The sequence below is a fragment of the Winogradskya humida genome (assembly GCF_016862215.1).
Lineage (GTDB): Bacteria > Actinomycetota > Actinomycetes > Mycobacteriales > Micromonosporaceae > Actinoplanes > Actinoplanes humidus.
Genome location: NZ_BOMN01000057.1, coordinates 165,783 through 221,619 on the forward strand (window position 1 = coordinate 165,783; position 55,837 = coordinate 221,619).

Sequence of the window (55,837 nt, forward strand, 5' to 3'; positions counted from 1 at the left end):
CTGGAAGGGCGACCGGGTCGCGGCCTGCGTGGCGGCGGCCAGCGTGCTCGCCAAGGTCACCCGGGACCGGCTGATGGTCGAGCTGGACGACAAGTTCCCCGGCTACGGCTTCGCGGTGCACAAGGGCTACATCACCGAGGAGCACAGCGCGGCGCTGACCTCGCGGGGGCCGTGCGCGGAGCACCGGTTCTCATACGTGAACGTTGCTGCGGCTTCTGGGCGGGGTAACAGGCCTCCCCGGGCGCGGCGTCCCGTTCCTGTTTCGGCGTCTTCGGCCTCCCCGGAGGCCGTGCCGCTGATGCTGTGGGCGGACAGTGAGGGTACCGTCGGCGTGGCGTCGGGCGAGCAGCCTCGGCCGCCGGTGCCGGTGGGGGAAGATGAGGCCATGGAGGGCGAGAAGCGATGAGCGCAGAGGATCTCGAGAAGTACGAGACCGAGATGGAGCTGCAGCTCTACCGGGAGTACCGCGACATCGTCCGCCAGTTCTCGTACGTGGTGGAGACGGAGCGCCGCTTCTACCTGGCCAACCAGGTGGACCTGCACGTGCGCAACTCCGACGGCGAGGTGTACTTCGAGGTCGAGATGCATGACGCGTGGGTCTGGGACATGTATCGGCCCGCTCGTTTCGTGAAAAATGTTCGCGTTATGACGTTCAAGGATGTGAACGTCGAAGAGCTCGAGAAGCCGGACATCTCGTTGCCGGACGAGCCCGGTTTCGGCGGCTGACCCGCTTTTTCCACAGGGCGGCCGGTTATCCACAGGGGTTTCCGCAGCCGGCGGGCATTCTCGGCACGATTGCCGGCATGACATTGCTGTGGTCGCTCCTACTGGTTTTCGCCTGGCCGATCGCCCCGCCCTCGGTCACCCGCCCCTTCGCGCCGCCCGCCCAGCCCTGGCTGGCCGGGCACCGCGGAGTCGACCTCGCGGCAGTGCCCGCCACGCCGGTGCACTCCGCCGGGGCCGGCACCGTCGTCTTCGCCGGGGTGATCGCGGGGCGGGGCGTCGTCAGCATCACGCACGCCGACGGGCTGCGCACCACCTATGAGCCGTTGACGCTCGGGTCCGTGCACGTCGGTGACCAGGTCGTGGCGGGGCAGGAGATCGGCACCCTGTCGTCCGGGCACCCCGGGTGTCCCGCGGCGGCCTGTCTGCACTGGGGGCTGCGGCGTGGTGCCGTCTACCTGAACCCGCTGTCGCTCTTCGGCGTCCGGCTCCTGTATTGACCCGTCGGCCGTTGCCCGTCGGCCGTTGCCCGTCGGCCGTTGCCCGTTGCCCGTTGCCCTTAGGCCTGGCGGCGCTGCGGCGACGGCGTCGACGCCGGTGAGCTGTGCGGAGAGCGACCACAGCCGCGCGGCCTCATCGCGGTCGACAGCGTGGGGCATGACGCCGCCCGCCGTGAGGTCGAACGTCGTGGTGATCTCGGAGACGTCGCAGTCCTCGAGACAGGTCCCGCCGGGCTCGGCCAGCCCCTGCGAGATGGTTGCCCAGATCGCGGTCGCGGCACCCTGCTCCGATGTATTGTCGCTGTCCGGGTTCGCAGGAGTGCCGTCCTCGTCAACCGGTGACCACCCGAGCCTGCCTGCGGCCTCCGGTCCAGCGCATCCTCGACTCGATGACCACCACGCCCGCGGGCGTTTTCAGCGCTCGCCTCGACGCGCTCGGCACCAACACGCCGGGCCCGCGCGCTGTGCGAGTGGTCAACCTCGCGCGCTTCACTTTCACGGATCCCGCCGCCCGTACGGCACGGTGGGGCTGGACGGCTGCTCGTATCTGTTCTGGTGGGACCGGGACAGGATGGGCGACGTCCGTGTTCCCGCCGCCGGCATGCGCTGCGTCCGCCATCCGATCGTCGGCGACATCGAGCTGCCCTCGAAAGCACCCCGCTGATCGCCCGACCCCGGGCAGAGGCTGCCCATGTACCCGGCCGAGCGCGGCACCCGGTCCGCCGGCGCCCTCACCATACCGGCCAGCCGGACGGCGCCCGCCTACTGACGGTGGCTGGTCAGGAGCCCGGGGAGGCGTTCGGCGAGGCGGTCGTACTCCTCGGCCCGGTTGTAGACCTGGGCGCTGAGGCGCAGCCAGCAGCGGCCGCCCCAGGCGTTCATGCCCACCTCGATGGCCAGCTTGTCGGCGATGTGCTGGCGCAGGGCGGTGGCCTCCGGCTTGGTGGTGGCCACCCCGGCGGGCAGCGGCAGGATCCGCATGGCGGCCTCCGGCGCTCCGGGGTCGGGCAGGTCGGTCGGCGCGAGGCCGAGGGCGGCACCGACAACCCGCTGACCGTACGCTGCCAGCTCGGCGTTGTGCCGGCGGACCGTGTCGACGCCGAGGGTGCGCATCGTGAACAGGCCTGTGGGTGCGGCGAGCCACGCGGTGTAATCGAGGGTGCCCTGGAACTCGACGTTGGCGGGAAATCCCTCGTCCTGCTCCCACGAGACGACCAGCGGCTCGATCCGGCGCCGCCAGTGCGGGGCGACGCTCAACAGGGCGGTGCCCCGGGGGGCGAACGCCCACTTGTGCAGGTTGCCGACCCAGAAGTCGGCGCCGATGCTGTCCACCTCGAGCGAGGACGTGCCGGGGGCGTGCGCGGCGTCGACCAGAACGGGGATGTCGTGCTCCCGGGCGGCGGCGACGATCTCCCGCACCGGCAGGACCTTGGCGGTCGGCGAGGTGATCTGGTCGACGATGAGCAGCTTGGTCCTGCCCGGTCGCAGCGCCTCCTTGATCCGCGACACGACCTCGGCATCCGACGCCGCGAGCGGCAACGGGACCGTGCGCGCGGTCGCCCCGTCCCGGCGGCACTGACGCTTCACGGCCATCTCGTTCGAGCCGTAGCCGTGATCGGTGAGCAGCACCTCGTCGGCGGGCTGCAACCGGACGGTCTGCAGAGCCATCGAGACCCCGGCTGTGGCGTTCGCCACGAGTGCGCTGCCATCCGGATCGGCACCGAGGAACTGCGCGATGTGCCGTCGCGTGTGGACGATCCGGTCCATCAGCCCGGTCGACCCGAAGAACGTCATCGGATTGCGCTCGATCTCGTCCCGCAACCGCTGCTGAGCGCGCTGCACCCCGATCGGCACGGCACCGAAGGAACCATGGTTGAGGTAGGCGATGCCGGGGTCGAGCGAGAAGAGGAGACGGGCTCCGGGGATGGGCGGGGGCGGATCTCCGGCGCTCACGCTGCGATCGTACGCGACGCGGGGTGGCGGATTGAACGATTCGTCAAGCTCTCGGGTGAGCCTGTTCGAACGCCGCTCGCAGCCGTTCGGTCGACACATGGGTATAGATCTGCGTGCTCGACAACGACGAATGCCCCAGCAGATCCTGCACGGCCCGCAGATCGGCACCCCCGTCGAGCAGATGCGTCGCCGCCGAGTGCCGCAGATCGTGCGGGCTGGTGTGCGGAAGACCGGCGAGCTGGGCCGCCGTCCGCACGATCCTGCGCACGACCGTCTGCTGCAGCCGGCCCCCGCGAGCCCCGAGGAAGAGGGCGCTGTCCGTGCCCGGGTGCGCGAGCTTCGGGCGGCCGTCACGCAGCCATTCGTCGAGCGCCCGCTGAGCCGGCAGGCCGTAGGGGACAGCACGCTCTTTCGCACCCTTGCCGAAGACACGGACCACCCGGCGGTTCTCGTCCACGTCGGTCAGGTCCAGGCCGCACAATTCGCTTACGCGTACGCCCGTCGCGTAGAGGAGCTCGAGGACTGCTTTGTCGCGTACGCCATGGGGGTCGGTCGTCGTCTCGACAAGCTCAGCGGCCTGATCGGCGCGCAACACCGTCGGAAGATCGCGATGCGCCTTGGGGCTGGCCAGCTGTGCCCCCATATCGGAGGAGCACAACCCGTTCCGATGGGCCCACGCGGTGAACGTGCGAGCTGCCGCGGCCCGGCGAGCCTGCGACGTCCGCGCGGCGCCGCCGGCCATCATCCGCGCGAGCCAGCCACGCAATACGGTGATATCGAGATCGGCGGGCGCGGCACAACCGGCCGCGGCGGCGTAGTCGAGCATCGAGACGGCGTCACCGACATAAGCGCGTACGGTGTGGGCCGATCTGTTGTCGACCCGCGACAGATGCAACCCGAAGTCGTCCACGGCCTGCCGCATCGCGGGCGGAAGCGCCTGATGGGTTTCGCGCGTACTCATCGCTCTTGCTCCACCTGCCTATCATTGCCGGTTGTGAGGCGCTTGCGTACGGCCGGTGCGGCGATCTTCCTGGCTGCCCTCTCCACGGCTTGCGCCTCTCCCGCGTCGGAGGCACCGCAGGCCAACGCGGCCATGGGGGATGCACCGGCGGGCGGCTTCCTGATGCCGTCGGGCAACATCGGCTGCTACCTCACCGCCACGCAGGCCCGCTGCGACATCAATCGAAAATCCTGGCTCCCACCCTCGAAGCCGGCGGACTGCGGCCTCGCGTACGGGTTCGCCCTGGCTGTCGCCGACTCCGCTGCCTCGTTCCTGTGCGCCGGCGACTCGGTCCTGCAATCCGCCGGGCCGATCCTCGGGTACGGGCAGTCCCGGCAAGCCGGCAACCTGCGGTGCACCAGCGAGCCGAACGCCGTGAAGTGCGAGAACGTGGTTTCGGGGCACGGGTTCACGCTCGCCCGCGAGCAGTACGACCTCTGGTGACCCGACTTTTTTGTCGGACCCCAGCTCTATGGTCGGGGACATGGCGAACTGGCATGAGATCGAGAAGGAACACCCGGATTTCGCCGCCAAGGTGAGAGCCCGCTTCGACGCCGGAACCAACAAAACCATGGCCACCCTCCGCCGCGACGGCGCACCCCGGATCAGCGCCACGGAACTGAAGTTCGAGCAGCTCCCCGACGCCGGGACCGCGGCAACGTTCGGCTCGATGGGGGGATCGCTCAAACTCCTCGACATCCGCCGGGACCCGAGAATTGCCATCCACAGCCCCACCCTGGAACCCCCTGCCGACCACCCCGAGCAGTGGCCGGGCGACGCCAAACTCGCGGGAGTCGCGGTGGAGATCCCCGCCCCGGCCGACAACCCGTTCCCCGGCGCGGGCTACTTCCGCGTGGACGTCACCGAGCTGTCACTGACCTACGTGGGCACCCCGGCCGACCACCTGGTCATCGAGTCCTGGAACCCCGCCGACGGCTACCGCCGCCGCACCCGAGCCTGACCATGTCCGGCAGGCTCTGGCTGCGGGGTTCGGTTTCGTCAGGGGCGGGTGACTTGAACGCGATCAGCGGGGTGGACGGCAGTCGAGCCGTCAGCAGCCGTGATCACGATGACCGGCACGCCCTCACCGAGGCGGTAGGTCCTACGCTCGGCATCCGTCGGCATACGAGCACTCGCGAGCTCACCCCGCCCGAGCGTGATGACCTCCACCGGCTCCGGCACCCGCACAAACGTCCCCCGAGGCCGGTCAACGGTAACGAGCCCCTCGGTGCGCAACTGCCCAATGGCCTGCCGCACCGTCGTCCGGCTGATCCCGTGCTCCTGAGCCAGCCGCAATTCACTGGGCAAAGGCTCGCCCGGCGCCAGCTCCCCACCCTCGATCTGACTCCGCAACAGATCGGCAAGCTGCCGGAAGACGGCACGGTCAGCCGAGGGATCGATCATGCCTAACACGGTACGTGGTCACGATGCTCCATAGCATTGTACGTACCGCAGTATGTCGCTACAATAAACCAGCCACGCTGAGAAGGCCGAGCTTGATCGGGTGGCAGGCGACGGCGGTCGAGCCCCCAACCCGACCGCCGTCGGCCCAGCACTCTCCCCCCACTTAACCCCGGCGATCCGCCCAGCGCAGCAGCATTTCCTGGCGCGCGGGGGGCGGGGTTCCGCCTGCGACTCGCGAAGCATGCCGTCCTGGCGCGGCCGTCCTGGCTATGTGCCCGCTTCACGCGGAACGACGAGGGTCTGGTCGTCAGGTGCGTCGGCGGCGTGGTCCTGGCACGTAGGCCGAGCCGGCCCCGGATTGATCCAGCCAAGAAACCGATCCCAAAGATCTGGTGGAGGCAGCGTGCTCTCCGTCCCAGCAAGATCTTCAAGCGCCTCCGTCATGTACGCCGACATGTAAACCAGCAAACTCGACGGAAAGCGCCTGAACTCGACCAGCAGCTCACCCTTCGCATGCGCACACGGCCACGGCTGCATACACGCCACACAGCCCCATGACGGTCGACGGCCGAGGTGTTCGGTCCGGCGCTGCGGTCGATCGGAAAGAATTCTCACCATGGGCGGCCCCGCCTTCCTTCCGCCAGTTATGGGCAAAGCCCCGCCAGCACCAGCGACGACTACGCGCGCAAATGCACCGACCGCCGACGGCCTCTCTTCAACGCTAACGTCCCGGCCGGCAGGAGAGTTGCTGTCGCCACTGAGGCCATCCGCGCCAACAACGCCGACTTTCTCGAGCCGCCACGCCTGTCGCCACGCCTGTCGCCACGCCTGTCGCCACGTCTGTCACCTCGTGTGGTGCCACGCCCGTCACCTCGTGTGGTGCCACGCCCGTCACCTCGTGTGGTGCCACGCCCGTCACCTCGGGTGGTGCCACGCCCGTCACCTCGTGTGGTGCCGAGGTCGTTGCATTGCGCGGTGCCGAGGTGGGCGCATCGCGTGGCGCCGGGGTGGTCGCTGAGGGCAGCGTTGGGCGGCTGGCTCGAGTGGCGCCGGGGTGGTCAATGCGAGCAGTGCCTAAGTGGTTGCATCGGGATGGCGTGCGGGGCGGCCGGCGGAGGCTGGGTGAATCTTCATGGGGCGTCTTGTGCCCTACTGGGGTGCTCTCATGCGCCGAATGCGAGTGGATCACGGCCAGTGTCGTATCCCCGACGTGCGCAGAACCATGGCGCGGCCTGCCCGTCTGCGCCACCACCGAGGCTGCCCGGACTGCCGGGGGTCGGGGCGGTCGTCACTCCCGCGGCGCGAACTGGGCTGTTCGTGAGTGGATGGATCGCATGTCGCCCGATCGGGTCAGAAATTGTGTGCCGTCGAATTTGGCGCTTGGCAGGGGTGGCCTGCGGGCTTGGTCGAAACGGGTTCGGGGTCGCCGCCTGGGATTGGCGCGGATGGGGATGCCGGACAGGCTCAGTTCGGGTGCGGCGACGAGGCTTTGTCGGTCTTCCTGGCGTATTGCGGACGAGATCAATGGGGATTGATCTCGATCTCATGCAGGGGCGTTCGGCGGCTCACATTTTATCTAGTGGGGTTGGACCGGCATTCAAGATGGGCTTGAGGCTGGTGGCGGACAAGGGCCATTTCGCTGCCGGACGTCGGTGCCCAAGTGCGGACCTTTCCGCCCGACGGGTTGGTAAGGGTCGGAAGTGTCGGTCTGGGAAGAAGGTCAGGCGTCGCCTGTCGGGTTGGTAAGGGCCGGAAGTGTCGGTCTGCGAAGTAGGTCAGACGACGCCCGTCGGGTGGTAAGAGCGGGAAGTGTCGAGCTGGGAAGCAAGCCAGACGCCAACCTCCGGGTCGGTAAGGGTGGACAAGCGGTCGGACGGAAGGAAAAGCCGGACGCGGACCAGCGCGCTGGGGAGGCGCGGCTGGCGGGCTGGCCGAATTGCTGGCAGCGGACGCGGTGATGCCGCGCAGGTGGGGCGGGTAGGCGCCCGCAGTCGGTGCGGGAGGCGCTCGGTGGTCCGCGAACGGGTGGGGAGGCGCTTGATGGTCACGAACGCGGTGGGGGGGTGCTTGGTGGTGACGCGAACGGGTGGGGCGGTGTTTGGCGGGCGCGGACGGGTGGGTGAAATGAGTTGTCGGTCGGAAATGGTGGCCGGGTGGGGGCTGCGGATTTTCGCGAGAAGTTGGAGAGCTCGGCGCGACCAAAACCGAGAGGGTTGATCGCCCACCCGTGCGGTGTGGTCAGAAGAAGTGTGGGAATCGACGGGTTCGGAAGCTGGTCAGTGGGGTTGGCGGGGTTCGAAAATAGTTTGCACTGAGCAAGCTGACTTGGAGGAAGTTGACCCGCGACTTATAGTCATACGCCTACGGTCGATCATGTGGCTAAGGCGATCCGACTTATGGGTGCGCACGAGATCCGGGTTCGATTGGGTTGGGTGAGCCGGCAACGGGCTTACCAGATCACCAGCCGGGCTGATTTCCCCGTGCCGGTGGCAGATCTCGCGCAGGGCAAGGTATGGCTGACCGAGGACGTCGAGGCGTGGATGAAGGTCCATCGCCGCGACGCCGACGAGACCGAGGCGTAGTGCTTGGCGGGTGTTCCCGCGACGGTCGTCCGCATGGGCGGCGGTCGCGGGACCCCGGCTGGTCAGGCGGGCGCTAATCCGCCGGTGAAGGCTGCCCTTCGGGGTTGGGCTCGACCATTTCACCTTCTGCGCGTGCGGGGATGGGTGACGGTGGTGGCATCGCCGTGCGCTCAGCTCCCTGGCGGGCGGCCGGCGTCAACGCCACGCCGTCATTTCGGCGTGTCAGCAGGCCGAGCGTTTCCAGGAGCGACAGGCGTTGCAGGACCGTGCGCAGTGCGAGGCCTGCCCGGGCCGCGAGTTGTTCCGGGCCTAACGTGCCGCGCTGCGGCATTGCTTCGAGGATCAGTGCGCTCTCCTCGTCGAGGTCGTCGCGGGTGTGGCCGGCTACTCGTGCCGGCTCGGCGATGTACTCGCCGATCTTTCCGATCTCGTCGAGGACGTGGGCCACGGTCGTGACCACCCGGGTCTGCGGGTATCGACGCAGGAGTTCGTGGCAGCCCACGGACATCGCCGATGTCACCGGGCCGGGGACGATCATCGCGTGCCGGTTCAGTGCGACCGTGCGGCTCATCGTCTGCATGGCACCGCTGCGGGCCGCGGCTTCCACGACCACGGTGCCCACGGCGGCCGCGGCGATCACGCGGTTGCGGATCAGGAAGCGGTGGCGCAGCGGGTCCGCGCCGGGCAGCCACTCGCTCATCAGCAGGCCGCAGTCGGCGATCCGCTCGAACAGCGCCGCGTTGCCCATCGGGTAGGGCCGGTCGACGCCGCAGGCCAGCACCGCGATCGTGGATCCGCCCGCGGACAACGCCGCGCGATGGGCGGCCGCGTCGATGCCGAACGCACCGCCCGACACGATCGTCCAGTCCTGCTCGGCGATGCCGAAAGCAAGATCCTCGGTCACATGTACGCCATAAGGCGTAGCAGCCCGAGCCCCGACAATCGCCACCGACCGCTCCAGCGCCTCCCCGAGGGGCCGCCCGCCGCGCACCCACAGGCACAGCGGTGGGCGTACATCCCGGTTGAACCTTCCGGGGATGTCCAGTTCCAAAGTGGCCAGCGACTCCACCCGGGCCGGCCACTCGTCATCGGACGGCGTCACGACCCGGGCGCCGAGCCGCTCGCCTCTGCGCAACGCCACTTCGGCTACGCGTCGCGGATCGCCGAGCCCGGCACGGGCGACCACCGCCGTACGCAGCGAAGCATCCGGAACGTCCCCGCCGACCACCTGCTTGAGCGTCTCCTCGGCACCCTGCGCCTGCACGAGCTGCCACACGAGCCGGTTTCCGGGCTCGGTCAGCCAGGTCAACGCCACCCTGGCCAGCCGGTCACCGCCGTCGCCGATGCTCATGCGCGCTCGCCATGGTCGGCGGTCACGGGTTGCGGCTCGGGACGGCTGATCGACGGTGGCAACGGTCCGGGCCAGATGCCAAGGCTGGGCCAGGTGCCAAGGCTGGGCCACGTGCCAAGGCTGGGCATCGCCGTCTTGGCGATGGCGGGGATATGAGGTTCAGGAACGAGCTTGCCGATCATGGGCGTCTCCCAATCTGAGTTGTGCGGCTTCGTCCACGTCGGAGCCGCGGGGGCTGTCCCGCCCGTCGAGGTCCGCGACCGTCCAGGCGAGACGAAGGATCCGGTCGAAGCCGCGGGCCGAGAGGGACCCGCGGTCGAGCCATGTGCGCAGCGATGCCGTGTTCTTCGGGGCGAGTCGCCACGGTGGGCGGCGCAGCTCAGGCCCGGGCACCTCGGCGTTGAGGCGCCATCCGTGCGCACTCCACCGGGCTGCGGCCGAGGCTCTGGCGGCGGCCACCCTGGCGGCGACCGTCGCGGACGGCTCGGCAGGTGCCGAGGACGTCATCAGCTCGATGGCGCGGACGGGCCGGAGCTTGATCTGGATGTCGATCCGGTCGAGCAGGGGGCCGGAGAGTTTGCTCAGATAACGGCGCCGTGCGAGCGCGCTGCACTGGCAATACTGGTCACCGGCCGGGTTCGCGCAGGGGCATGGATTGGCCGCCATCACGACCTGGACGCGGGCGGGATATTCGGTGTTGCCGCGGGCGCGCCCCAGGATGACCCGGCCGCTCTCGAGCGGTTGGCGCAACGCCTGCAGGGTGGCGTTGGCGAACTCCGGTGCCTCGTCCAGCAGGAGCACACCGCGGTGTGCCAGGGAGAGTGCGCCCGGTCGCGCTATGCCGGACCCGCCGCCGATCAGGGCGGCCAGGCTGGCGCTGTGATGGGGAGCCTGGAACGGTGGCCGCCTGATCAGTCTCCCGTCGGGCGGCAGAACTCCGGCGATGGACTGCAGCGCGGTGACTTCCAGCGCTGATGCGTCGTCCAGCTCCGGCAGGATCGACGGGAGGCGCTCGGCGAGCATGGTCTTGCCGGCTCCGGGTGGGCCGAGCATCGACATGTGGTGGCCGCCGGCCGCCGCGACCTCGAGGGCGTAGCGGCCGAAGTCCTGCCCGGCGATGTCGGCGAGGTCCGGGCCCGTGATGGCCGGATCGGGGAGGTCCGGTGGGGGGTCGAGCAACTCCGCCTCGCCGCGGATGAAGGCGACGAGGCGATGCAGTGAGTCGACGGACCGCACGGTGAGCCCGGGCACCATCGTCGCTTCGCGGGCGTTGCCCTGGGGCACCACGACGTGGGTGACGCCCGCGGCGGCTGCCGCGGCGACCATCGGCAGGACCCCGCGAACGGGTCGCACCGTGCCGTCGAGTCCCAGCTCGCCCAGCACAGCCACACCCTGGATCGGTGCGAGGGGAAGCTCACCCGCGCCAGCGAGGAGGGCACAGGCGATCGCAAGGTCGAAGCCGCTGCCCTGTTTGGGGAGGGTGGCGGGGAGAAGGTTCACGGTGATGCGCCGGTTGGGCCAGCGCTGCCCGGAGTTGACGATCGCGGCACGGACCCGGTCGCGGGCCTCGTTCAGGGCGGCGTCCGGAAGGCCGGTCAGGACCAGGGCGGGCAGGCCGAGTGACAGGTCCGCCTCGACCTCGACGAGGTGACCTTCGACGCCGACCAGGCCGATACACAGCACTCTTGCGTAGCTCATGTCAGAAGGCCGCGCGGAGGTGGTCGATCCTGGCGGGGCCTTTGGGCTGGGGGAGGACCGAGACCACGTCGAAGCGGACTTCGCGGGGGTGCACCGGGGTCTCCTGGAGCCATCGCGCCGCCAGGTGACGCAGGCGGTGGATCTTCGCGGGGCCGATCGCCTCCGCCGGGCTGCCGAATGCCGGCCCGCGTCTCGTCTTCACCTCGCAGAAGACGACGTCGTCGCCGTCGCGGAGGATCAGGTCGACCTCGCCCTCGTTGCAGCGCCAGTTGCGGGCCAGCACCACCAGGCCTTGATCACAGAGGTGGCGTTCCGCGAGGCGTTCCCCGTAGCCGCCGACCGCCCGTCGTTCGTTCGTCATGGGGCGACCCTGGCGGACTTTCGAGGCCGGTTCGAACCTGCCGGTGTCCAGGCTGTGGACAGAACGCAACTGTGGATAACGCAAAGTGATCTTCGGAAGGTGATATGGCCTCAGCGCTGGCAGGACGCCTGTCTGTCACCTACGGTGCACAGTCGTGGACGCACATCGCCGGTACGCCGAAGAACCGGAGCCCAGCTGGTACGCGGGTCAGCGCTCGCCCGACACCTCCGGCTCATTCGCCGCCCAGAATCCGGGTGCCACCTCATACGACTCGGGCGTGCACGAGCGGCCCAGCGGCGCGTTCCGGTTGCCGGACCAGCGCCCCGCCGACCCGTACGCGACGCCTCTGTCCGAACCGGGCGCGGGCAGCCACGCCGCACCGCCCCCGTCGCCCGCGGAATCCGGCCAGATTCGCATTCCGGTACGCGGACCCGAGTACCCAGCAATCCGTCCCAGTGGGGAAGCCGGCTTCAACGACCCGACCAGCATGGTCCCGGTAGCCGGCCGTCAGGAGAGCCGCCCGGAGAGCGTCTACAGCGCGAGTCATCCGGTTTCGGCCATTATGTTCGCCGTCGTCACGGTCATCCTTCTTGTCCCTTCCGTTCTCCTGCTGGTCCAAGCGACATTCGTGGACGACCCATCAGCGCGCGGCGTCGTACCCGCCGTGCTCCTGACCCTCGGCCTGCCGCTCACCGGCACCGGGTTGTATTCGCTGGCTGCGGGCGGCCGAGCCGGCACCCGTGAGGCCTGGCTGCGCCCGCCGCTGGCCTACCTCCCGGTCGGCCTGCTTCTCCTGCTGGCCGCAGGCCTGGGCGTCGCCTGACCCAGGCGGGCGAACGGTGGGCGGGGGGCGTAACCAGCGGCACAGCCGCCCGGAAGCGAGCCCCGGCGCCCACGGCGTATGCTTGTCACCGGCGACCGCCTCGTGCGGTCGACCTCGCGCGCCCTCTGCACGTGCCGTGTCCGATCACCGTCGTGGTCGATCAGCCGGCAGCGACGGCCCTCCCTGGTCCCGATCACTTCGGGTCCGCCCTGGGCCGGCGACCGGGCGCCAGGACGCCCACCGCCGGTGAGCGTGACAACCAGGGAAAAACAGGGAGCAATTCACCATGGCCGTAGTGACCATGCGTCAGCTGCTGGAAAGCGGTGTCCACTTCGGGCACCAGACCCGGCGCTGGAACCCGAAGATGAAGCGCTTCATCTTCACCGAGCGCAACGGTATCTACATCATCGACCTGCGCCAGACCCTCGAGTACATCGAGAAGGCCTACGCGTACGTCCGCGACACCGTCGCCGAGGGTGGCCACATCCTCTTCGTCGGCACCAAGAAGCAGGCGCAGGAGGCGATCGCCGAGCAGGCGACCCGCGTCGGCCAGCCGTATGTCAACCACCGCTGGCTGGGTGGCATGCTCACCAACTTCCAGACGGTGTACAAGCGCCTTCAGCGCATGAAGGAGCTCGAGGCTCTGGGTGACCTGAGCGGCACCGCCGCCGGTTACACCAAGAAGGAGACCCTCCAGCTCTCGCGCGAGAAGGAGAAGCTCACCAAGACCCTCGGTGGTCTGCGGGACATGACCAAGATCCCGTCGGCGGTCTGGATCGTGGACACCAAGAAGGAGCACATCGCCGTTGACGAGGCCCGCAAGCTGGGCATCCCCGTCATCGCGGTGCTCGACACCAACTGTGACCCCGACGAGGTCGACTTCCCGATCCCGGGCAACGACGACGCGATCCGCTCGGCCGAGCTGCTGACCCGGGTTGTCGCCACCGCCGTGGCCGACGGCCTGATCGCCCGTTCGGGCCGCAACCGCGGCAACGACGACGCGAAGCCCGAGGCTGCTGCCGTCGCCGCCGGCGAGCCGCTGCCCGAGTGGGAGCGCGACCTCTACGAGGGTGCCGAGAAGAAGGCCGCTGACGGCGAGTCCGCTGCTGTTGTCGCTGCCCCCGAGGTGCCCAACACGGCTGAGGCTCCGGCCGCCGCCGAGGCTCCGGCCGCCAGCGAAGCCCCGGTCGCCAGCGAGGTGCCGGCCGAGCCGGTCGCGTCCGCGGCAGAGTAAGTCCTGTAGGAAGCCGGCCGCCGTCAGGCGGCCGGCCCCCAGACAAAGACTTCAGAGGATCAGAGAGAGTCATGGCCAACTACACCGCCGCGGACGTGAAGAAGATCCGCGACCTCACCGGCGCCGGCATGATGGACTGCAAGAAGGCGCTCGACGAGTCGGACGGTGACTTCGAAAAGGCCGTCGAGTTCCTGCGCATCAAGGGTGCCAAGGACGTCGGCAAGCGGGCCGGTCGCACGGCCGCCAACGGCATCGTCAGCCACTTCGGCAACGCGCTGCTCGAGGTCAACTGCGAGACCGACTTCGTCGCCAAGACCCCCGACTTCGTCGCCCTGGGCGCGCAGCTGGTCGAGCACGGCGTGAAGAACAAGCTCGCCGACGCCGCCGCGCTGCTCGCCTCGACGCTCGAGGACGGCAAGCCGGTCGCCGACCTCATCCAGGACTTCTCCGCCAAGATCGGCGAGAAGATCGTGGTCAACCGGTTCGTCGAGCTCGACGGCACCGTCGCGGTCTACCTGCACCGCAAGGCGCAGGATCTGCCGCCGCAGGTCGGCGTGCTCGTGCAGTACACGGGCAAGTCCGACGAGGCCGGCGACGACGACGCCCGCGCGGTCGGCATGCAGATCGCCGCCATGCGTCCGAAGTTCCTCACCCGTGATGAGGTGCCCGCCGAGACCGTCGAGTCGGAGCGCCGCATCGCCGAGGAGACCGCTCGTGAGGAGGGCAAGCCCGAGCAGGCGCTGCCCAAGATCATCGAGGGCCGGGTGAACTCCTTCTTCAAGGACTACGTCCTGCTGGAGCAGCCGTCGGTCACCGACAACAAGAAGACGGTCAAGCAGGTCGCTACCGCTTCCGGCATCGAAGTCACGCGCTTCGTCCGGTTCGAGGTCGGCCAGGAGTAATCCAGCAGCCGAGCGAACTGCGCGGGAGGTCGGACGCTGGACAAGCGCCCGGCCTCCCCGTCACATAAGGTCTCCTGTTAGCGACGGAAGGGCGAGGTCGGCATGACGATGGTCACCGAGCAGACTGCCAAGGTGGGAGAGGTCCCCTCACCGCGGCCCGAACGGCCGCGACGTGTCGTCCTCAAGCTCTCCGGCGAGGTCTTCGGCGGCGGCGCGGTAGGCGTCGACCCCGATGTGGTGCAGGGCATCGCCCGGCAGATCGCCACCGTCACGCGACGCGGTGTACAGGTCGCCGTGGTGGTCGGCGGGGGAAACTTCTTCCGCGGCGCCGAGCTGCAGAAACGCGGGATGGACCGTAATCGCGCCGACTACATGGGCATGCTCGGCACGGTGATGAACTGCCTCGCCCTGCAGGACTTCCTCGAGAAGGAGGGCATCGAGACGCGGGTACAGACCGCGATCACGATGGCCCAGGTCGCGGAGCCGTACATTCCGCTGCGTGCCATCCGGCACCTCGAGAAGGGCCGCGTCGTGATCTTCGGCGCCGGCGCGGGCATGCCGTATTTCTCCACCGACACGGTTACGGCCCAGCGCGCGCTGGAGATCCACGCGGACCTGGTGCTGATGAGCAAGAACGGCGTCGACGGTGTCTACACCGCGGACCCGCGTACCGATCCCGATGCTCGCAAGATCGACCACATCACGTTCGCGGGCGTTCTCCAGAAGGGTCTGCGGGTCGCCGACCAGGCGGCTTTCAGTCTCTGCGAAGAGAACAACCTGCCGATGCTCGTCTTCGGGGCCCAGGGGGACGAGACTATCGTCCGAGCCGTCAGCGGCGAGAAGATCGGTACCTTGATCACCGCTTGATCCGCCCGCCACAAACCCCACCGGATTCATCACACGAAACAAGGAGGCGACGGAGCGGTGATCGACGAGACCCTCTTCGAGGCCGAAGAGAAGATGGAGAGCGCGGTCGAGCACGCCAAGGAGGAGTTCGCCGCGATCCGTACGGGTCGTGCCAATGCGGCGATGTTCTCCAAGATCGTCGTCGACTACTACGGCGCTCCGACCCCCGTGCCGCAGATGGCGTCCATCGGCGTGCCCGAGCCGCGCATGGTGATCGTCAAGCCCTACGACGCGTCCCAGATCGGCCCGATCGAGCGCGCCATCCGCGACTCCGACCTCGGCGTCAACCCGAACAACGAGGGTAGCCAGCTGCGGATCCACCTGCCGCAGATGACCGAGGAACGACGTCGCGAGATGATCAAGGTCGCGCGTGGCAAGGCCGAGGAGGGCCGCGTGGCGATCCGCAACGTGCGCCGTAAGGCCAAGGAACAGCTCGACCGCATGGTCAAGGACGGCGACGTCGGCGAGGACGACGGCCGCCGCGCCGAGAAAGAGCTGGACGACACCACGCAGCGTTACGTCGCGATCATCGAAGAGCTCGTCAAACACAAGGAAGCCGAGCTCCTCGAGGTCTGATGTCGTACCTCGAGCCCCGCGGCGGGCATCCCTCAACCGGTGGCCGGGCGTCAGGACCATCCGACGCGCCGGCCCCTTCCTGGGGTACGCCCACCAGCCAGGAACACTCCGACACCACCGGCGCTGTCCGGGGCTCGCAGCCCCCCGAACCGTCGTGGGCTCCCCGGCAGGGACCGGGCTCAGGACAGGGACCGGGCGCAGGGCAAGGACCGGGCTCAGGGCGTACGGGAGGGTCTGTGTCGGAACCCAATTGGGCCGCACCCACCGCAGCGACCTCGACCTCGCAGGCGGAGTGGGAATTGACCGCCGCCGAGGCCGAGGCCGAAGCGGCGGCACAGGCAGCCGATGAGGCCCCACGCCGCGGTCCCGGCAAGCGGCGCGCCGGGCGTGACGGCAAGCCTGCCAAGGCGAACGGACGTGCGGGCCGCAACCTGCCCGCCGCGATCGCGGTCGGCACCGGCATGGTCCTGGTGGTCTTCGCCTCCCTCTTTCTCTGGAAGCCCGCCTTCCTCGGTGTGATCGCGCTCGCCATCGGCGTCGGCATCTGGGAGATGGTCCGGGCGCTCAAGGTGGCGGAGACGTTCCCGCCCCTGGTCCCGCTGCTCGCCGGTGGGCTGCTGATGACCGGGCTCGCCTGGTTCTACGGCCCCGATGAGCTGTTGCTCGGCCTGGCGGCCACGCTGCTGGCCACGCTCGTGTGGCGGTTCAGCGAGCACAAGGACGGATTCCGGCGGGACATGAGCGCTGCGGCTCTCATCGCCGTGTACGTGCCTTTCCTGCTCAGTTTTGGCGTGCTTCTCGGCCGTCCCGAGGACGACGGGGCTCAGCGCGTACTCTGCACGCTTCTTTGTGTTGTGCTTTCCGACACTGGTGGCTACGCCGCGGGCGTGTTCTTCGGCAAGCACGCGATGGCCCCCTCGATCAGCCCCAAGAAGTCCTGGGAAGGCTTTGCCGGGTCGATCTTCGCAGCGGGCCTCGGTGGTGCTCTGCTGCTCTATTTCCTGCTGGAAGTGCCGTTCTACTGGGGCATTCTGTTCGGAGCTGTGATCTCCGTCGCGGCCGTGACGGGCGATCTGGCCGAGTCCATGCTCAAGCGCGACATCAAGATCAAGGACATGAGCAACCTGCTGCCGGGGCACGGCGGCCTGATGGACCGGCTCGACTCGATCTTGTTCGCGGTCCCCGCGGCATACCTGCTGCTCTCGATCATCGCGCCGCCGGGGTAGGCATGTGTTGCGGACGTGGGAGACTTGACGGGCCATGACGATTCTTCCGGTCATCCCGACCAGCCCCGACACCCCTGATGCGGTCACCACGCGCCGCCGCGTCACCATGCCGCCGCGCCACCTCGCCGATCTGGACCTTGCGGGCCGGCAAGCGGCCGTGACCAAGCTCGGCCTCCCCGCGTTCCGGGCCAAGCAGCTCTCCACCCACTACTTCGGCCGTCTCGTGCGTGATCCCGAGGCGATGACCGACCTGCCGGCTGCCACCCGCGACCAGCTCGCCGGTGACCTGCTCCCCACGCTGCTCACCCCGCAGCGCGAGATGGCCTGCGACGACGGCGCGACCCGCAAGACGCTGTGGCGCCTGCACGACGGTGCCATGGTCGAGAGCGTGCTGATGGGCTACCCCGACCGGATCACCGCCTGTGTGTCCAGCCAGGCGGGTTGCGGCATGGCATGCCCCTTCTGCGCCACCGGCCAGGCCGGGCTGACCCGCAACCTCTCGATCGCCGAGATCGTCGACCAGGTCGTCTACCTGGCCGGGGTCGCGGCGTCGGGCGCGGTCACCGGCTCCCCGCCGCGGCTGTCCCGGGTCGTTTTCATGGGTATGGGCGAGCCGCTGGCCAACTACCCGCGCGTTCTCGAGGCCGTCCGGCGCCTCACCGCTCCCGCGCCGGAGGGTCTCGGGCTCTCACAACGGCACATCACGGTCTCCACCGTGGGGCTCGTGCCCGCTATGCGCCGGTTGATCGCCGAGAAGCTGTCGGTGACCCTTGCGCTGTCCCTGCACGCCCCCGATGATGATCTGCGCGATGAGCTAGTGCCGGTGAACCAGCGTTGGAAGGTGGCCGAGGTGCTCGATGCCGCGTTCGACTACGCGGCGCAGACCGGGCGTCGAATCTCCATCGAATACGCGATGATCAGGGACGTAAACGATCAACCCTGGCGTGCCGACCTGCTTGGCAAGCTGCTTCGCGGCAAGCTGGCCCATGTGAACCTGATCCCGCTCAACCCCACCCCGGGCAGCAAGTGGGACGCCAGCCCCAAGCCTGTCGAGCGGGAGTTCGTCCGCCGGCTGCGCGAGGCCGGCGTGTCGACCACGGTCCGCGACACCCGCGGCCAGGAGATCGACGGTGCATGCGGCCAGCTGGCCGCGAGTGAGCTCACGGCGGTGGACGCAGGGGGCTCCGCCGCCGACGCGGAGGTGGCACGATGACTGGGCCTATGCCCCAGCGGATGCGAATTTGGGAGACGTTGTGACGAGTCAGGGGCAGCGTTTCCGCCGTCGCGCACTGCGCCGCGGCTACAAGGTGGATGAGGTCGACGCCTTCCTCGACCGCGTCGAGGCCACCCTCGCCGGTGAGCAGACCGGCGCGCCCGTCGGTGCCCAAGAGGTGCACGACGTCGTCTTCCGCGTCCGCTTCGGTGGTTACGACGAGTGGCAGGTCGACCTGCACCTCGACCGGGTCGAGCGGCAGCTCGCCGAGTTCGAGGACCGCGGCGGCCGTGCACCCGAGGTCCGCATGCAGCCGGAGCCCATGCGCGGCGGCCCGCCCGACGACATGCGTGGCGGCATGCCGCCCGAGCCGATGCGCGGCGGCGTGGCCGAGCGGATGAACCCCGACCGCATGAGCCAGGCCCTGGGCCGCTCCGGGCCGCCCACGTCGGCGCCGCCCACCGAGCGCCTGACCGCGCCCGTCCGCGACGACCGCCAGTTCGCCCGTGACGATCAGTACGGCCAGCAGCAGGGTCAGTACGGCCAGCAGGACCAGTACGCGCGCGAGGAGCAGTACGGCCGCGAGGACCAGTACGCCCGGGACCCGTACGCACAGGAAGACCGTCTCCAGCCGCAGCAGATGCCGCAGCGCCCGCCGATGCCGGCGCCGGATCCGTATGGCCGCTACGAGGATCAGGGTTACGGCCAGCAGCAACAGCAACAGCCGCCGCAGCGTCAGCAGCCCCCGCAGGGCTACGACAACGGCGGGTACGAAACCGGTGGCTACGACCAGTTCGAGCCGGGCCGGCACGGCAAATCCGAGATGACGTCCGAGATGCGCCTGCCCGACCGTGATCGCGGTTTCGGCGGCGGCCAGGCCCCGATGAGCGCACCGACCATGGGCGGCGGTCCCGGTGGCATGGGCGGCCCTCAGGCGAGCGGTCCCCCGATGGGCGGCGGCCCGGCCGGCATGGGCGGCGGCCCCGGCCCCGGCGGCAGCCCCGAGGTCTACCGGGTGGACCAGTTGCGCCGCACGTTCCAGCCGCGACGCTTCGGCAGCGGCTACGACCCGATGCAGGTCGACCGTCTGTTCGAGAGCATTCTGCAGGCGATGACCGGCCGCGGCCCGATGCCCGTGCCCGAGAACGAGCTCGACACGCTGCAGTTCGGGCTGGTCCCGGGCGGTTACTTCGAAGCCGAGGTCGACGGCGCGCTCCGCGAGGTCAAGGACATCCTCCTGCGGCGTCGCTGACCCTGACCGCAGCAAAGGCCCGGCTCCTCCTCGAGGGGATGCCGGGCCTTTGTCATGCTGCGATGGCTTACTGGTCCTCGGGCTTGAGGCCGTTGCGGCGCAGCACGATGTCCACAAGGACGGCCACGACCAGCGCAACAGCGGTGCCGATGAGGTAGATGTTCTCGGTGTTGCCCTCGTGGTTGCCCCACAGCATCAGCAGCAAGACGGCGGCCGACACCAGGGCGCCGGTCCGGGCCCGCTTGCGGTTGCCCGGCTTGAGCTGGTCAGGCGCGTAAACCGGCTCTTCAGCCACGACTCGGTCCTCCCGAAGAAAACGATCTCCTAAGCCGCCTCAGTGTACCCGGGCGAGTTATCCACAGGCGGCGGCTCCGCGCGCGCTTTCCGAAGCGGGACCCGGTACCTTCGATCCCGTCGGAGATGGACGCCAGCCGAGGGAGTAGAGACGGTGCGGATCACGGGCACTGGCCACGCCAGTATGCGGATCGACACGGGCGCGGGCAGCATTCTGTGCGACCCGTGGGTCAACCCGGCGTTTTTCGCGTCGTGGTTCCCCTTCCCGGACAACTCGTTGCTCGACTGGGAGACCCTGGGCGACGTCGACTACCTCTACGTCTCCCACCTGCACCGGGACCACTTCGACGCGGCGCACCTGACGCGGTTCGTCAACAAGAAGGCGACGGTGCTCCTCCCGGAGTATCCGACCAGCCAGCTCGAGGACGAGCTGCGCGCCCTCGGCTTCACCAGCTTCCTGCGGACGAAGTCCAACCAGGTCCACGAGCTCGACGGCGGCCTCAAGGTCATGATCCAGGCCCTGATCAGCCCGACCGACGGCCCGATCGGCGACTCCTCGCTCTGGGTGGAGCACGACGGCATCCGTGTGCTCAACCAGAACGACGCCCGCCCCAGCGACCTGTCCGTCTTCGCGGAGCTGGGCCACGTGCACGCCCACATGCTGCAGTTCTCCGGCGCGATCTGGTATCCGATGGTCTACGAGCTGCCCAACGCCGCCAAGACCGCGTTCGGCAAGCAGAAGCGCGACCGTCAGTTCGACCGCACCTGGCGCTACATCGACGACCTGAAGGCCGACCACGTCTTCCCGATCGCCGGCCCGCCGTGCTTCCTCGACGACGACCTGTGGCAGTTCAACGACATCCACGGCGACGAGGGCAACATCTTCCCCGACCAGTCGGTCTTCATGAGCGAGTATGCGAAGGTCGGCGGCACCAACGGCATCGTCCTGCTCCCGGGCAGCGTGTCCGAGCTCACCACAGCGGGCACCGAAGCGCCGTCGAGCGTCGAGACAACGCACCCCACGGATGTCGACGAGTTCTTCGCGAACAAGACGGCCCACCTCGAAGAGATGCGCGAGCGCAAGGCCCCGGTCATCGCCGCCGAGAAGGCCTCCTGGCGCCACCCCGAGATCGACGTCCTCGGCGCGCTCAAGAAGCGCATCGAGCCGCTCCTCGAGGAATCCATCTACATGGCCAAGGGCGTCGGCGGGCCGGTCCGTTTCGACCTGGTCAGCTATGACGGCACCTCGGTCGAGTCGATCGTCGTCGACTTCCCCGGCAAGCAGGTCCGCCCCTACGCCGACGAGAAGGTCCGCTACCGCTTCCGCACCCAGCGCGAGCTGATCGAGCACCTGATCTACATCGACGAGGGTGACTGGGTCAATTCGCTGTTCCTCTCCTGCCGCTTCTCCGCGGCCCGCATCGGGCAGTACAACGAGTTCGTCTACGCCTTCTTCAAGTGCCTCAGCGAGGAGCGCCTCCAATACGCGGAGGGCTGGTATGACGAGCACGAGAAGGAGGTCGAGGCGGAGGACACCCAGTTCGGCGACTGGACCGTCCAGCGCCGCTGCCCCCACCTCAAAGCAGACCTCAGCCGCTTCGGCATCGTCGACGGCAACGTCCTGACCTGCCAGCTGCACGGCTGGAAGTTCGACCTCCCCAGCGGGAGATGTCTCACCAGCGTCGGCCACAAGATCAGGGCTGAGAAGCACGAGACGGAGAAGTCAGAAGCCTGAAAAGCGGATGTCGTGCCTTGGTGGGTGGTGCTGACCGCAGTTCCCACCGAGGCCGGGCACGGGGATCCAGTCGCCTGGCGGCTCCTTGACGGATCCCCGAGCCCTTCATCCTGCGTAAGTGGTCACCCCGACAAGCCGAAAAACCTCGCAACCAGATCTGCGGCGCTGACGTCCTGATTGGTCCTGCCGATCAGGGCCGGTGCCTTGCGTGGCCCGGGAATGGTGTGCCCGCCGCCGTGCACGGTGTAGAGCACCACCGGTGGCCGTCCCTCCTGCCGATACTCGGTGCGCTCCACCGACGTGGCGTCTGTGCCGCCCGCCGACGTAGCGCGTGTGCCGATGGGCGATGTCGTGCCTGTGCCAGCGAGCGTGGTCGAGGCTGTGCCGTTGGGCTGGGGCGTGGTTGTGCGGCTCGGCACGGGCGTGGTTGTGCCGCTCGGCAGGGGCATGGTGGTTGGCGGGGTCGAGGCTGTGCCGTTGGGCTGGGGCGTGGTGGTTGGCGGGGTGGTGATGCCGTTGCGGCCGGCGAAGTAGTGCGCGGTCTGTGGCATCGACAGGGCACGGCCGCCGACCTTGAACAGCGTCCGGGCCCACCAGCTCATCTCGCCGCCCTCGTAGCTGACGATCGGGTCCTTCGTCCCGTGGATCAGCAGCACGGGCATTGGCACCGGCGTCGACGGCGGGACCAGGAAATTCTCCGGCGCGGGCATGGTCGCCGCGAAGACTGCCGCACCCGCGATCAGCTCCGGTGCCTCATGGACCAGGCGCATCACCATCTGCCCGCCGTTGGAGTAGCCGACAGCGAAGACCCGCCCCGGATCGATCCCGTAGCCGGCCGTCAGCTTCCGGATCACCGCGCGGACGAAACCTACGTCGTCGATGTTCGCCTTCCGCGCGGGGAAGGAACTGGCCCGGCGGGCGTCGTTCCAGTTGTGCTTGTAGCCGTCCAGATAGGCGACCACCGCCGCGCCGTCGTCGGTCAGGGTGTCGAAGGACCGCCCGGTGAAGTCCCGGTGCTTGTCCCCGGTCTGACCGGACCCGTGGAACACCAGGACCAGGTTCCGCGCGTTCTGCTGTCCCACCACGGTGTACGTGCGTGACCTGCCGGCCACCTCGACGCTGTCGCGCATCGTTTCTCCTGCTCATCGGTAGCGATGAGGCGACGCTAAACTTTGACATCATGTCAAGGTCAAGTGTGGAAGGGGGACGCCGATGCAGATCAGCCAGCTGAGCACGAAGACCGGTGTCAGCCCTCGCTCCCTGCGCTACTACGAGCAGCTGGGTCTCATCGGGGCGGTCCGCAGGCCCAACGGCTACCGCGACTACGGCGACGACGCCGTGGTGACGGTGCTGACGATCCGCTCGCTGTTCGACCTCGGGTTCCCGAGCGACCTGGTCCGCGCCGTCCTGCCCTGCACCAAGGGGGAGAACCTTGACGAGGCCATCTGCGAGAGCGTGGTCGAGCGGGTCACCGGCATCCGCGACGACATCGCCGAGCGCGTGGTCCACCTCGCGGAGACCCGCGACACCCTGACCCGCTTCCTCGACGAGCGAAACTAGCGCGACCGGTTCCAGAGCGACCGGTTCCAGAGCGACCGGTTCCAGAGCGACCGGTTCCAGAGCGACCGGTTCCAGAGCGACCGGATTTGGGGCGACCGGATTTGGAGCTACTGGTTCCAGAGTGACCGCATCTCCCGCACAACGGTCGGCCAGGTGGCCGGCGGGAGGTCGTGGCCGGTGCCCGCCAGCTCCACGTAGCGGGCGCCCGGCACCGACGCGGCGACGCGCCGGCCCGCGGACGGGCGGCACATCGGGTCGTCGGAGCCGTGCAGCACGAGTGTGGGCAGCCGTAGGGAGCTCAGCGGCGGGCCGTGCCAGGTTGCGCCGGTCTGCCGGGCCATGGCGCGGCTGTCCCGCACGCCGCTGACCAGACCCGCGTCGAGTTCACGCTCAACGCGGGTCCGGGCTTCCTCTTCGTCGATGGGGCCTGCCGATACGGCCCGGGCCATGGCCATCCCGGCTGCGATGTCGCCCTCACGGCCTTCGGGGAAGCGCGCGCGTGCGATGCGGGCAAGGAACGGCAGGCGCACGTATCGCAGAACCGCGGCACCTCTGGCGTCACTGGGCACGGCGGAACACGACGTGAGCGTTCGTACCCGCTGAGGGTGGCGCAGGGCGGTCCGCTGAGCCACCAGCCCGCCCTGGGACTGCCCGAACAGGTGAGCGTCGGGCCATCCCAGCGCGTCCATCACCGCGACGGCGTCGTCTGTCATGTCCTCGGCGGTGTAGATGGGCTGCTTCCGCTTGAACAACGCGCTGAGCGGGTTCGCGGCGGGACCGTCCTCGAAGTGTGTGGAACCTCCCGCGTCCCGTCCGTCGAAGACAGCGACGTGATAGCCGCCTTCGATCAGAGCCGTTATGAAGCCGTCGGGCCACCAGTACCGCGAAACGCCGAGGCCCATGAGAAGCAGCAGCGGTTCACCGCCCGCGCCGCCCCGGTCGTCGAACTCGAGACTCACTTTGCCGTTCTGTGCGATCACGCCGGCCTCCCCCACTTCGGGAACACTGTTCGCGAACACTGTACAGATATTCTGGCGACATGGATCAGGCTCCCGTGTGGCTCCGTCGGCGCTCCACCGGCGTGGGGCGCCCCGCAGAGCGCTCCCAGGAAGAGGTGACCGCCGCCGCGATCGAGCTGGCCGACCTCGACGGCCTGGTCGCGGTCTCGATGCGCGGGGTGGCAGGGCGGCTCGGCACGGGAGCGGCGTCGCTCTACCGCTACGTCTCCGGGCGTGACGACCTCCTCGACCTGATGATCGATGAGGTGGCGGCGGGCTACGAGCTGCCGCCGCCGACCGGCCCGTGGCTACCCGGCCTGGTGGAAGTGGGCAGGCAGGCCCGCGCGCTCATGCTGCGGCACCCTTGGCTGCCCGAACTGGTCCTCACCCGCCCGGTGATCGGGCCGCACGGCGTCGACCTGCTCGAGCACGTCCTCGCGCTGCTCGCTGATCATCCGGCAGCGCCGGCGCGCAAGCTCGAAGCGTTCGCCGTCATGAACGCGACCACGGCGGCGTTCGCCCTCAACGAGCTCGGCGCCGCTGAACGTCCGGCCCACGGCGCAGGTGATGCCGTCCGTGCCGCTCGACCGGCACGGGCTGCCGGCCGGCCGGATGCCTATCTCGCCCACGCGATGGCCGCGGGCGGTCACCCCCACCTGACGGCGGCGCTGGCCGGCATGACGCCTACGGCCGTGAATTCCGGCGACCGTTTTGAGAGCGTCCTCGCCGACGTTCTTACCGGTCTGCTCGGGCCGGCGTGACGCGGTTCAGCCGGCCAGATCGGCAAGGATCCGCTGGGCGGCGTTGTGGCCGGCGGCGCCGATGACGCTCCCTGCCGGGTGGGCGCCGGCCGACCCGGCATACAGGCCGTCCAGGCCGGTTGCATACGGCATGCGCTCGTTGAACGACACCGTGTTGTCGACGTGGTGGATGTGGCCGCCGGTGATGCCGAAGTGCTTCTCGATGCCCGGCGGGGTCAGCGGCATCACATCGGCGACCAGCGATGACGTGCCGGGGGCGTAGCGGTCGCAGATCTCCAGAAGCCGGGCCACGTAACCCGGGAGCGCCTCGTCCCAGGTCGTGCCCGCCGGCTGGTAGGGCACCGACTGCACGAACAGCGCCGACGAGTGGTGACCGGCTTCGTCCTGCAGGGACGGATCGACGGTGGTGTGCAGATACCACTCCATCGTCGGCTCGGCGGGCAGGCGGCCCGCCTGCACATCCGCCCACATGGCTCGCAACGCGGCCATCGGGGAATCCGACTCGGAGAGGCCCGCCAGTCCGGCCGAGCCGGGCAGCAGGTGGATGGTCGAGCCGAACGGGGACGCGGCGTCAGCGGGCAGGCAGGAGAACTGCGGCAGACCCGACAGAGCCATGTTGAGCTTGAGCGTGGTGCCCGTGCGCCGCACCGACTCCATGCGTGACGTCAGCTCGGCCGGTAACGCGCCCTCGGGCACGAGCGACATCAGCTGGTAGGGGTCGCAGGCGCCCAGGACCACGCGAGCGGTGATCGTCCGGCCGTCGGCCAGTGCCACACCGCTTGCTGCGCCGTGGTCGACCGTTACAGCGCTCACCGGCGTACCCGTGAAGATCTGGGCACCCGCTGAGCGTGCCGCGGACGCGAAGGTCTGGGAGACCGTGCCCATGCCGCCCGCCGCGATCATCCAGGTGCCGTCCGCGCCCGGGAGGCGGCACATGTTGTGGACCAGGAAGTTGTGGCCCGTGCCCGGGTCGTCGGGGCCGGCGTTCAGCCCGGAGAGCCCGTCGGTGACGGCGTACATGCTCATGAGGAGCTCGCTCTTGAACCCGAAGCGGGCGAGATAGTCGGCGACCGAGCCGCGCACGAGGTCGATGAACGTGCTCTGCAGCTGCGGCCGGATGTGCCGGTCGGCGATGTCCTCGACGGACCCGGGCTCCTGCAGCCAGGAGGGAGCCAGGTCGGCTCGCAGCGCGGCGATCTCCACCTGGAGCGCCTCGTCGGCGGCGATGTCGCGCGGGGAGAAAAACTTCTCCATCCGGGCGCGGGTGGCCTCGCGGTCGGTGCCGAACAGCAGGTAGGGCGCGCCCGGCCCGCCCGGCGTCGGGAGGAAGTAATGCGGATCACGACGCAGCACCGGGATGTCGACGTCGAGGAGTTTCAGCAGCTCAGGCGGCATCAGGCCGAGCAGGTAGGAGCCGGTCGACTGGCCGAGACCGGGGACCTTGGCGAACGGGTGCTCCGTGCGGGTGGCGCCGCCGAGCTGATCGGCCGCCTCCAGAACCACCACGGAGAGCCCCGCGCGGGCGAGCAGCACCGCGGAGACCAGGCCGTTGTGGCCCGATCCGATGATCACTACGTCAGCACGCGACGGCAGAGCGTTCATGAGCGCCGACTTTAGCGCGTCGAAGGAGCCGCCGTTCCCGGCCAATCGGACTTATGACCCAGGGTCGCGAACCGGGTCCGGACCGGGTAAGAAGAACACGTGTTCGGATGGTGGGGCAGAGCGGTCGTCCGGGTCCGCTGGTGGGTCGTGGCTGCCGCGTGCGCCGTGGTCGTCGCCGGTGCGACCTGGGGTGCGGGCGTGTTCGGCGCACTCACCGGCGGGGGCTACGCCGACCTGGGCAGCGAGTCGAATCGGGCCGCAGCGACCATCGCGCGAGAGCTCGGTCAGCGTGACCCAGATCTCATCGTGCTGTGGTCCAGCGACGCGACGACAGTCGATGATCCGACATTCCGCACAGCGGTGACCGATGCCGTGGCGCGGACCCGGTCGCAGTCCGATGACGTCGACCAGGTCGCCGCCTACACCGACGCACAAGCCCCTCCCGCCCTGGTCAGTGCCGACAAGCACGCCACCTACGCGGCGATCTACCTGCGCTCGGATGACGAGGACGCCAAGACCGCCGCCTATCACCGCATCGAGCCCGCTTTCTCCGCGAGCGGGTTGCAAACGCAGGTCGGCGGGCTGGTCGCGTTCACCGATCAGGCCAACACCCAGACCGAGAAGGACATCACCCGGGCCGAGATCTTCTCGCTGCCGGTCCTGCTCGTGCTGCTGGTGCTGATCTTCCGGGGCCTGATCGCGGCCCTGTCACCCCTGGTCATCGGGGGTCTTGCCATCCTCGGATCGTTTGTGGCCGTGCGAGCCCTCACGACCTTCACGGACATCTCGGTTTTCGCGATCAACGTGATCACCCTGCTCGGGCTGGGCATGGCCGTCGACTACTCGCTGTTCATCGTCAGCCGCTTCCGCGAGGAGCTGGCGCGCGGCGAGGACGTGCCCGCCGCGATCCGGATCACGGTGGCGACGGCCGGGCGTACGGTCGCGGTGTCGGGTCTGACCATCGTCCTGGCGCTCTCCAGCCTGCTGATCTTCCCGCAGCCCTTCCTGGGTGGCATGGCCATCGGGGGCATGGCCGCCGTGCTCGTGGCCATGCTGGCGGCACTCACGGTTCTGCCCGCGGCGCTGTCCCTGCTCGGGCATCGCATCGACAAACTGCGCATCCCACTGCCCCAGCGCGAGCGGAGAGAGGGCTCAGGCGCATGGGCGCGCCTCGCGCACAGCGTCATGAAGAGACCTGTTTGGTACGCCGTGAGCGTCCTCGCCGTTCTGGCAGCCTTCGCCGTGCCCTTCCTGCGCGTCGAGTTCGGCGGTTTCGACGAGCGGGTCCTTCCCGCCGGCAGCGGGGCGCGGGTCGTCGGGGAGCGGCTCGCCGCCGATTTCCCCGGCGGTGGTGAGAGCCCGATCACTGTCTTCGTTCCGGGGCCCGCCGAAGAGTTGACCAGCCAGGTCTCGGCCCTGCCCGATGTGACGAGCGCAACGGTCACCGCTCAGCGGGGCACGGCCTCGCTGATCACAGTCAGCTACCCGGACGATCTGAGCCGGGCCGGGGCGCGCGAGCTCGTGTCGGAGATCCGCGATCTGGCCGGCCCGGGAGTTCTCGTGGGCGGTCCACCGGCGATCGACCTCGACCTGCTCGAGAGCCTCGCGGCACACCTTCCATGGATGGCGCTGATCATGGCGGTCGCCACGATGGTGCTGCTCTTCCTGGCCTTCGGGTCCGTGCTGCTGCCGATCAAGGCAGTGCTCATGAACGTCGTCTCGATCGGCGCGTCCTTCGGCGTGGTCGTCTGGATCTTCCAGGACGGGCATCTCGAGGGCCTGCTGCGCTTCGAGTCCACGGGGTTCATCGAGCCCAGCAACATGATCCTGGTGCTGGCCGTGCTCTTCGGGCTGGCCACGGACTACGAGGTGTTCCTGCTCTCTCGCGTGCGGGAGGAGTGGGACCGCACCGGCGACAACACGACCGCGGTCGCCACCGGGCTGCAGCACACCGGTGGCATCATCACGGCCGCGGCGCTGCTGCTCATCACCGTGGTCGCGGGCTTCGCCACCGGCGGGGTGACCGTCATCAAGACCATCGGTGTCGGCATGATCGTGGCGATCCTGGTGGACGCGACGCTCGTCAGGGCGTTGCTCGTGCCGGCGACGATGCGGTTGCTGGGCCGGTGGAACTGGTGGGCTCCGGGTGTTCTGGGCCGTTTCTACTCGCGCTACGGGATTCACGAGAGCGCGCATCCGGCACCGGAGAAGCAGTCCGTGCCCGTCTAGCCCGCTGATAGGTGCTGGCACTCTGCGTCGCGGCGTAACCGGCCAGCACGATCACGTGGAAGAGGTAGAGCCAGAGACCGACGGCGACCATCCCGCCGATCTCGGTGAAGCCGCCGAACGGCACGCCCAGGTCGAGCGGCAGCGAACAGAACAGCACGAAACCGTGCAGGAATCCGGAGAGGTTCGCGGCGGTGAACGAACCGACGAGCACGGTGGCGAGCCATTCGGGACGCCCGGGCGCGACCCCGCGGTAGACCCAGATGACGACGGGTGTCAGGACCAGCCAGGTCGCCAGGAAGGAGAGGATCACGCCGGCAACTGAGTACCAGCCGCCGCGTACCCATAGTCCGCTGGTGACCGGAAGCGCGAGAAACAGGCTCAGCAGCAGTGCGGGCGCAGCGGCCAGCAGCGGCAACCAGAGCAGGCGGCCGCGCCAGCCCACCAGTGACTCGCCCGGCTCGCGCAGGGACACGAAGGCCCGACGTAGCCCCTCTCCGTAGAGGGTCGCGGGCAGCAGGCTCGCCAGGGCGAGGACCGGCGTCAGGTGCAGGCCCGCGTCGATCAGGCGGTCGAGCGCCTGCGGCGCCCCGATGGAGTCCGGCAGGGCGGCGATCGTGCGCCCGGTCAGATTTCGTACGCGGTCCGCCCCCGCGATCAGCCCCGTGATCCAGATGGCAAGCAGCGCGACCGGAACCACGGCGATTCCGGCGTAAAAAGTGACAGCGGCGGCATGCAACGCCAGGTCGCGCCCCCGCAAAGGGCGGAAGGGCAGTGCCAGTTTTCGCAGCAGGTTCCGCATGCCCCCTCACATACCCCGTGGGCCGCTACGATCCCGACCCTGTCGCTGACTTTCCAAGCCCAGCCGGATCGCCGCCTGCTTGCCGCCGCCGTCCGGCACATCTCCCGCTCCCGCATCCTGCTGGTCCGCTGGCTCGGCGGCGTGGTGACAGCCGTCGGAGTGGTCACGTTTCCGCTGCTCAGCGGCGATGTCTTTCTCTCGGTGGTCGACGTCGTCCTCGGGCTTTTCCTGGCCGTGGGTTGCCCGGTGATCGCGGTGCGGCGTGCGGTCGGCGTGAGCGAGCGGCTGGTGGCGCGGCCCCTGACGTACACCTTTGACGAGACCGGCTTCACCACGATGAGCGACCTGGCCACGACGAACTGGAGCTGGGCGGCGGTGACCGGGATCGACGAACTCCGCGACCAGATCCTGATCCGGGTCAACAAGTCCCAGTTCGTTCCGATCCCGGTTGCCGGCCTGTCCCCGGAGCGGCTGAGCGACCTGCGCACGATCCTGCGCAACCGTGGCGCGACCACGGCGGCGGAACCGCCCGCTCCCCGTTCTATCGGCGTCCGGCCTGCGACTCCCTGAGTTATCCACAGGGGGTGCGCGGGTACGAGCGCGCGTCCGGGAAGATGTCAGTCATGCGAGAGCTCGTCCTGCTCGGTTCCACCGGGTCAATCGGCACCCAGGCCATCGACATAGTGCGGCGTAACCCGGATCAGTTCCGGGTCGTCGGGCTCGGCGCCGGCGGGGGCAATGTCGAGTTGCTCGCGGCGCAAGCGCTGGAGCTGGCGGTCGACGTCGTCGGCGTGGCCCGGTCGAGCGTGGTGCAGGATCTCCAGCTCGCCTTCTACGCGCAGGCGCAGAAGCGGGGCTGGGCCACCGGTGACTTCAAGCTGCCCAAGATCGTGGCGGGACCGGAGGCGATGACCGAGCTCGCCCAGTGGCCCTGTGACGTCGTGCTCAACGGGGTTGTGGGGAGTCTCGGGCTTGCTCCGACACTCGCCGCGCTGCGCGCCGGGCACACCCTGGCGCTGGCCAACAAGGAGTCCCTCGTCGCCGGCGGCTCGCTGGTCAAGGCCGCGGTGACCCGGCCGGGGCAGATCGTCCCCGTCGACTCCGAGCACTCCGCGCTGGCCCAGTGCCTGCGGGGCGGCAGCGAGCGGGAGGTGCGCCGGCTGGTGCTGACCGCCAGCGGCGGGGCGTTCCGCGACCGGCGGCGCAGCGAGCTGACGAACGTCACGCCCGACGAGGCGCTCAAACACCCGACCTGGGACATGGGCCCGGTCGTCACGATCAACTCGGCCACCATGGTCAACAAGGGGCTCGAGGTGATCGAGGCGCACGAGTTGTTCGACGTGGCCTATGACGACATCGAGGTCATGGTGCACCCGCAGTCGGTGCTGCACTCGCTGGTCGAGTTCACCGACGGCTCGACGCTCGCGCAGGCGAGCCCGCCCGACATGCGCCTCCCCATTGCGCTGGCGCTGGCGTGGCCCGATCGGGTGCCCGGAGCGGCTGCGGCGGTCGACTGGACTCTCGCGCACAACTGGGAGCTGCGCCCGCTCGACAACGAGGCGTTCCCCGCCGTCGAGCTGGCCAAGGCGGCCGGGCGCGAGGGCAATTGCCGGCCCGCGATCTACAACGCCGCCAACGAGGAGTGTGTGGCCGCGTTCGTGTCCGGTCGGCTACCTTTTCTGAGCATCGTCGACACCATCTCGGCGGTGCTCGCGGCGGCCCCCGATTTCGGCCCACCGGGTACCGTCGACGAGGTGCTCGCCGCGGAGGCGTGGGCTCGGGCCCAGGCACAGCGAATGATCGCGACTGCGGCTGAAGGAGCCTGATGCTGTACTGGTTGGGGACGGCGGCGTTCGCGCTCGCGATCCTGATCTCGGTGAGCCTGCACGAGCTGGGCCACATGATCACCGCCAAGCGGTTCGGTATGAAGGTGACGCAGTATTTCGTCGGCTTCGGTCCGACGATCTTCTCGTTCCACCGGGGCGAGACCGAATACGGCCTGAAAGCCATCCCGCTCGGCGGTTTCTGCAAGATCGTCGGCATGACACCGCAGGATGACGACATCCTGCCCGAGGACCAGCCGCGCGCTATGTGGCGCTTCCCGCTCTGGCAGCGGACGGTCGTCATGTCAGCGGGCTCCATCACCCACTTCATCCTGGCGATCGTCGCCACCTGGTTCATGGCGATCTTCGTCGGCCTGCCCAACCCGGCCTACCCGGACACCGCCGCCGAGCAGCGTGCGCAGCCCGCGCGGATCACCATCGGTGAGTGCGCGCAGATCGTGATCTCCGAAGCCGGCTGCGCGGCATCCGACCCGAAGGCACCCGCCGCCGTGGCGGGACTGCAGCGCGGCGACGTGATCACCAGCGTCGGCACCACCGCGATCCAGAATTACGGCCAGCTCACCGATGTGATCCGGTCGCTGCCCAAGGGCTCCGTGCCGGTGAGCTACACCCGCGACGGCACCGCGGCCACCACCTCGGTCGACCTGATCCTGGGCCAGCGCGCGCCGATCGACGACCCGGACGGCAAGGTGACCGAGGTCGCAGTGGCCGGTATCGGCCCGGACATCACGGTTCCCGGCCTGGTCACCTATAACGCGGGCGAAGCCGTGCCGAAGAGCTTCGAATACGGCTGGACGCTTGTGAAGGCGTCGTTCGCGGCACTGGGCCGCATCCCTGAGAAGATCCCCGCGCTCTGGCACTCCATCACCGGTGACGAACGCGACCCCGACACCCCGATCAGCGTGGTCGGCGCCAGCCGGCTGGGCGGCGAGGCCATCGAGCGCGGCGTGCCCGAGGTGTTCCTGGGCGTGTTCATCTCATTGAACGTCTTCATCGGGCTCTTCAACCTGCTGCCGCTGCTGCCGGTGGACGGTGGTCACATCGCGATCGCCTGGTTCGAAAGATTCCGATCGTGGCTCTACGCTCGTCTGAAGAAGCCCGACCCGGGCCGCGTCGACTACTACAAGCTCATGCCGTTGACATATGCGGTCATCCTGATCGGTGGCGCGTTCACGCTGCTGACGATCACCGCCGACGTCGTCAACCCGATCTCGATCTTCTCCAGGTGAGTGTGAAATGACCGCAATCAGTCTCGGTATGCCCGCTGTGCCCCCGCCGCCGCTGGCACAGCGCCGTCTCAGCCGTCAGATCAACGTCGGCGGCGTGCTCGTCGGAGGCGGCGCGCCGGTCAGCGTGCAGTCGATGACCACCACGCTGACCAGCGACGTCAACGCCACGCTCCAGCAGATCGCCGAGCTCACCGCCTCCGGTTGCCAGATCGTCCGGGTCGCGGTGCCGTCCCAGGACGACGTCGAGGCGCTGCCCGCGATCGCCAAGAAGTCGCAGATCCCCGTCATCGCCGACATCCACTTCCAGCCGAAGTACGTCTTCGCCGCGATCGACGCCGGCTGCGCGGCTGTCCGGGTCAACCCGGGCAACATCCGCCAGTTCGACGACAAGGTCAAGGAGATCGCCAAGGCGGCCTCCGCGACCGGCACCCCGATCCGCATCGGCGTCAACGCGGGCTCGCTCGACAAGCGCCTGCTCGAGAAGTACGGCAAGGCGACCGCCGAGGCGCTCGTCGAGTCGGCCCTCTGGGAATGCTCGCTCTTCGAGGAGCACGGCTTCCGCGACATCAAGATCTCGGTCAAGCACAACGACCCGGTCGTGATGATCCGCGCCTACCGGCTGCTCGCCCAGCAGTGCGACTACCCGCTGCACCTCGGCGTGACCGAGGCCGGCCCGGCGTTCCAGGGCACGATCAAGAGCGCGGTGGCGTTCGGTGCCCTGCTGGCCGAGGGCATCGGCGACACGATCCGCGTCTCCCTCTCCGCCCCGCCGGTCGAGGAGATCAAGGTCGGCCAGGGCATCCTCGAGTCCCTCGGCCTGCGCGAGCGTGGCCTCGAGATCGTCTCCTGCCCCTCCTGCGGCCGCGCCCAGGTCGACGTCTACACCCTCGCCGAGCAGGTCACCGCCGCCCTCGAAGGCTTCCCGGTCCCGCTGCGCGTCGCGGTCATGGGCTGCGTCGTCAACGGACCCGGCGAGGCCCGCGAAGCCGACCTCGGCGTCGCATCCGGCAACGGCAAGGGCCAGATCTTCGTGAAGGGCCAGGTCATCAAGACCGTCCCCGAATCGATCATCGTGGAGACCCTGGTCGAGGAGGCCCTGCGCCTCGCCGACCAGATGGGCGCGGAGCTCCCCGACGAGCTGCGCGACCTTCTTCCGGGCGCTCAGGTCACCGTGCACTGATTTATCCGGCAACGGCTTGAGGGCGCATCCCTGGTTGGGGGTGCGCCCTTTTGCGTTCCCGCAATACCAGGGCGTCCGCGGGCCACGGTTGGAATGTGAGGGCGTCCGCGGGCCACGGTTGGGTAGTGAACGCGGCGAGGACGCGGTCGGGGGGTGTGGGACTGGGCTGGCGGGAAGAAGGCGAATGTGCTTTCGGTGTTGCTCGGATGGGGGCGGGCGTTGCAGGACGCTGCCGGGTCCGGCCATCCTCCGGTCGGGTTGCGCGCGATGCCGAGCCGCGATGGACTCCCGGCGGCGGTCCGGGCGCCAGTGAGTGACGTCGGTGGGGGTGGTGCACCGTCCGGCGGTCTTGGCGTTAGTGGGTGAGGGCGGCGGGGGTCATGCACCGTGGGTGGTTCTGGCGTTAGTCAGTGACGTCGGCCCGGGGCAAGCACTGTGCGGCGGGCCGGGCGTCGGAGAGTGAGGCCGGGCGGGGCTATGCACCGTCGCCGGTTGTCGCGTTTATTCAGCTTGAGTGGCAGGTGATTGCGGGGGAGGCTCGGGGCGTGGGGGTGCGGTTGTGGAGGGGGCGTGCGTATTTATAGGGGTGTCGAACTTGTGGGGTTTTAGAACAGGACGGTTGCGAAACTGCCCTGTTGGATGAAGCCGCAGCGGGCGTAGACGCGGCGGGCGGGTGTGTTGTAGTCGTTGACGTAGAGGCTGACGGTGGGGGCGACCCGGTGGAGGGCGTCGCGGACGACTGCGGCCATTGCTGAGGAGGCTAGGCCTTGGCCTCGGAATTCGGGGTCTACCCAGACGCCCTGGACCTGGGTGGTGCGGCGGGTGACTATGGCCAGCTCGGCTTTGAAGATCACTCGGTCGCCGATGAAGCGGGCGTAGGCGCGTTTGCCGCGGACGAGCTCGGCGATTCGGCGTTTGTAGCCTCGGCCGCCGTCGTCGAGCAGGGGGGAGACGCCGACCTCTTCGGTGTACATCGCGACGGCGGCGGGGAAGAGCTGGTCGACCTCGTTGGAGCGGACCAGGCGCACGTCGGGGTCGGGGGTGATGGGGGCTTCGCGGTCGGCGACCAGCAGGGGCTGGTGGGGGCGGACGTCGCGGGCCGGGCCCCAGTGGCCGCCGAGTCTGTCCCACAGGTCCAGGACCGCTTCGGAGCGGCCGATGATCGATGAGCAGATCCGGGGGTCGGCGCCGAGCAGCTCCGCGAACGCCGCGATCGCCGGGGGAGTCGTGCACACGGGCACGAGATGCGCTCCTGACCAGCACACCGACTCGATGCGGCGCGCGGGTCCGTAGCCGTAGATGCGGCCGTCGGAACGCCACCAGTTGAGCCCGTGAGCCGCTACCCGCTCGGCGATCTGAGCACCGGCGTAAGGGTCCTGGTCGAGGATCCGCTCGACCGTGGCCCGCTCGGACTCACCGAGTTGGCGGATGGGCACAGTCAGCACGGGTAACACATTGCCAGATTCACGGCGTCTGACACCTCACCCGCCCCTCCCTATCGAAAAACCTGGGTGTGCTCCCTTGTCACCGACACGTTGCCGATATATCGTCTAACTATCGACAACAGATCGGAGAAGATCATGAGGCACGAACACATGCGTCACCTGCACGAGGGTCGGATGCGCGGATTCGGGTTCCCGCCGGGATTCCCGTTCGGCGGTCCGGGTCAGGGCGGCTTCGGTGGCCCTGGCGGCTGGGGGCCTGAAGGTCATGGTGGCGGCGGCCCTCGAGGCCAACGCCGCGGCGGCCGCGGCAGCCGGCCCAACGTCCGCCCGGCTCTGCTCGCGCTCCTGCTCGAGCGGCCGATGCACGGCTACGAGATGATCCAGGAGCTCGAGAGCCGCACGGGCGGCATCTGGCGGCCCAGCCCGGGCTCGGTCTACCCGACCCTCCAGCTCCTGGAGGACGAGGGCCTGATCGTGGCGGAGGCCACCGGTGGGCGGAAGCGCTTCACCCTCACCGAGGACGGGCGCCCGGAAGCCCAGACCGCGGCGGAGAACCCGCCGTGGGCGCAGTTCAGCGACGACACCATGTCGCAGGTCGCGGACTTCCGCGATGCCGCGGTCGGCATCATGAGCGCCCTGCGCCAGGTCGGCTTCAACGGCACCCCGGAGCAGCGCCAGAAGGCGCTCGAGGTCCTCAACGAAACCAAGCGCAAGCTCTACGCGATCCTCGCCGACAGCGAGTGATCAACCAGGCTTGCAGGGAAGGCGCGCTCCGATTGCGGAGCGCGCCTTCTTTTTAGTTCCGGCCCAGGGCGGTCAGCACCCCGAGGGCGTCTTTCTCCAGCTCGGGGGTCGGGATCAGGGCCATGACCGGGACGGTCACGCCGGCTTCGGCGTAGCGGTTCACGTGGGCCCGGCACTCGGCCGGGGTGCCGTGGACGATCAGCTCGTCGACCACTTCGTCGGGGATGGCGGCCAGGGCGGCCCGGCGATCGCCCGCGGCCCAGGCTTTCCACATCGGGCCGAGGGCCGGCTCGCGGCCCAGCCAGCGATGAAACTCCAGGTACGCCGGCACCGTCAGATAGGCGGCGATCATGCGCCGGCCGACGGCGCGGGCGTATTCGTGGTCCTCGGTGGGGCAGACGAAGATGCGGGCTACCACGTCGAAGTCGGGTTTATCGGTCTTTACCTCGGCCAGGGCCTGGGGGACGTCGGTTGCCGCCAGCCAGTTGAGGATGACGCCGTCGGCCTCGGCGGCGGCGAGGTGCAGCATTCCCGGACGCAGGGCGGCGAGCAGGAGCTGGGGCGGCGTCGCCGGCGGGCGCTCCAGGCGGAAACGGCGGATCTGGAATGTCTCGTAGGTCTCGTCGACCATGTCGCCGGCCAGGGCCGCTCGGAGAAAGCGCAGGACATCGCGGCTGCGCGCGAACGGCTGGGTGAAGTCGACGGCGTTCCAGTCGCCCACAACGACCGGTGAGGATGCCCCGATGCCGAGCTGGAACCGGCCCGGGGCGGCGTCGGCGAGGGCTGCCGCTGTCATTGCCAGCAGCCCGGGGCCACGGGTGAAGACCGGGGCGATCGCGGTGCCGAGGCGGGCCTGTGGTTGCCAGACCGACGCGAGGGTCAGTGGCGTGAACGCGTCGGCGCCATTGACCTCACTCGACCAGAAGTCGGTGAACCCGGCCTCGGTCAACGTCGCGAAGACCGAGTCGTGCCCGGCCAGTGAAACCCCGCCCAGCGGGACGGTCATGCCCCATCGCGTCACCATGCTGTGATCCTGCCCGGTTCGCACGGGGTCGGTCTACAGGTGAGGTGCGACACGTGCGCGGGCTGTCGATGACCTTCGGGAGTATGTTTTTGCACTGACCAGTCAGTTCAACGAAAGTGTCCATCATGCCGGTTCTCCACGCGAGCGGGGCGGGCGTCCGCCACCATCGCCGATGGCTCTTCCGCGACCTGGACGTCTCGGCTTCCCCGGGCGACGTGGTCGCGATCGTGGGGCCACCCGGCAGCGGGCGCACCACCGTTCTGCTGGCGCTCGCGCGCCGCTTCAAGCTTTCCGCGGGCCAGGTCGATCTCACGGGCGCGGTGGCACTCGGATATGTGCCCGACGTTTCCGAGCCGGAATCCGTGCTGACCGTCGCGGAACATGTCCGGGAAAGAGCCCTGCTCGTCGGCCGTTCGACCGCAACCTCGGTTGATCTGAAAGGCCTCGATCCTGGGATGCGGGGCTTTGCCTTGAGTCCGTTCCAGCGTCAGGTTCTCGGTCTGGTCCTGGCCCGGATCGCGCAACCGCAGCTCATTGCGCTGGACGCCACCGACGAGGGCCTCGATGCCGACGAGCGCGAGCAGCTCTGGGGCCTGATCGGTGACGTGGCGTCGGATGGCATCGCGGTGTTGCTGACCGCTCGGGAAATTGACGAATCGCGAGTTACCACCGTGGTGCGGCTCGGTGCACCCGAGGTTGGTCCTTCCGAGGGAGACAGCGAGAAATGACTGGATTGTCGAGTATGCGCCTGGCGGGCTTCGAGTTGCGCCGTTTCCTGCGGGGGCGGCTGCCGGTCGCAGCGCTGGTTGTCATCTGTGTGATTCCGCTGCTCTACGGGGCGCTTTACCTTTATGCGTTCTGGGATCCGTACGGCCGGCTCAACCACATCCCGGCGGCGCTTGTTGTCGAGGACAGCAGTGCGACGGCCACCGACGGGACGAAGGTGCAGGCCGGGCAGGACCTTGCCAAGGAACTGATCGACCGCGAGGTTTTCGACTGGCACGTGACCGATGAGAAAGGCGCCGAAGCGGGCCTGGCCGACGGTCGTTATCAGCTGTCGTTGCGCATTCCGAGCGACTTCTCCACGAACCTCACGACCGGCCCCGACCAGGACGCCACCCCGAAGGCCGCGCAGCTCGTCGTCGTCAACGATGACGCCACGAACTACCTTGCCGGCGTTTTCTCGCGCACCGCGTTCGCGGAGGTCCGGGCCGCCGCCGCGCAATCCGCGCAGTCCGGTTACTTCGACAAGATGCTGATCGGGTTCACCGATCTCAAGTCGCAGACACAGAAAGCCGCCGACGGCGCGCACAAGCTCGACAATGGCCTGACGGATGCCGAAAAGGGCGCTGACCGGCTGAACGGCGGCCTTTCCGATGCGGAGAACGGCGCCGGTCAGCTCTCGTCCGGTCTCGGGTCGGCCGCGAAGGGCGCGGACGACCTCGCCGATGGACTCGCGACACTGCAGGCGGGAGCGGCTCAGGTCGCCACGGGTACGCAGCAGGCCGCGGCCGTCGGACGTCAGCTCTCCGACGTCGTGGACGGCGTAGCGGACAAGGCCGGCCCGTTGCTGCGCGAAAACGCCCAGCTCATCGAGGACGCGGCCAACCGGGTCGCCGACGGCGCCGACCTGCTCGCCCGTAACGTCAACCGGCTCGACGACGCTGCGGACGACGCCGTCACGAATGCGACGCGGCTGCAGAAGTACCTCAACGGGTTGCCGGATGACACCGCGGGTGTCGAGCAGGCCAGGGCGTACGCGAACCAGCTGGTCAAGGATGCCAAGCGGGTGCAGTCGACCATCCGGAACTCCGACCTGAACGCCCTGAGCAAGCGCCTCAGGACCGTCGCCGCTGATGCGCGCAAGGTGGCAGCCGAAGCGCCGCACCTCGCGGATGACGTCGCGACCGCCCGCTCGACCGTGGACCGGTTCGCCTCCGGCCTCAGCCAGCTTGCCACCGGCGCGAAGAAGGTCAGCACCGGGGCGAGCGCCGCCGAGTCGGGCGCCGAGGACCTGCGCGGCGGAATCTTCCAGCTCAGGTCCGGTGCCCGCCAGCTCGACAGCGGTCTGGTCACGTTGAAGAGCGGCGGCGAGCAGCTCGCGGACGGACTCGGTGACCTGCAGAACGGTGCGTCCCAGCTCGCCTCCGGACTCACTGACGGCGCCGACCAGATCCCCTCGTTCGGTGACGATCCGTCGAACCGCGCGGACCTGCTGAGCAACCCGGTGCAATTGGATCGCACCGTACGGCACCCGGCCGCGACCTACGGCGTGGGCTTCGCGCCGTACTTCCTGGCCCTTGCCCTCTGGGTCGGTGCGATGATCACCTACATGGTGCTACGCCCGCTGAACAGGCGTTACATCGTGTCGGGAGCACCCTCCTACCGGGTCTCCCTCGCCGGCCTGCTGCCCGCCGTGGCGATCGGGCTGGCGCAGGCCCTGCTGCTTTTTGTCGTCGTAGTCTTCGGTCTCGGTCTGAGCCCCGCACACCCCGTGACGACGCTCGCACTACTGTTGGCCACGGCGACGGCGTTCGCCGCGATCATGCAACTGCTCGGTGCGGCGCTCGGCCCGGCCGGCCGGATTCTCGCGCTCGCCCTTCTGATGCTGCAGCTCACGTCGTCGGGCGGCACCTATCCGGTGCAGACCACGCCCGGGTTCTTCCAGGCGATCCACCCGTTGCTTCCCATGACGTACGTGGTGGAGGCGATGCGCCACACGATCGACGGGGGTCCGGAAGGTACGGTGGTCACCGGATTCCTCGCGCTTCTCGCGTACGGCGCCGGCGCACTCGCGCTCACCATCGTGATGGCCCACCGCAAGCGTCGCCTGACCCCGTCCGACCTGCATCCGGAGCTGGTGATCTGACAACCGTGGACGGCAGAACCCGCAGGCGTACCGACACGCGGCAGCGTCTCTACGAGGCGGCCGTGGAGCTGATCGCCGAGCAGGGTTTCTCCGCGACCACCGTCGATGACATCGCCACCCGTGCGAAGGTCGCCAAAGGGACGGTCTACTACAACTTCGCGTCGAAGACGGCTCTGTTCGAGGAGCTCCTGCGGCACGGGATCGGCCTGCTGACAGAGGCCTTCCGGACCGCGGTGGCCGGCCTGCCACCCCGGGAAGCGGTGGATGCTCTCGTACGGGCTGAGCTCGAGTACATCCGCCGTTACCGGGCTTTCGCGCAGCTGCTGCTGTCGGAGATGTGGCGGACCAACCGTGAGTGGCAGCAGACGCTCGTGCTGCTCCGCGAGCAGGCCATCGAAGTCATCGCCGAAACCGTCCAGGCCGGGGTGACCTCCGGGGATCTACCCGCGGACCTGGACGTACGCGTGGCCTCGTCCGCGCTTTTCGGCGTCGGCCTGGTGGTGGCGGTGGACTGGCTGGTCTTCCAGCCGGAACGCCCCATCGAGGACGTCGAGAAGTCGCTGCTGGCGATCGTCCGTCGCGTGGCCTGATTCTGTCCGTTCTCTAAACGGTGGAGCGGCTGCGCCAGGCCGTGGCGAAGGATGTGCGGCCGTTGGTGCGGAGCAGGGATCCTTCGTAGATCCGGGAGCCGACGCCGAGGAAGATCACCGCGGAGAGCGCTAGCAGGAGCAGTGATGCCACCGGCTCCCACACAGCTGTTTCTCCGTTGAAGATGCGGACCGGCATGGCGATGGGCGCGGAGAATGGCACGTAGGACAGGATCCGCATGACCGGTTCGTTGTCCGTGAGGAAGAGGACCGCGAAGAACGGCAGCATGACCACCATCTGCAGCGGGGTGGAGGCGCCGGCGATGTCCTCCTGCCGGGCGGCGAGCGCTCCGACGCCCGCCCACAGCGTCGCCAGCATCACGAAGCCGAGCACGAAGAACGGCAGGAACCAGCCGATCGCGGGGCCCACCTGGCTGACGATGGCGGTGTCCACGTCGGCGATCTGCATCCCGACGAACGCCACGAGCGTGACCAGGGCGATCTGCCCGAAGGCGAGCAGGGTCATCGCGGCCACCTTGCCGGCGAGCAATGCCCGGACGGGAATGCTCGACACGAGGATCTCGACGATGCGGGTCTGTTTCTCCTCGGTGACGCTCTGGGCGATCTGCATGCCGAACGTGAACGAGGTGATGAAGAACAGGAACGCGAGCGCGAACGGCACCACGAACTTCAGGAACGGGTTGACCGCGCTCGGCTCGAGGAGCTGCACCGGCGGGGCGACGCTGAGGGCTTCGACCACATCGGAGGGCGTTTCGTCCATGGCGAGGACCCGGGGCCCCGTAACCACGGCCGCTTCGACGTCGCCGTCCCGGACGAGGCGCTCGGCGGCGGCGTCGTCGGGCACCGCGGTCACTTCGAAGCCCTGGCTCTGCAACGCGGTCGCGGCAGCCCGGTCGGTGACGGCGACCTTGGTGGCGCCGCCGTCGATCAGGGCGGGCACGATGGTGCTGGCGATCGCGATGAACAGGAAGAACACGGTGCTGAAGATGAAGGTCTTGTCGCGTAGCTTCATCCGCACCTCGCGGGCGGCGACCAGCCTGGCAGCGGCGAACGTGGTCACTGGTTGACCTCCCGGAAGATCTCGGTGAGCGAGGGCGAAACGGGCCCGAAGGCGCGGACTGCTCCGCGAGCCAGAGCCGCGCGCAGGACCTCCTGGTCGTCGGCGTCGGGCGCCAGGTCGAAGACGGCACTCGCGCCGTCGAGGTCGACCAGTGCGACGCCGGGCTGGTCACGCAGCCATCCGGCATCGGTGTCGACCTCGATCCGGAACCGCGGCGACGCGTGATCCGCACGCAACTGCTGCCGGCTGCCCGAGGCCCTGATGGTGCCGTCGGCGATGATCACCAGGTCGTCGCAGAGGCGTTCGACCACGTCGAGCTGGTGGCTGGAGAACAGCACCGGAGCCCCGGCCGCCGCCCGGTCGCGCAGCACGCTCAGCACCACGTCGACCGCGAGCGGGTCGAGGCCCGAGAACGGCTCGTCGAGCACCAGCACCTCGGGGTTGTGCACGAGGGCGGCGGCGATCTGCACCCGTTGCTGGTTGCCGAGTGACAGCTTTTCCACCAGGTCGCCGCCGCGATCGGTGAGACTGAGCCGCTCGAGCAGGGCGTCGGTGCTCTGGCGGGCGGCAGCCGCAGTCATGCCGTGCAGCCGGCCGAGATAGACGATCTGGTCGACGACGGTCATCTTCGGATAGAGGCCGCGCTCCTCGGGCATGTAGCCGAAGCGCTGGCGGATCGCGGGGGTCAGCGGCTGGTCCTGCCAGCGCACCTCGCCCGAATCCGCACCGAGCACGCCCAGCATGATGCGCATGGTGGTGGTCTTGCCGGCCCCGTTGGCACCGACGAAACCGGTCATCCGCCCGGCGCCCACCCGGAACGAGACGTCCTTGAGCACCTGACGATCCCCGAAGCTGCGGCTGACGGCGTCGACACTCAGCACGTTGGTCATCTCCTCACGCTAGGGCCGCTCAGCTCTCACCGCGTCCGGCGCGCGAAGGACAACCCGTGTCCTCCTCGCGGAGGACCCGGTCATCCTCCAGGACGTACCACCCCCAGCTCGTACGCGAGGACGACGGCCTGTGTCCGGTCCCGCGCCCCGATCTTCATGAGCACCCGGCTGACATGTGTCTTCACAGTTGTCTCCCCGAGCCAGAGCTCCGTCGCGATCTCGGCGTTGGTCGCCCCGCCGGCCAGCAGCACGAACACCTCATGCTCGCGCGGGGTCAGCTCGCCGAGCCGGGTCGCCTCCCGGTCGCGCGCCCCGATGGTCGCGAACGCCTCGATCACCCGCCGCGTGATCGAGGGCGCCAGCAGCCCGTCCCCGGCTGCCAACACCCGGACAGCCTCGGTGAGGGACTCCGGCGAGTCGTTCTTGAGCAGGAACCCGCTCGCGCCCGCCCGCAGCGCGGCGAAGAGGTAGTCGTCCCGGTCGAATGTCGTCAGGATCAGCACGGCGGGGCCATCTTCGGCGGTCAGCTGCCGGGTCGCTTCGAGACCGTTCATGCCGGGCATCTCGACGTCCATGAGGATGACATCGGGTTTCAGCCGACGGGACAGGTCGATGGCCTGGAGCCCGTCGGACGCCTCGCCCACGACCTCGATGTCGTCCTCGATCTCCAGGATCACCCGGAAGCCGGTGCGGACCAGGTGATGATCGTCGGCGAGCAGGACCCGGATCATCTCGCCTCCGCCGTTGCTGTCGCTGTCGCTGTTGCCGTTGCCGTTGCCGTTGCCGCGGCCCGGGGGAGGGGGAGTCGCGCCCTGACCCGGAACCCGCCGCCGGTGCGGGGCCCGATCTCCAGCGTGCCGTCGTGAACGGCGACGCGCTCCCGCATACCGATCAGGCCCATGCCGCTGGTGGCAGCGGCTCCCATCCGGCCGTGACCGTCATCCGCCACGTCGACCTCCAGCTCGCCGGTCAGGTAGCGGAGCCGGACGTCCACCGTGGTCGCCCGTGCATGCTTCAAAGTGTTGGTCACCGCTTCCTGGATGATCCGGAACGCTGCCTGCGACACCGAGTCGGGCACGGCCACCGGGTCGCCGAACGTCGCATACCGGGCGGCAAGGCCCGCATCGCGGACTCGTTCGACGAGCTCGTCCACCCGGTCCACGCCGGCGGCCGATCCGGCGGCATTGCCGCTGCCGCTGCCGCTGCCGGTGCCGCTGCCGGTGGCGGTGGCGGTACCGGTGGTTCGCATTGCGCCGAGCATGCGGCGTAGCTCGTCCACTGCTGTCCGGGCGCTGCTCTCGACCGCTGCCAACGCGATCCGGGCCCGGCCCGGGTCCTTGTCGAGGACCCGTCGGCAGGCGGAGGCCTGAATGCCCATGACGGACACGTGATGGGCCACCACGTCGTGCAGCTCGCGGGCTATCCGGAGCCGTTCCTCGATGACCGCGCGCTCGTTGGCCAGGGCCTGGGCGGCGATCAGCTCGGTCGTCTGCTCTTCCAGCCGATGCTGGCGACGCGCGGACTGCCAGGCCGAATCTCCCATGGTGTAGGCGAACCCGAAGAGCGCTACGTTGACGATCACGGGGTTGATGAGGCTCGCCAGCAGGGGCGGTAGCTCACCTGAGGACCCGGGCGGGCCGCCGGCGGGCATCAGGTCGTGTGAGAGGAACCACGCCAGGAACAGCCAGCCGAACATGAAGCCGATGATCGCCATCCGCACAAGCTTTGACCTGCGGCGATCGGGTCCCCAGGCGCCGAGCGTGTAGACCGCGGCGATGATGGCTCCGGACGCCAACTGCTGCTCCTGGGCGCCCCGCATCTGCCCGCCGAGAAATGCCACCGCGATGGTGATCGCCATCGCGGTGGGCCACCGGCGTCGCCAGCAGAGCGGCAAAGTGACGGCCAGCGCCCAGAGAACCTGCTCGGCGGGTGCCGGGGCGGAATCGCTGGCGAACAATCCAACGCTGCGGGCCACGAAGACGTTCAGCACCGCGACGGCTGTGACCGTCAGGCCGATAACCAGGTCGCTGCGTCGCTGCCGCGGTGTCGGGCCCGGGCGTCGCCATTGGTCGTCGCGGGATGTCATGGCTGCGACCCCGAAGCGTCGGCGCCGGTCCCGCAGCCCTGCTCCCACTCGCCTGCCGGCCGGTGTCTCATCACGGCTTTGCTCCGGACAGAACGACCAGCAGGGGGACCACGCGCTCCCCGGGCACGGCGTATTGGCCGCGCGCCGAGGAACGGAGCCAGCCGGCGTTCACCAGCTGGCGTAGGTGGTGATAGAGCTGGCCGGTGGTGCCGAGCGCCTCGTCGGAGCCCAGCTCGGCAGTCGTGCGTGTGCCGGCGAGGACCCGGCGCAGGAGCAGGAGCCGGACCGGATGGCCGAGCGCGCCCAGCGTCGATGCCCAATCGGACCAGTCGGCCTCGAGAAGGTCCTCGACGGTGTTGCCGAACTGCCAGTCGTAGTGCTCACCGGTCGGTAGGTCGACGGTCCCCGTGTAGACAACGGCACCGGCGCTGTCCTTGTCGACACGCGACCGCAGACCGTCGAGCGCCCAGAAGTCGATGGGCCTGGCCCCGGGTGGAGCAGGGGTGCTTGGCCGAGCTTCGTTGATCAGCTCGGTGACGCGTCGCTCGAGCTCCGTGACCCGGTTTTCGAGTGATGGGGATTTGGTCGGCTCCATGACTCCACTTTTACGGAAGAACGTAATATCGTCAAGAGGCTCATCCCGATCAGCCAGCTGACGGCAACGGTCAGGGCGAGCCGCTCCAGGATGGCGCCCACCGGGCCCCGGCCGGCAAGAAGCATGGTCAGGCCCAGGGCGGCACCCAGCGGGACTATGAGCATCGCGCCGACGGCGGAGAGCCGGCGTGACGCGGGCCGGAAGAACGCCGCGACGGCCGGGGCGGAGAAGGGCAGGACACGAGGCAATGCCGGTGAGCGCAGCAGAGAGGAGAAACCGATCATGACCATCACGCCTGCCAGCACGACCATCCCGATGATGCTCGCCGCCGTGTGCACGACATCGCTCAAGGTGGTCGGCTCGAAGGGCGGCAGTGGGCACTGGTCGGTGCACGGCACTACTCCGGAGACTGCGGCCAGGAAAGCCGCGATGCCGAACAACGCGGCGATGGGGCGGGGCGCGGGCCGCAGGGCGAGTCCCAGCAGTGCAACACCGGCTGCCAGCAGGATCAGCCCTATTCGGTACGCGACAGCGAACCGCAGTCCCGCGGTCCCGGTCTCGCTGACGTACCCCGCCAGCCACGATCCGGGGGTCGCGACCAGCGTCACGAGCATGACCACCGCGCCCGTCAGGACCGCGCCGCCCGCCGCTCCGCCCAGGATGCGAGCAAGGATGGCATCACGTGCGTCGCCCCTGGTGGTGGCCGGTTCGGCGGTGATCTTCGGCATGGCTGCAACGCTAGCCGGGGGCGGATGGTCGAATGCTTCGGTGGGGCGGACTGTGGTGGTGACAGGGGCCAGCTCGGGAATCGGGCTGGCCGGGGCGACGGCGTTGGCGCGCGGTGGCGACGAGGTGGTGTTGCTGGGGCGCGACCCCGGTCGGCTGCAGGCGGCGGTCGAGGCGGTGCGAGAGGCCTCGGGGCGGACGCCGGCGGCGTACAGGGCGGATTTCGCGGTGCTGGACGAGGTGCGGGAGGTGGGGCGCCGGGTGGCGGACGAGCACGAGCTGATCCACGTGCTTGTCAACAACGCCGGTCAGCTCGCGCGGGCCCGCCACCGGACCGTGGACGGGTTCGACCTTGGTGTGCAGGTCAACCATCTGGGCGGGTTCCTGCTGGCCAATCTGCTGGTCGACAGGCTGCGGGCGGCTGCGACACCGGAAGAACCGGCCCGAATCGTCACGACCGGTTCGCTGGCCGAGGCGTGGGGGACGCTGGATGTCAACCGGCCCGGGCGGCTGCAGCTGAGTCGATGGCTGGGTTATGGCGCGGGAAAGCAGGCCAATCTGCTCTTCACGGTGGAGGCGGCGCGGCGCTGGACGGCGTACGACATCGTTGCGACCTGTTTCTTTCCCGGTCTTGTTCGCAGTGGTTTTGGCGGGCGGAGTCCGTTGTGGGCGCTGGCGAAACTGGTGCCGATGGCGTTCCGGGGCGTGGAAGAGGGCGCGGAGACGTTGCTGTGGCTGGCGAACGACCCGGCCGCGCTGGTGCCGGGCGGGTATTTCGCGTGGCGACGGCCGTTCGCCGCTACGGGGCGCTCGACCAGCCCCGAGCGGGCGCGGCGGCTCTGGGACGCGAGTCTCACCGCGGTCGGGCTGAGCTGAGGCCGGTCAGAGCGGGCCGATCAGGTCGGGGCCGGTCAGAGCCAGGGGCCGGTCAGGTCCGGGCCGGTCAGGGCGGGCCGGTCAGGGCGGGCCGGTCAGGGCGGGCCGGTCAGGGCGGGCCGGTCAGGGCGGGCCGGTCGGGTCCGGGCCGGTCGGGTCTGGGCCGGTCAGGGGGAGGAAGGGGAGCGGTTGGGTTGGGGTGCGGAGTAGTACTGCGGGGTGGCGATGTCGGGGTGGGTTGCTGTGGGGGTGTTGGCGTCGTCGTCCGGGGTGAGGGTGCCGCCGAGGTTGAGGATCTGGCGGTGGGCGGCGTCGAGGCGGTCCTCGAGGGTGACGATTCGGCAGGCGGAGGCCAGTAGGACGCCCTCGTTGAGGAGTTGGCGGACGCGGCCGGCGAGGTGGAGCTGATGGCGGGAGTAGCGGCGGTGGCCGCCGTGGGAGCGTTCCGGCTCGATCAGGCCGGCGGTGCCGAGGCTGCGGAGGAAGGCGGGGGTTACGCCGATCATCTTCGCGGCCCGGCCCATGGTGTACGCCGGGAAGTCCGCGTCGTCGAAAGCAGTGCTCATGGTGCCTTTCCGGGAGAGGTGCCGACGAGGGGCGAGGCCTGGCTGATTACGGACGAGGGAAGGCGCCTGGCTGTTTGTGGACGAGGGAAGGCGCCTGGCTGTTTGCGGACGAGGGAAGGCGCCTGGCTGTTTGCGGACGAGGGAAAGCGCCTGGCTGTTTATGGACGAGGGAAGGCGGGGGTAGCCGGAACCGGGCCGGTTGATTGCCGATGGGGGAGCGGCGGCGGGCGGGCCGAGGGCTGGCTGATTTGGCGCTGTGGTTGAGGGGCCGGACATAGTCCAAGGCCCCGGCGGGTTACCGGGGCCTTGGCTGTTCAATTCTGATGCCGACCGTCGTCGGCTCGGTCAATCCGCCTGCGTGCCGCTAGCGGATGGCCTGGGTGATGGGCATCGGCGGCGATCACCTCTCGTCGGGTCGGGGACGTTACGAAAGCGCGTTGCTGCGGTATCTCGTCCTCCTTAGCCAACTCAGCGTCTCTACCAGTTGCCTGGCCAGTTGCCTGACCAGTTACTTGCCGGCTGTGCGTGGCCGACCCAGATCACGTTAGGCCCGTCACGGCGTATTTTCTAGAGTCGCCGCTGTAGATTTTTTGGACTTTTCGGTAAAGAAGCCTGCCTGAGGTGGAGATGCTGAGGTGGAGATGCGGGGCGCGGGGCGGGCGCGTGGCACAGCCGGAAGCTGCGTCGGAGAGAGGTGACCACGCCCCGCGCCGCCGCGGGTGGGGAGCCGGAGAGGCTCCGGCGGTGTTCGCGATGCCTGCCGAGGGCTCGCGCGCTGTCGGAAGCAGCGTCAGAACACCGGCAGGGCTGGACGGCGGTCGGCTGCGGCCGGCCTGCGTCCGTCTGGCGCTGTGCGGCATATGCCGCACCACGTCTTCCATTGCCCTGACATGTCTACGAGTGTGGGGGTGTGCCCGGCGGGCGGCAACGCAATTAACTCAGCGCATTGACGTTGGTAACACTGCGGGTAGATCATCACCGAACGGCGGTGGCCCAGGTCACAGCTGCCCCTCGGTCTAGGGAGCCTTTGATGAGTGCTGACCCTGTCCCCAGTACCGACGAAGAACGCCTCGCCCAGCTCGGCTACCAGCAGGAACTGCATCGCCGACTGTCCGGCTTCTCGAACTTCGCGGTCTCCTTCTCCATCATTTCCATCCTGGCCGGCGCCATCACGTCGTACGGGATCGCCATGACTGCCGGCGGGCCGGTTGCCATCACCCTGGGCTGGCTCTTCGTCGGTGTCATGGTCACCTTTGTCGCCCTCGCGATGGCGGAGGTCTGCTCCGCCTATCCCACCGCCGGGGCCCTCTACTGGTGGGCCGCCGCGCTCGCCAAACGCAACAAGGCGGCGTGGGCCTGGTTCGTGGGCTGGTTCAACTTCCTCGGCGAGGTCGCTGTCACCGCGGCGATCGACTTCGGTGCGGCGATCACGACAGCCGCGTTCCTGAGTCTGACCTTCGACATGGAGGTGACGACCGGGCGTACCTTCCTGATCTTCCTGGTCATCATCATCGCGCACGGCCTGCTGAACACGTTCGGCGTGAGTCTGGTCCGGATGCTCTCCGACGTCAGTGCGTGGTGGCACCTCGTCGGTGTCGCTGTCATCGTCGTCGTGCTGGCGGTCGTCCCGGACAACCACAAGCCGATCTCGGAAGTGTTCTTCGAGGTGCAGAACCAGACCGGCTTCTCGTTCACGGGGGCCGGCGCGTACGCGGTGCTGGTCGGATTGTTGATGGCGCAGTACACGTACACCGGGTATGACGCTTCTGCGCATGTCGCGGAAGAAACGCATGACGCGGCGCGGGCTGCACCGCGTGGAATCGTGCTCTCCGTAGTGGTCTCGGTGATCGCCGGGTTTGTGCTGCTCGTCGCCATCACGTGGTCCATTCAGGACTACGAGGCCGAGCGGACCACCGATCTGGGGCTGCCGCCCGCGCAGATCTTCATCGACGCGGTGGGGCACGATCTCGGGACATTCCTGCTGCTCATCTGCATGGTTGCGCAATGGTTCTGCGGCATGGCCTCCGTGACGGCAAATTCCAGGATGGCGTACGCGTTCTCGCGTGACGGTGCGTTGCCCGGCTCGCGGCTCTGGAAGAAGGTCAACCCCCGCACGGGTACGCCCACCAACTCGATCTGGCTCTGTGTGACTATCAGCACGATCCTGGTTCTGCCGTCGCTGTGGAACACGACCGCGTACCTCGCCGCGACGTCAATTGCGGTCATCGGTCTCTACATCGCGTACGTCGGTCCGGTGCTGCTGCGCCGGCTGAGTCCCGATTTTCAGCCCGGGCCGTGGAACCTCGGCAAGTGGAGCGCACCGGTCGGCTGGATCGCGATCGTCTGGGTCGTGATCATCTGTGTGCTCTTCGTGCTGCCCACCGCGGGTCCGATCACCGCGAGCAACTTCAACTACACGATCATCGCCGTCCTGGTGGTGGTCGGTGCCGCGACGATCTGGTGGTTCGCGAGCGCACGCAAATGGTTCACGGGTCCGAAGCAGAACCTGATCGAAAAAGCCGCGCACGGCGAGCCGACGCTGCCTGCCCCGCCGGAGTGATCTTTGTTCGCGGGGGCCGGGCTTCGCGCCCGGCCCCCGAAAACTGTCGGCCCCCTGCGATAGGACTGCATCATGGAAATCGAGGACCTCGACGTCGCCGTCGACAACGGCAGCATCGACACCGTCCTGCTCGCGCTCACCGACATGCAGGGGCGGTTGCAGGGCAAGCGCCTGCACGGCCGCTACTTCATGGATGAGGTGGTGTCCGGCGGCAGTGAGGGCTGCAACTATCTGCTCGCCGTCGACGTGGACATGAACACCGTCGACGGATACGCGATGTCGTCGTGGAACAGCGGCTACGGCGACTTCGTCATGAAACCCGACTTCGCCACCCTGCGCCGCGTCCCCTGGCAGCCCGGCACCGCGATGGTCCTCGCCGACCTCGAGACCACCGATGGCGAGGCCGTCTACGCCTCGCCGCGGCAGATCCTGCGCCGCCAGCTCGATCGGCTCGCCGAGCACGACCTCACGGCCTTCGCGGGCACCGAGCTCGAGTTCCTGCTGGTCAAGGACACCTACGAGCAGGCGTGGGCAAAGAACTACCGGGACCTCACCCCCGCCAATCAGTACAACGTGGATTATTCGCTGCTCGGGACGGCCCGGGTCGAGCCGCTGCTGCGCCGCATCCGCAACGACATGGCGGGTGCAGGGCTCGTGCCTGAGAGCGCAAAAGGCGAGTGCAACTTCGGCCAGCACGAGATCGCCTTTCGGTACGCGGACGCGCTGACCGCCGCCGACAACCACGTCATCTACAAGAACGGCGCCAAGGAGATCGCCGCCTTGGAGGGCATGGCGCTCACGTTCATGGCCAAGCCCAACGAGCGTGAGGGCAATTCGTGCCACATCCACTTCTCACTGCGCGGCGCGGACGGGCGCTCGGCGATGCTCGGTGACGGCCCGGCCCACCTGTCGCCGATCGGGGAGCAGGTCCTCGCCGGCCTCCTCGCCACGATGCGCGAGTTCAGCCTCCTCTTCGCGCCGAACATCAACTCCTACAAGCGCTATCAGCACGGCTCCTTCGCCCCGACGGCGCTGCGCTGGGGCGTCGACAACCGCACCTGCGCCCTGCGGATCGCGGGCCACGGCCAGGGCATGCGCGTCGAGAACAGGGTGCCGGGCGGCGACGTGAACCCCTATCTCGCGATCTCCGCGCTGATCGCGGGGGCGCTGCACGGCATCGAGAAAGAGTTGTCGCTGGAGGACGAGTTCAGAGGCAACGCGTATGAGGACGGCTCGGCGCCCCGGGTGCCGACGACGTTGCGGGACGCGCTGGAGTTGTGGGAGCTCGGCCCGGTGGCCGCTGCGGCTTTCGGTGCTGACGTGGTCGCGCACTACGCCAACATGGCCAAGATCGAGCTCACGGCCTTCGACGCGGCGGTCACCGACTGGGAGCTGCGTCGCGGATTCGAGCGGCTGTGATCGCGGCGGCTTCCGGCTCGAGGGCGGCGGCTGGCGGTCCGCGGGCGTCGGCTGGCGGCCCGCAAGCGAGTGCCGGCCTGCAAGTGACTGCCGGGCCGTGGGCGACTGCCGGCCTGCAAGCGACTGCCGGCCCGCAAGCGACTGCCGGGCCGCGGGCGGCTGCTTCCGGCTCGCAAGCGGCGACTGCTGGCCCGCGAGGGGCGGCTTTCGGGAACTTGCGCGGTCTCGGGGCTAGGCGGGGCGTGGCCGGCGTCGGCGGGGCGATGTGGTGGAGCCGGGGCCGGTGGGGGTCGTGGACGGCGTGGGCGTGTGATGATCTTCGGGGAGGTGGGGCGTGGACAGTCTTGACCTGATCAATCCGGCTACCGGGACGGTGCTGCAGGGCGTACCCATGAATGGGGTTGCCGAGACTGACGCCGCGATCGAGCGGGCGCAGCGGGCCTTTGAATCGTGGCGGCAGGTGGCGCCGGGGGATCGCGCCCGGTTGTTGCGCCGCTTCGCCGATGCCGTCGACGCTCGTGCCGAGGAGCTCGCTCAGCTCGAGGTTCGCAACTCGGGGCACACGATCGGAAACGCTCGCTGGGAGGCGGGCAACGTCCGCGACGTGCTCGAGTATTACGCGGCGGCTCCGGAGCGGCTGACCGGGCGGCAGATCCCGGTGGCCGGCGGCATCGACATGACCTTCCATGAGCCACTCGGTGTCGTCGGGATCATCGTGCCGTGGAATTTCCCGATGCCGATTGCCGGGTGGGGGTTCGCGCCCGCCCTGGCAGCCGGTAACACGGTCGTGCTCAAGCCTGCTGAGCTGACGCCGCTGACCGCCCTCCGGCTCGCGGAGCTGGCCCTGGAAGCCGGGCTCCCGGAAGGCGTATTCACCGTCCTGCCGGGGCGCGGGGACGTGGTGGGGCAGCGGTTCGTCACACATCCCGCTGTGCGCAAGGTGTGCTTCACCGGCTCCACCCGGGTCGGGAAATCCATCATGGCGGGCTGTGCCGACCAGGTGAAACGCGTGACACTCGAGCTCGGCGGCAAGAACGCGAACATCGTCTTCGCCGACTCCGATCTCGAGAAAGCCGCGGCGAGCGCCCCCGGCGGCGTCTTCGACAACGCGGGGCAGGACTGCTGCGCGCGGTCGCGGCTGCTGGTCCAGGATTCCGTGTACGACCGGTTCCTCTCGTTGCTCGAGCCCGCCGTCAAGGCGTACCGAGTGGAGGATCCGCAGCTCGATACCGCCGAGATGGGGCCGCTGATCTCCGCCGCCCACCGCGAGAAGGTCGCGTCGTACACCGCCGAAGGTGAGGTGGCCTTCACCGGAACCGCGCCCGATGGCGACGGATGGTGGTTCCCGCCGACGGTGCTGCTCGCGCAGTCGGCGAACGACCGGCACTGGCGCGAGGAAGTTTTCGGGCCGGTCATCTCGGTGCTGCCCTTCCACGACGAGGCCGAGGCGATCGCGCTGGCCAACGACACCGAGTACGGGCTCTCCGGCTCCATCTGGACCCGGGACCTGGGCCGGGCGCTGCGCGTGTCGCGTGGCGTCGACACCGGCAACCTCAGTGTCAACTCGCACTCATCGGTGCGCTACTGGACGCCGTTCGGTGGCATGAAGCAGTCCGGGTTCGGGCGCGAGCTCGGACCCGACGCGGTGCTCGGGTTCACCGATGTCAAGAACGTGTTCATCTCGACGGAAAGCTGAGAGGGTCGGCTGTGGAGCGTTTGCAGGATCGCGTTGCCGTCATCACCGGGGCCGGCAGCGGCATCGGGCTGGCCACCGCCCGCCGGTTCGCGGCCGAGGGCGCCAAGGTCGTTTGCGTGGACATCTCCGAGGACGCCGGCAAGGCCGCCGCCGATGAGGTCGGCGGCGAATTCGTGGCGTGTGATGTCAGTGACGAAGAGTCGGTGCGCGCACTTTTCGACGGCGTCGCGGAACGGCACGGAAGGGTCGACATCGCGTTCAACAACGCGGGCATCTCACCGCCCGACGACGACTCGATCCTGGTCACCGGAATCGACGCCTGGGAACGGGTCATCCGGGTCAACACCACGAGCGTCTTCTTCTGCTGCAAATACGCGATCCCGCACATGCAGCGCCAGGGCAAGGGCTCGATCATCAACACGGCCTCGTTCGTGGCACTGCTCGGCGCGGCAACCTCGCAGATCGCCTACACGGCCAGCAAGGGCGGAGTGCTCGCGATGACCCGTGAGCTGGGCGTCCAGTTCGCCCGCGAAGGCATCCGGATCAACGCGCTCTGCCCCGGACCGGTCGCCACACCCCTGCTGATGGAGCTCTTCGCCAGCGACCCGGAACGCGCCGCACGCCGCCTCGTGCACGTCCCGATGGGCCGATTCGCGGAGCCCGACGAGATCGCCGCCGCGGTGGCCTTCCTCGCCAGCGACGATGCCTCCTTTATGACGGCCTCGCAATTCGTGGTCGACGGCGGAATTACGGGCGCCTATGTGACGCCCCTCTGAGTCCGATGTGGGCCTGCCCGGGCACGCGGCTAGTGGAAGGGTGGCGGACCTCTCGCGCCCGCGCTGAGCGGGAACGGTAGGAACTTTTTGCTTCTTTGTTTAGAGCGTTCAAACGGCGGGCACCGGATCTGCACGCTCCCTTACCGGGGAGTGCAGGGGTCGAATCCCCGCCGGTGCACGCTTTGATCGCTGTGCCGGTGGGTCGGACGGGCCCGGGCGCGGCGTCAGCCCAGCGAGGCGGCGCCGCGCGCCCGTGCCCGGCCCACTCCCTCGCCCAGCCTGGGGCTTCGCGGGTCAGGCCCTGTTGACTTCCTGTCCGGCTCGGGGCGTTGCGGGTCAGGCCCGGCCAACTTCCATCGCCCTCCGCGCGGCACGGCCCCGCGTCGCACGTCGGGTGTCGGGCGTTGCGCGTCGGGCGTCGCGCGTCGCGCGTCGCACGTCGGGTGTCGGGCGTTGCGCGTCGGGCGTTGCGCGTTGCGCGTCGCACGTCGGGTGTCGGGCGTTGCGCGTCGGGTGTCGGGTGTCGGGTGTCGGGTGTCGGGTGTCGGGCGTCGGGCGTCGGGCGTCGGGTGTCGGGTGTCGGGTGTCGGGTGCTGCGCGTCAAGCGTCGGAGGTTGGGCGTTGCGTGTCGGGTGCTGCGCGTCAGGCATCGGAGGTCGGGCGTTGGGGGTTGCGCGTCGGGGGTTGTGCGTCAGGCGTCGGCCCGGTCGGCTCTCTGTCCGGCGGCCTAGGGGGATCGCGGGTCGGGTCTGGCTGAGGGCGAGCGGCTGGGTCGGGTCTGGACGGCAGGGATCGTCGGACCGCGATCCTGCGTCAGCTGGGACTGCGGGCCGGGCGTGGGCTGGGACTGTGGGCCGGGAGCGGTCTTGGTGGACTGGTTCGTGAGCTGGACCTGGATGGCTGTCGCCGGACTACCGGGCGAGATCTGACCGATGGCAGCGCCGCCGATGTGATCATCGGTTTGTGCCGTATCCGGCAAGTGTGATCGTCACGCTTCGTCACCTGGGCCAGAAGATATATGTCACGCGCTGAACAATGATTGCACCGTGCTTGATAGTCGGTACCGCCATAAGTTGTGGCTTACGGGGAATCAACGCAATATTCGGCGGGATTCTCGCTCGGGCAGATCGTCGATGATCGGTTCACCAGGTGGAAGACACGGGGTGTTACCGAGCAGGGCGCGCTGAAGCTTGGGAGATCGAGTCACCTGCCCCGGATGACTCGCGGCGCGCGGAGCCCTCGGCGCCGCGTGTCCGTGTCCGGCCGGCATCCGGCCCAGCGGAGGCCCAGGGGAGGTCCGAAGGAGGCCCAGGGGAGGCCCAGGGGGCGCGCCGGAGTGGCGCCCGGCAGCTCGATGAGGAATGACTTGCCGGGCTGGTGTCCGGGGGTGTTGGGGGCTCGGGGGTGGGATGTGGGTTGATCTCGGGGCTGGGTTGATTAGGTTGGGGTGATGCGTCCTGTCATTGGCATCACCACCTATGTGGAGTCGGCGACGTGGGGGGTCTGGACGGATCTGCCTACGGCTCTGATTCCGCAGGACTATGTTGCGGCGGTGAATGCGGCCGGTGGGCGGGCGGTGCTGCTTCCGCCAGATGACCTGGATGCGGATGTGGTGGGCGTACTCGACGGGTTGTTGCTTTCCGGGGGTGCGGATGTCGGGCCTGAGCTTTATGGGGCGGAGGCCGGCCCGCGGACGGTGACCAGGCCGGAGCGCGATTCCGGGGAGCTGATGCTCGCGAGGGCGGCGCTCGCGATTGACCTGCCCGTTCTTGGGGTCTGCCGGGGGATCCAACTGCTCGCCGTTGCGGCCGGGGGTGCCCTTCACCAGCATCTTCCCGATGTTCTGGGGCATGAGCGGCATCAGCCGGCGCCGGCGACGTACGGGCGGCAGGATGTGAGTTTTGTGGCTGGGAGTCGGCTTTCCGGGCTGATGGGGGATGACCGGGGTGTGCATTGTTACCA

The 55,837-nt window shown here is 68.9% G+C and carries 53 protein-coding genes and 1 pseudogene (2 of these 54 only partly in view); 33 read left to right on the forward strand and 21 right to left on the reverse strand.

What is annotated here, in order from left to right; translation table 11 throughout:
* From Ahu01nite_RS22785 to Ahu01nite_RS51845, 4 genes are all read left to right on the forward strand, one after another.
* Positions 1–406 carry the 3' end of a ribonuclease HII gene (locus Ahu01nite_RS22785; protein WP_203838611.1) on the forward strand. It extends 425 nt beyond the left edge of the window, so the window shows 406 of its 831 coding nt (coding positions 426–831); its start codon lies off the left edge, out of view; its stop codon occupies positions 404–406.
* The gene (locus Ahu01nite_RS22790; RefSeq protein ID WP_067505225.1) at positions 403–726 is read left to right on the forward strand and encodes a DUF2469 domain-containing protein; all 324 of its coding nucleotides are present in this window, start codon (positions 403–405) and stop codon (positions 724–726) included. The genes Ahu01nite_RS22785 and Ahu01nite_RS22790 overlap by 4 nt, the downstream gene beginning before the upstream one ends.
* 77 nt (positions 727–803) lie before the next feature.
* Positions 804–1,223, forward strand: a complete 420-nt coding sequence (locus tag Ahu01nite_RS22795) for a M23 family metallopeptidase (RefSeq protein WP_203838612.1) — start codon at positions 804–806, stop codon at positions 1,221–1,223.
* 290 nt (positions 1,224–1,513) lie between these two features.
* The gene (locus Ahu01nite_RS51845; protein WP_369076636.1) at positions 1,514–2,071 is read left to right on the forward strand and encodes an MmyB family transcriptional regulator; all 558 of its coding nucleotides are present in this window, start codon (positions 1,514–1,516) and stop codon (positions 2,069–2,071) included.
* Here the strand turns inward: Ahu01nite_RS51845 and Ahu01nite_RS22805 are convergent.
* Positions 1,986–3,176, reverse strand: coding sequence for an aminotransferase class V-fold PLP-dependent enzyme (locus Ahu01nite_RS22805; RefSeq protein WP_203838614.1), 1,191 nt, complete (start codon positions 3,174–3,176; stop codon positions 1,986–1,988). The two genes, Ahu01nite_RS51845 and Ahu01nite_RS22805, sit on opposite strands and share 86 nt — an antisense overlap.
* 43 nt (positions 3,177–3,219) lie before the next feature.
* Positions 3,220–4,137 (reverse strand): tyrosine recombinase XerC, encoded by a 918-nt coding sequence (locus tag Ahu01nite_RS22810; protein WP_203838615.1) that lies wholly within the window; start codon positions 4,135–4,137, stop codon positions 3,220–3,222.
* Positions 4,138–4,170: 33 nt separating this feature from the next.
* On the opposite strand from Ahu01nite_RS22810, the gene Ahu01nite_RS22815 reads away from it, so the two are divergent.
* Together Ahu01nite_RS22815 and Ahu01nite_RS22820 are read left to right on the forward strand one after the other, a co-directional pair.
* Positions 4,171–4,620 carry a DUF6636 domain-containing protein gene (locus tag Ahu01nite_RS22815; RefSeq protein ID WP_203838616.1) on the forward strand — a complete coding sequence of 150 codons (450 nt, stop codon included), beginning with the start codon at positions 4,171–4,173 and terminating at the stop codon, positions 4,618–4,620.
* A gap of 40 nt (positions 4,621–4,660) precedes the next feature.
* The gene (locus tag Ahu01nite_RS22820) at positions 4,661–5,137 is read left to right on the forward strand and encodes a pyridoxamine 5'-phosphate oxidase family protein (RefSeq protein WP_203838617.1); all 477 of its coding nucleotides are present in this window, start codon (positions 4,661–4,663) and stop codon (positions 5,135–5,137) included.
* Positions 5,138–5,175: 38 nt separating this feature from the next.
* Here Ahu01nite_RS22820 and Ahu01nite_RS22825 read toward each other — a convergent pair whose 3' ends face one another.
* Positions 5,176–5,580 (reverse strand): GntR family transcriptional regulator, encoded by a 405-nt coding sequence (locus Ahu01nite_RS22825; RefSeq protein WP_203838618.1) that lies wholly within the window; start codon positions 5,578–5,580, stop codon positions 5,176–5,178.
* Between the two features lie 2,396 nt (positions 5,581–7,976).
* Here Ahu01nite_RS22825 and Ahu01nite_RS22830 point away from each other — a divergent pair.
* A complete protein-coding gene (locus Ahu01nite_RS22830; protein WP_203838713.1) occupies positions 7,977–8,162 on the forward strand; it encodes a DNA-binding protein in 186 nt (61 codons plus the stop codon).
* 73 nt (positions 8,163–8,235) lie between these two features.
* Here Ahu01nite_RS22830 and dprA read toward each other — a convergent pair whose 3' ends face one another.
* From dprA to Ahu01nite_RS22850, 4 genes are read right to left on the reverse strand one after another with little or no spacing between them, the layout of a single operon-like run.
* Positions 8,236–9,513, reverse strand: a complete 1,278-nt coding sequence (gene dprA, locus Ahu01nite_RS22835; protein WP_203838619.1) for a DNA-processing protein DprA — start codon at positions 9,511–9,513, stop codon at positions 8,236–8,238.
* Positions 9,510–9,695 (reverse strand): hypothetical protein, encoded by a 186-nt coding sequence (locus Ahu01nite_RS22840; protein ID WP_203838620.1) that lies wholly within the window; start codon positions 9,693–9,695, stop codon positions 9,510–9,512. The genes dprA and Ahu01nite_RS22840 overlap by 4 nt, the downstream gene beginning before the upstream one ends.
* Positions 9,673–11,211, reverse strand: a complete 1,539-nt coding sequence (locus Ahu01nite_RS22845) for a YifB family Mg chelatase-like AAA ATPase (RefSeq protein WP_203838621.1) — start codon at positions 11,209–11,211, stop codon at positions 9,673–9,675. The genes Ahu01nite_RS22840 and Ahu01nite_RS22845 overlap by 23 nt, the downstream gene beginning before the upstream one ends.
* 1 nt (position 11,212) lies before the next feature.
* On the reverse strand, positions 11,213–11,572 hold the full coding sequence (locus tag Ahu01nite_RS22850; protein ID WP_203838622.1) for a YraN family protein: 360 nt from the start codon (positions 11,570–11,572) through the stop codon (positions 11,213–11,215).
* A gap of 154 nt (positions 11,573–11,726) precedes the next feature.
* Between Ahu01nite_RS22850 and Ahu01nite_RS22855 the strand changes: the two genes are divergently transcribed.
* From Ahu01nite_RS22855 to Ahu01nite_RS22890, 8 genes are all read left to right on the forward strand, one after another.
* The gene (locus Ahu01nite_RS22855; protein ID WP_203838623.1) at positions 11,727–12,395 is read left to right on the forward strand and encodes a hypothetical protein; all 669 of its coding nucleotides are present in this window, start codon (positions 11,727–11,729) and stop codon (positions 12,393–12,395) included.
* A gap of 286 nt (positions 12,396–12,681) precedes the next feature.
* The gene (gene rpsB, locus Ahu01nite_RS22860) at positions 12,682–13,629 is read left to right on the forward strand and encodes a 30S ribosomal protein S2 (protein WP_203838624.1); all 948 of its coding nucleotides are present in this window, start codon (positions 12,682–12,684) and stop codon (positions 13,627–13,629) included.
* A 71-nt stretch (positions 13,630–13,700) separates the two neighbouring features.
* Entirely contained in the window at positions 13,701–14,531 is an 831-nt protein-coding gene (gene tsf, locus Ahu01nite_RS22865; protein ID WP_203838625.1) for a translation elongation factor Ts, read from the forward strand.
* Positions 14,532–14,633: 102 nt separating this feature from the next.
* On the forward strand, positions 14,634–15,398 hold the full coding sequence (pyrH, locus tag Ahu01nite_RS22870) for a UMP kinase (RefSeq protein WP_203838626.1): 765 nt from the start codon (positions 14,634–14,636) through the stop codon (positions 15,396–15,398).
* A 57-nt stretch (positions 15,399–15,455) separates the two neighbouring features.
* Positions 15,456–16,013 (forward strand): ribosome recycling factor, encoded by a 558-nt coding sequence (gene frr, locus Ahu01nite_RS22875; protein ID WP_203838627.1) that lies wholly within the window; start codon positions 15,456–15,458, stop codon positions 16,011–16,013.
* On the forward strand, positions 16,013–17,239 hold the full coding sequence (locus Ahu01nite_RS22880) for a phosphatidate cytidylyltransferase (RefSeq protein WP_203838628.1): 1,227 nt from the start codon (positions 16,013–16,015) through the stop codon (positions 17,237–17,239). Before frr ends, Ahu01nite_RS22880 begins: the two co-directional genes overlap by 1 nt.
* A gap of 34 nt (positions 17,240–17,273) precedes the next feature.
* Positions 17,274–18,452 (forward strand): dual-specificity RNA methyltransferase RlmN, encoded by a 1,179-nt coding sequence (rlmN, locus tag Ahu01nite_RS22885; protein ID WP_203838629.1) that lies wholly within the window; start codon positions 17,274–17,276, stop codon positions 18,450–18,452.
* A gap of 40 nt (positions 18,453–18,492) precedes the next feature.
* On the forward strand, positions 18,493–19,704 hold the full coding sequence (locus tag Ahu01nite_RS22890) for a DivIVA domain-containing protein (protein ID WP_203838630.1): 1,212 nt from the start codon (positions 18,493–18,495) through the stop codon (positions 19,702–19,704).
* A gap of 67 nt (positions 19,705–19,771) precedes the next feature.
* On the opposite strand, the gene Ahu01nite_RS22895 is transcribed toward Ahu01nite_RS22890, so the two are convergent.
* The gene (locus Ahu01nite_RS22895; RefSeq protein ID WP_203838631.1) at positions 19,772–19,999 is read right to left on the reverse strand and encodes a DUF2631 domain-containing protein; all 228 of its coding nucleotides are present in this window, start codon (positions 19,997–19,999) and stop codon (positions 19,772–19,774) included.
* Between the two features lie 153 nt (positions 20,000–20,152).
* On the opposite strand from Ahu01nite_RS22895, the gene Ahu01nite_RS22900 reads away from it, so the two are divergent.
* Positions 20,153–21,733, forward strand: coding sequence for a Rieske 2Fe-2S domain-containing protein (locus tag Ahu01nite_RS22900; RefSeq protein ID WP_203838632.1), 1,581 nt, complete (start codon positions 20,153–20,155; stop codon positions 21,731–21,733).
* Between the two features lie 122 nt (positions 21,734–21,855).
* Here Ahu01nite_RS22900 and Ahu01nite_RS22905 read toward each other — a convergent pair whose 3' ends face one another.
* On the reverse strand, positions 21,856–22,863 hold the full coding sequence (locus Ahu01nite_RS22905) for a CE1 family esterase (RefSeq protein WP_203838633.1): 1,008 nt from the start codon (positions 22,861–22,863) through the stop codon (positions 21,856–21,858).
* A gap of 82 nt (positions 22,864–22,945) precedes the next feature.
* On the opposite strand from Ahu01nite_RS22905, the gene Ahu01nite_RS22910 reads away from it, so the two are divergent.
* A complete protein-coding gene (locus Ahu01nite_RS22910) occupies positions 22,946–23,293 on the forward strand; it encodes a MerR family transcriptional regulator (RefSeq protein ID WP_203838634.1) in 348 nt (115 codons plus the stop codon).
* A 107-nt stretch (positions 23,294–23,400) separates the two neighbouring features.
* Here the strand turns inward: Ahu01nite_RS22910 and Ahu01nite_RS22915 are convergent, their stop codons facing one another.
* A complete protein-coding gene (locus tag Ahu01nite_RS22915) occupies positions 23,401–24,273 on the reverse strand; it encodes an alpha/beta fold hydrolase (RefSeq protein WP_203838635.1) in 873 nt (290 codons plus the stop codon).
* A gap of 59 nt (positions 24,274–24,332) precedes the next feature.
* On the opposite strand from Ahu01nite_RS22915, the gene Ahu01nite_RS22920 reads away from it, so the two are divergent.
* Positions 24,333–25,052 carry a TetR/AcrR family transcriptional regulator gene (locus Ahu01nite_RS22920; protein WP_203838636.1) on the forward strand — a complete coding sequence of 240 codons (720 nt, stop codon included), beginning with the start codon at positions 24,333–24,335 and terminating at the stop codon, positions 25,050–25,052.
* 6 nt (positions 25,053–25,058) lie between these two features.
* Here Ahu01nite_RS22920 and Ahu01nite_RS22925 read toward each other — a convergent pair whose 3' ends face one another.
* Complete coding sequence (locus Ahu01nite_RS22925) at positions 25,059–26,654, reverse strand: phytoene desaturase family protein (RefSeq protein WP_203838637.1); 1,596 nt, start codon at positions 26,652–26,654, stop codon at positions 25,059–25,061.
* 198 nt (positions 26,655–26,852) lie between these two features.
* Between Ahu01nite_RS22925 and Ahu01nite_RS22930 the strand changes: the two are divergent.
* Positions 26,853–28,796 (forward strand): annotated as a pseudogene (locus Ahu01nite_RS22930) (MMPL family transporter); the annotation flags it as partial.
* Here the strand turns inward: Ahu01nite_RS22930 and Ahu01nite_RS22935 are convergent.
* Entirely contained in the window at positions 28,738–29,682 is a 945-nt protein-coding gene (locus tag Ahu01nite_RS22935; protein WP_203838638.1) for a YhjD/YihY/BrkB family envelope integrity protein, read from the reverse strand. The pseudogene Ahu01nite_RS22930 and the gene Ahu01nite_RS22935 sit on opposite strands and share 59 nt — an antisense overlap.
* 141 nt (positions 29,683–29,823) lie before the next feature.
* Here Ahu01nite_RS22935 and Ahu01nite_RS22940 point away from each other — a divergent pair, with 141 nt between their 5' ends.
* Genes Ahu01nite_RS22940 through ispG form a run of 4 tightly spaced genes read left to right on the forward strand, consistent with a single transcriptional unit; the run spans position 29,824 to position 33,935 of the window.
* The gene (locus tag Ahu01nite_RS22940) at positions 29,824–30,252 is read left to right on the forward strand and encodes a YcxB family protein (RefSeq protein WP_203838639.1); all 429 of its coding nucleotides are present in this window, start codon (positions 29,824–29,826) and stop codon (positions 30,250–30,252) included.
* A 44-nt stretch (positions 30,253–30,296) separates the two neighbouring features.
* Positions 30,297–31,508, forward strand: coding sequence for a 1-deoxy-D-xylulose-5-phosphate reductoisomerase (dxr, locus tag Ahu01nite_RS22945; protein WP_203838714.1), 1,212 nt, complete (start codon positions 30,297–30,299; stop codon positions 31,506–31,508).
* Positions 31,508–32,755, forward strand: a complete 1,248-nt coding sequence (locus Ahu01nite_RS22950) for a M50 family metallopeptidase (protein ID WP_203838640.1) — start codon at positions 31,508–31,510, stop codon at positions 32,753–32,755. Before dxr ends, Ahu01nite_RS22950 begins: the two co-directional genes overlap by 1 nt.
* A gap of 7 nt (positions 32,756–32,762) precedes the next feature.
* Positions 32,763–33,935 carry a flavodoxin-dependent (E)-4-hydroxy-3-methylbut-2-enyl-diphosphate synthase gene (gene ispG, locus Ahu01nite_RS22955; protein ID WP_203838641.1) on the forward strand — a complete coding sequence of 391 codons (1,173 nt, stop codon included), beginning with the start codon at positions 32,763–32,765 and terminating at the stop codon, positions 33,933–33,935.
* 605 nt (positions 33,936–34,540) lie between these two features.
* Here the strand turns inward: ispG and Ahu01nite_RS22960 are convergent.
* The gene (locus tag Ahu01nite_RS22960; RefSeq protein ID WP_203838642.1) at positions 34,541–35,380 is read right to left on the reverse strand and encodes a GNAT family N-acetyltransferase; all 840 of its coding nucleotides are present in this window, start codon (positions 35,378–35,380) and stop codon (positions 34,541–34,543) included.
* A 135-nt stretch (positions 35,381–35,515) separates the two neighbouring features.
* Between Ahu01nite_RS22960 and Ahu01nite_RS22965 the strand changes: the two genes are divergently transcribed.
* Positions 35,516–36,124 (forward strand): PadR family transcriptional regulator, encoded by a 609-nt coding sequence (locus tag Ahu01nite_RS22965; protein ID WP_203838643.1) that lies wholly within the window; start codon positions 35,516–35,518, stop codon positions 36,122–36,124.
* 52 nt (positions 36,125–36,176) lie between these two features.
* On the opposite strand, the gene Ahu01nite_RS22970 is transcribed toward Ahu01nite_RS22965, so the two are convergent.
* Positions 36,177–37,130: an LLM class F420-dependent oxidoreductase gene (locus Ahu01nite_RS22970; protein ID WP_203838715.1), complete on the reverse strand. Its 954-nt coding sequence runs from the start codon at positions 37,128–37,130 to the stop codon at positions 36,177–36,179.
* 143 nt (positions 37,131–37,273) lie between these two features.
* Here Ahu01nite_RS22970 and Ahu01nite_RS22975 point away from each other — a divergent pair, with 143 nt between their 5' ends.
* The 3 genes from Ahu01nite_RS22975 to Ahu01nite_RS22985 are packed head-to-tail and all read left to right on the forward strand — an operon-like array spanning position 37,274 to position 40,607.
* Positions 37,274–37,876, forward strand: a complete 603-nt coding sequence (locus Ahu01nite_RS22975; protein WP_203838644.1) for an ABC transporter ATP-binding protein — start codon at positions 37,274–37,276, stop codon at positions 37,874–37,876.
* A complete protein-coding gene (locus Ahu01nite_RS22980; protein ID WP_203838645.1) occupies positions 37,873–40,017 on the forward strand; it encodes a YhgE/Pip domain-containing protein in 2,145 nt (714 codons plus the stop codon). Before Ahu01nite_RS22975 ends, Ahu01nite_RS22980 begins: the two co-directional genes overlap by 4 nt.
* A gap of 5 nt (positions 40,018–40,022) precedes the next feature.
* A complete protein-coding gene (locus tag Ahu01nite_RS22985; RefSeq protein WP_203838646.1) occupies positions 40,023–40,607 on the forward strand; it encodes a TetR/AcrR family transcriptional regulator in 585 nt (194 codons plus the stop codon).
* Positions 40,608–40,620: 13 nt separating this feature from the next.
* Here Ahu01nite_RS22985 and Ahu01nite_RS22990 read toward each other — a convergent pair whose 3' ends face one another.
* The 6 genes from Ahu01nite_RS22990 to Ahu01nite_RS23015 all read right to left on the reverse strand — a co-directional run bounded on the left by Ahu01nite_RS22990 (position 40,621) and on the right by Ahu01nite_RS23015 (position 45,984).
* Positions 40,621–41,685 (reverse strand): ABC transporter permease, encoded by a 1,065-nt coding sequence (locus Ahu01nite_RS22990; RefSeq protein ID WP_203838647.1) that lies wholly within the window; start codon positions 41,683–41,685, stop codon positions 40,621–40,623.
* Positions 41,682–42,575 (reverse strand): ABC transporter ATP-binding protein, encoded by an 894-nt coding sequence (locus Ahu01nite_RS22995; RefSeq protein WP_203838648.1) that lies wholly within the window; start codon positions 42,573–42,575, stop codon positions 41,682–41,684. The genes Ahu01nite_RS22990 and Ahu01nite_RS22995 overlap by 4 nt, the downstream gene beginning before the upstream one ends.
* An 80-nt stretch (positions 42,576–42,655) precedes the next feature.
* The gene (locus tag Ahu01nite_RS23000; protein ID WP_203838649.1) at positions 42,656–43,306 is read right to left on the reverse strand and encodes a response regulator; all 651 of its coding nucleotides are present in this window, start codon (positions 43,304–43,306) and stop codon (positions 42,656–42,658) included.
* Positions 43,303–44,661 (reverse strand): sensor histidine kinase, encoded by a 1,359-nt coding sequence (locus Ahu01nite_RS23005; RefSeq protein ID WP_203838650.1) that lies wholly within the window; start codon positions 44,659–44,661, stop codon positions 43,303–43,305. The genes Ahu01nite_RS23000 and Ahu01nite_RS23005 overlap by 4 nt, the downstream gene beginning before the upstream one ends.
* Positions 44,662–44,731: 70 nt before the next feature.
* Complete coding sequence (locus tag Ahu01nite_RS23010; protein ID WP_203838651.1) at positions 44,732–45,256, reverse strand: ArsR family transcriptional regulator; 525 nt, start codon at positions 45,254–45,256, stop codon at positions 44,732–44,734.
* Positions 45,187–45,984, reverse strand: a complete 798-nt coding sequence (locus Ahu01nite_RS23015; RefSeq protein ID WP_203838652.1) for a DUF998 domain-containing protein — start codon at positions 45,982–45,984, stop codon at positions 45,187–45,189. The genes Ahu01nite_RS23010 and Ahu01nite_RS23015 overlap by 70 nt, the downstream gene beginning before the upstream one ends.
* A gap of 52 nt (positions 45,985–46,036) precedes the next feature.
* On the opposite strand from Ahu01nite_RS23015, the gene Ahu01nite_RS23020 reads away from it, so the two are divergent.
* Positions 46,037–46,858, forward strand: coding sequence for an SDR family NAD(P)-dependent oxidoreductase (locus tag Ahu01nite_RS23020; protein WP_203838716.1), 822 nt, complete (start codon positions 46,037–46,039; stop codon positions 46,856–46,858).
* A 167-nt stretch (positions 46,859–47,025) separates the two neighbouring features.
* Here the strand turns inward: Ahu01nite_RS23020 and Ahu01nite_RS23025 are convergent, their stop codons facing one another.
* Entirely contained in the window at positions 47,026–47,424 is a 399-nt protein-coding gene (locus Ahu01nite_RS23025; RefSeq protein ID WP_203838653.1) for a helix-turn-helix domain-containing protein, read from the reverse strand.
* A 1,030-nt stretch (positions 47,425–48,454) separates the two neighbouring features.
* Between Ahu01nite_RS23025 and Ahu01nite_RS23030 the strand changes: the two genes are divergently transcribed.
* The 5 genes from Ahu01nite_RS23030 to Ahu01nite_RS23050 form a co-directional block, all read left to right on the forward strand.
* Positions 48,455–49,984 (forward strand): amino acid permease, encoded by a 1,530-nt coding sequence (locus tag Ahu01nite_RS23030; protein ID WP_203838654.1) that lies wholly within the window; start codon positions 48,455–48,457, stop codon positions 49,982–49,984.
* A 72-nt stretch (positions 49,985–50,056) separates the two neighbouring features.
* Positions 50,057–51,403: a glutamine synthetase family protein gene (locus Ahu01nite_RS23035; protein ID WP_203838655.1), complete on the forward strand. Its 1,347-nt coding sequence runs from the start codon at positions 50,057–50,059 to the stop codon at positions 51,401–51,403.
* A 334-nt stretch (positions 51,404–51,737) separates the two neighbouring features.
* Positions 51,738–53,099 (forward strand): aldehyde dehydrogenase family protein, encoded by a 1,362-nt coding sequence (locus tag Ahu01nite_RS23040; RefSeq protein WP_203838656.1) that lies wholly within the window; start codon positions 51,738–51,740, stop codon positions 53,097–53,099.
* A gap of 11 nt (positions 53,100–53,110) precedes the next feature.
* On the forward strand, positions 53,111–53,875 hold the full coding sequence (locus Ahu01nite_RS23045) for a 3-oxoacyl-ACP reductase (protein ID WP_203838657.1): 765 nt from the start codon (positions 53,111–53,113) through the stop codon (positions 53,873–53,875).
* Positions 53,876–55,325: 1,450 nt separating this feature from the next.
* A protein-coding gene (locus tag Ahu01nite_RS23050; protein WP_203838658.1) for a gamma-glutamyl-gamma-aminobutyrate hydrolase family protein crosses the window boundary here: on the forward strand, positions 55,326–55,837 show its 5' portion. It continues 181 nt past the right edge of the window; only the first 512 of its 693 coding nucleotides appear in the window; its start codon is at positions 55,326–55,328; the stop codon falls past the right edge of the window.

Coding starts and splice junctions, on each gene's coding strand:
- Ahu01nite_RS22790 (WP_067505225.1), top strand. CDS start 403: ATGAGCGCAGAGGATCTCGAGAAGTACGAGACCGAGATGGAGCTGCAG.
- Ahu01nite_RS22850 (WP_203838622.1), bottom strand. CDS start 11,572: ATGACGAACGAACGACGGGCGGTCGGCGGCTACGGGGAACGCCTCGCG.
- Ahu01nite_RS22910 (WP_203838634.1), top strand. CDS start 22,946: ATGCAGATCAGCCAGCTGAGCACGAAGACCGGTGTCAGCCCTCGCTCC.
- Ahu01nite_RS22980 (WP_203838645.1), top strand. CDS start 37,873: ATGACTGGATTGTCGAGTATGCGCCTGGCGGGCTTCGAGTTGCGCCGT.
- Ahu01nite_RS23005 (WP_203838650.1), bottom strand. CDS start 44,661: ATGACATCCCGCGACGACCAATGGCGACGCCCGGGCCCGACACCGCGG.
- Ahu01nite_RS22840 (WP_203838620.1), bottom strand. CDS start 9,695: ATGATCGGCAAGCTCGTTCCTGAACCTCATATCCCCGCCATCGCCAAG.
- Ahu01nite_RS22920 (WP_203838636.1), top strand. CDS start 24,333: ATGGATCAGGCTCCCGTGTGGCTCCGTCGGCGCTCCACCGGCGTGGGG.
- dxr (WP_203838714.1), top strand. CDS start 30,297: ATGTCAGTCATGCGAGAGCTCGTCCTGCTCGGTTCCACCGGGTCAATC.
- ispG (WP_203838641.1), top strand. CDS start 32,763: ATGACCGCAATCAGTCTCGGTATGCCCGCTGTGCCCCCGCCGCCGCTG.
- rlmN (WP_203838629.1), top strand. CDS start 17,274: ATGACGATTCTTCCGGTCATCCCGACCAGCCCCGACACCCCTGATGCG.
- dprA (WP_203838619.1), bottom strand. CDS start 9,513: ATGAGCATCGGCGACGGCGGTGACCGGCTGGCCAGGGTGGCGTTGACC.
- Ahu01nite_RS22845 (WP_203838621.1), bottom strand. CDS start 11,211: ATGAGCTACGCAAGAGTGCTGTGTATCGGCCTGGTCGGCGTCGAAGGT.
- Ahu01nite_RS23000 (WP_203838649.1), bottom strand. CDS start 43,306: ATGATCCGGGTCCTGCTCGCCGACGATCATCACCTGGTCCGCACCGGC.
- Ahu01nite_RS22820 (WP_203838617.1), top strand. CDS start 4,661: ATGGCGAACTGGCATGAGATCGAGAAGGAACACCCGGATTTCGCCGCC.
- pyrH (WP_203838626.1), top strand. CDS start 14,634: ATGACGATGGTCACCGAGCAGACTGCCAAGGTGGGAGAGGTCCCCTCA.
- Ahu01nite_RS22975 (WP_203838644.1), top strand. CDS start 37,274: ATGCCGGTTCTCCACGCGAGCGGGGCGGGCGTCCGCCACCATCGCCGA.
- Ahu01nite_RS22825 (WP_203838618.1), bottom strand. CDS start 5,580: ATGATCGATCCCTCGGCTGACCGTGCCGTCTTCCGGCAGCTTGCCGAT.
- Ahu01nite_RS22970 (WP_203838715.1), bottom strand. CDS start 37,130: ATGACCGTCCCGCTGGGCGGGGTTTCACTGGCCGGGCACGACTCGGTC.
- Ahu01nite_RS23030 (WP_203838654.1), top strand. CDS start 48,455: ATGAGTGCTGACCCTGTCCCCAGTACCGACGAAGAACGCCTCGCCCAG.
- Ahu01nite_RS22925 (WP_203838637.1), bottom strand. CDS start 26,654: ATGAACGCTCTGCCGTCGCGTGCTGACGTAGTGATCATCGGATCGGGC.
- Ahu01nite_RS22795 (WP_203838612.1), top strand. CDS start 804: ATGACATTGCTGTGGTCGCTCCTACTGGTTTTCGCCTGGCCGATCGCC.
- Ahu01nite_RS23010 (WP_203838651.1), bottom strand. CDS start 45,256: ATGGAGCCGACCAAATCCCCATCACTCGAAAACCGGGTCACGGAGCTC.
- Ahu01nite_RS51845 (WP_369076636.1), top strand. CDS start 1,514: ATGTATTGTCGCTGTCCGGGTTCGCAGGAGTGCCGTCCTCGTCAACCG.
- rpsB (WP_203838624.1), top strand. CDS start 12,682: ATGGCCGTAGTGACCATGCGTCAGCTGCTGGAAAGCGGTGTCCACTTC.
- tsf (WP_203838625.1), top strand. CDS start 13,701: ATGGCCAACTACACCGCCGCGGACGTGAAGAAGATCCGCGACCTCACC.
- Ahu01nite_RS22965 (WP_203838643.1), top strand. CDS start 35,516: ATGAGGCACGAACACATGCGTCACCTGCACGAGGGTCGGATGCGCGGA.
- Ahu01nite_RS22950 (WP_203838640.1), top strand. CDS start 31,508: ATGCTGTACTGGTTGGGGACGGCGGCGTTCGCGCTCGCGATCCTGATC.
- Ahu01nite_RS22830 (WP_203838713.1), top strand. CDS start 7,977: ATGGGTGCGCACGAGATCCGGGTTCGATTGGGTTGGGTGAGCCGGCAA.
- Ahu01nite_RS23035 (WP_203838655.1), top strand. CDS start 50,057: ATGGAAATCGAGGACCTCGACGTCGCCGTCGACAACGGCAGCATCGAC.
- Ahu01nite_RS22880 (WP_203838628.1), top strand. CDS start 16,013: ATGTCGTACCTCGAGCCCCGCGGCGGGCATCCCTCAACCGGTGGCCGG.
- Ahu01nite_RS23025 (WP_203838653.1), bottom strand. CDS start 47,424: ATGAGCACTGCTTTCGACGACGCGGACTTCCCGGCGTACACCATGGGC.
- Ahu01nite_RS22810 (WP_203838615.1), bottom strand. CDS start 4,137: ATGAGTACGCGCGAAACCCATCAGGCGCTTCCGCCCGCGATGCGGCAG.
- Ahu01nite_RS22935 (WP_203838638.1), bottom strand. CDS start 29,682: ATGCGGAACCTGCTGCGAAAACTGGCACTGCCCTTCCGCCCTTTGCGG.
- Ahu01nite_RS23015 (WP_203838652.1), bottom strand. CDS start 45,984: ATGCCGAAGATCACCGCCGAACCGGCCACCACCAGGGGCGACGCACGT.
- Ahu01nite_RS22905 (WP_203838633.1), bottom strand. CDS start 22,863: ATGCGCGACAGCGTCGAGGTGGCCGGCAGGTCACGCACGTACACCGTG.
- Ahu01nite_RS22995 (WP_203838648.1), bottom strand. CDS start 42,575: ATGACCAACGTGCTGAGTGTCGACGCCGTCAGCCGCAGCTTCGGGGAT.